Below are 57671 nucleotides of genomic sequence, written 5' to 3' on the forward strand. Positions count from 1 at the left end.
CGCACCGGTTTGGTGCAGGCGTTCCAGGAGATCGCCGCCCAGATCGAAGCCGCCGGCGAGGTGCCGGCCGGTCTCCTTCCGCTGATCGACCCCGACCGCCTCCCCCCGGTCACCGAGGTGTCCACGCCCGGCGCCATCCTCACCTTCGACGACGAGATCGTCGCGCCCCTGCCCCTCAACGACGTGCAGCGCCGCATCCTCGAGCGCGTCGACCGCCACGCCCAGACCCTGGTGCAGGGCCCTCCCGGCACCGGCAAGACGCACACGGCCGCCGCCCTCCTGACGCACCTGCTGGCCCAGGGCCAGCGCGTGCTCGTCACGGCTCACACCGATCGCGCCCTCCGCGAGGTCCGCACCAAGCTGCCCGCGCAGATCAAGCCGCTGGCCGTGTCCGTCATCGGGGCCAGCCGCGACGACCTGGCCGACCTCCGCACCGCCGTCGACCACATCTCCCGCCGGGCCGGCGATCACGACGAGGAGGCGTCCGCCCACCGAATCCAGGAGCTGGCCGAGCAGGCGGCCCAGCTGGACAAGCGACGGCGTGCGCTCAGCCGCGACCTCGTCGACGCCCGGTCACACGAGGTGGCCGAGCTCCGCCACGGCGCCTACTCCGGCACGCTGGCGGCGATCGCACAGCGCTACCAGGCTGAGGCCGGGCAGCACGGGTGGATCGCCGACTTCGTCGGCTTCACCCCCGACTCCGCCTCCCCGCTGTCCGACGCAGTGGCCCTCGAGTGGCTGCGGCTCCTCCGCGACACCTCGCTCGGCGAGGACGCCGTCGAGAGCAGCCGTCGCCGGATCCCGAGCGGCTCTGTCCTCAGCGCGGAGGCCTTCGCCGCCCACGTGCGCTCGGAATCAGAGGCCACAACCGCGGCGGCACCCCTCGCCGACGGCCCCACGCACGAGAGCATGGCCGCACTGAGCGCCCTCCCCGTCGAGCAGCGCGCCGCCCTCAGGGAGCGCCTCACCGAGTTCGTCAACACGGCGGCGGACCTCACGCGGCTCCCGCTCCAGTGGGTCGACGACGCCCTCGCCGCCGTGCGCGGCGGCACCGGCGACATCTGGCGGGCCCGCGCCTCCGAGCTGGCCAACGGCGTGGGGCGGGTCGACGCGGTCCTCGAGCAGCTGCCGGCCGGGGTCCGCGTCGAGCTCCCCGGCGACATGGACCGCATGCACGCCATGGCCACCGCCCTGGAGCGCCACCTCGGGAACGGCGGCGCGCTGAAGACCCGCGCCGACGGGACGGTCAAGATCGGCGCCTTCACCCCAGGGGTGGTCAAGGAGTGCCGGGAACTGCTGGAGCAGGCCCGGGTGGACGGCCTGCCCCCGACGACGGTGGCGGACCTCAGGGTGCTCATGGCCCACCGCGACGCCTCCGGCCTGCTCGACGAGCTGGATCGCGCGTGGCCGTCGGCGGTGGACATCCCCGAGGAGGACACCCCGCGCGAGCGCGTGGAGTGGCACCGCAGCCAGCTGAGCTACCTGGTGCGTGTGGTGGAGCTCGGCGACCGCATCCACGCCGAGGACGACTTCCTGCGGCGGCGCGGGATCGTGCCGCCCGCCTGGGGCGACGGCGCCTCCGTCGAGCGCCTCACCCGGACGATCGACGCCATCGACGCCGCCGACGCCGTGGCGGCCGCGCGCGGGCCCCTGAACGAACTGGGCGACGAGATCTCCACCGTCGCCGGCTGGTCCGACGCGGCCGAGCCGGTCCACAGGCTCAGCCACGCCGTCGAGGCCCGGGACCACGAGGGCTACGCCCGCGCCCTGGCCCGGCTGGTGCGGCTCGAGCAGGTATCCGAGGCGACAACCCGCCGCGACACCCTCACCCACCCGGTCCGCACCACCGCCCCCGCCCTCGCGGAAGCCGTCCTGACAAGCCCCGACGACGACGCTTGGGACTCCAGGCTCGCCCATGTCGAGGCGGCCTTCGGGTGGGGCGCCGTCGGCGCGTGGGTGCTGGCGCAGGACCAGGTGGACGCCAACAGCATCCAGGCGCAGATCTCGGTGGCGGACCACCAGCTGCGCACGGTGGCGGAGAACATCGCCGCCCAGCGGGCCTGGGGCCACGCCGTCGGCAGCGAGCGCCTCACGCCCGGCCGCCGCGCGGACCTGCGCAGCTACTCGCAGCAGGTCAGCCGCCTCGGCAAGGGCACCGGCAAGTACGCCGCCCAGCAGCGGGCCGAGATCCGGCGCGCCATGGAGCGCTGCCGCCCGGCCGTCCCGGTGTGGATCATGCCGCTCTACCGGGTGGCCGAGCAGTTCCACATGCAGGAGAACATGTTCGACGTCGTGGTGGTCGACGAGGCCTCGCAGGCCGGCCTGGAGGCGACGTTCCTGCAGTATCTGGCCCCGAAGATCGTCGTCATCGGCGACGACAGGCAGGTCTCCCCCGCCGCCGTCGGCGTGGACCAGCAGCAGCTCCGCGACCTCGCCGCGCAGTACCTCCACGACGACCGGTACAAGGACACCTGGCAGGACCCGCAGCGCTCCCTGTTCGACGAGGCCGCGATGCGTTACGGCGGCCAGCTGACCCTCGTGGAGCACCGACGCTGCGTGCCCGAGATCATCGGCTTCTCCAACCGCATCGCCTACGAGCCCAACGGCATCCGGCTGATCCCGGTGCGGCAGTTCGGCTCCGACCGGCTGGCGCCCTTCGTCGTGGCCCACGTGCCCGACGGAGCCGAGGAGGGCACCACCGGCAAGATCAACCGCGCCGAGGCGCGCGCCCTCGTCGACGACCTCAAGGCCTGCCTCGACGACCCGGCCTTCGAGAACGCGTCACTGGCCGTCATCTCGTTGGTGGGTGATCGGCAGGCCAAGTACATCGAGTCGCTGCTGCTGGCCGAGATCCCCGCCGAAGAGTGGGCCCGACGCAGCCTCCGGGTGGGCACGGCGCCGGACTTCCAGGGCTCGGAGCGCGACGTGGTGTTCCTGTCCATGGTGTCGGCCACCGAGCAGGGGCGTCGGCTGGGCGCGCTGACCCGCGAGATGTATGTGCAGCGGTTCAATGTCGCGGTGAGCCGGGCGAAGGACCAGGTGCGGCTCTTCCATTCCATCTCGCTGAACGAGCTGCCCAACAGCGAGGACCTGCGCTTCCAGCTGCTCGACTACGCCTACGGCGTGGCGGGCCGCTCCGCAGCGGGATCCGAGGCCGCCTCGTCGGTGGTGCCGGAGGACGAGCGGGTGGAGCCGTTCGATTCGCTCTTCGAGCAGCGGATCCACAACCGGATCGTGGACCGCGGCTACACGGTGGTGCCGCAGATGGAGGCGCTGGGATACCGGCTGGATCTGGTGGTGGTCGGGGCCCGGGCGCGGCTGGCGGTGGAGTGCGACGGCGACACCTGGCACGGGCCCGAGGCGTACGAGCGCGACCTGGCCCGGCAGCGGGAGCTGGAGCGGTGCGGGTGGCGGTTCTTCCGCGTGCGGGAGTCCAGCTTCTACGTCGACCCGGCCGGCGCGCTGGCCCCGCTGTGGAAGCAGCTCGACGCGATGGACATCCGCCCGTCCGGCTGGGTTGACGACGGCGTGGAAATCGAGGGCGCGGACTCGGCGCAGGAGTTCGAGCTGGAGGTCCTTCGGGAGGAAGGCGTCGAGGAGTTCGTTGACCACCCCGTCGAGGCAGCGGACCCCGACGACGGGGTGGTGGACGACGCTGACGCGGAGATGGATGAGGAGATCCTCGGGGAGGTCGATGTCGAGGCGGACGTGGACCCTCCCGCCGAGACCGAGGAGGCGCCTCACCGTGACGCCGAGGAGTCGGTGGACACCACCCTGTACCCCGACCTCGCGGCCAACCTGCACCTGGCCCTCGATCGCGCACGGCGTGGCGCCACATCCGCTGCCCCTGCGCCTGCCCCGGCGAGACGTTCGGCATTGGGTGTCGAGTGGGATCCGTTGGCTCAGCTGGGCGGCTCCGTTGACTCGATCTTCCGTCGGCCGGCCGGGCTGGACCCGTACACGGCGTTCGACGGGTCCACGAGGCCGGTGGGCGAGGGCACCGCCGCGGACATCCTCGACGGGCTGTTGCGGATTGTTGCCGTGGAGGGCCCGGTGCGGGGCAACCGGCTCCGCACCGCGTACGTGCGGGCGGCCGGAGGGTCGCGGGTCGGGAAGGCGATCGCCCAGGTGCTCGACTCCGCGGTCACCCGCGCCGTCCGACGGGGCGAGCTGGTGGCGGACAACCCATTGGGCACCGCCGGGGTCTACTCCCGCACCTATCGCGCGCCCGAGCAGCAGGAGTTCCGGCTCCGCGAACTGGGGCCGCGGACGCTCGACGAGGTGCCGCCCCGCGAGCTGCTGGAGGTGATGCGCCGGATCCGTGACGACAATCCGTCCGCCGACGACGAGCAGCTCCTCCGCGAGACCCTGCGCCTCTACGACCGCGTCTCCCTCACCCAGGCCGCTCGCACCGTGCTCGTCCCGGTGCTCACCCTGCTGCGTGGCCCCCGGATCTGAGCGTTGACGGCGATGGTCTGCGGCACCCCGTGATCCGGTCGCTCTGAGGGTTGGTCTACCCACCACCTGAGCGACGGTCACAGGGGGCGGCCCGCGTGGAGGTGGCCCAGCGCGATGACGTTGACGCCATCAGGCCGGGTGAAGCTCTCGGGTCCCGCCGTCAGCACGTTCAGGGTGGCCAGGTCCCGCGCGCGCTGCACTGACACCTTGGCGCTCAGCTGCTTCAGGCTGGCCGCGGCGTCGTCGATACTGCTTGCCCCCCCAAGCTTGACCTCGAATGCGCTCCATCTGCCATCTCCGAGTTCGACGACGGCATCCACCTCGAGCCCCGAGCTGTCGCGGTAGTGGTAGACCGCGCCGCCCAGCATCTGGGCGTAGATCCGGAGATCACGGACAGCGAGCGACTCGAAGAGCAGCCCGAACGCCTCAAGGTCACCGAGAAGGGCGCCCGGCCCGGCGCGCAGAGCCGCGGTTGCCAGCGATGGGTCGACGAAGTGCCACTTGGGTTGCACTCGCAACCGGACCTTCGAGCGCAGGTGCGGCGCCCAAGCCGGCTGCTCCTCGACGACGAACACCCGGGTCAGCGCGTCGATGTACCTGCGCACAGTCTGCGCTGACACCTCGGCGTTGGCGGTCCCGGGGGCGGGGATCTCCGCCTCCACGCTCAGCTTGGTGGCCGACACCTCGGTGGCGGTGTTCCGGGCCAGAGCCCTCAGCAGGGCGCCCACCCGAATGGGGTCGGCGCTCAGCCCGGCAAACCGCAGATCCGCGCGCGCCACGTCGTCCAGATAGCCGGCGAGATACTCGGTGGGGGATCGGCTCGGCTCGATCACCAGCGCGGGCCAGCCGCCCCGCACGATCAGCGCGGCGTACTCTTCGACGCTTGGACCCCCCAGACCGGCGATCCCAGTCGCGTGGTCGGCGTCGGCATGGGTGAACAGGTCGTGGAAGCTCACCGCCCGGATGCTGTCGCCGCTCTCGTCGAGCGACATCGGTCGCAGGGTTACCCGCTGGAAGCGCCCAGCACCGCTGTGCCGGGTGAGATCGTCGGCGGGCGTTGCCGAGCCGGTGAGGATGAACTGTCCGGCGAGTCCACGTTGGTCCACCTCGTGGCGGACTGCGTTCCACAGCGTCGGTGCCAGCTGCCACTCATCGACCAGGCGAGGAGTTGGGCCAGTCAGCACCGTACCCGGCGAGACTTCCGCCAGCCTCGCTGCGTTCGGCGAGGAGTCCAGACGCACCGAGCTTGCCGACAACTGGAGGCCGGTGGTCGTCTTGCCCACGGCGCGGGGACCCTGGAGGATCACGGCACCGAAGGTGCCTAGCGCTCGACGAACCAGGCTGTCAGCCAAGCGTTCTCGGTACTCCATGAGGCAACGGTATCAGTCCTGCACACGTTGAAGTATCACTCTTGCACTCGATCAGCCATCATTCCTGCACATCTCTCGCTATCACTCCTGCACTCCATGGTCACGGTTCTGCCCCCTGGGAGTCAGAACGCCCCAAGCAGGCAACAAGAAGCAACGCCACCGTCTGTGACCCCCGTCCGCATAGGCTCGAAGAGACCCCACTCCATAGGAGGACTTCCATGACCGACCGCCTCAAGGCCCTCAGCGACGCCGGCGTCTCCATCTGGCTCGACGACCTCTCCCGCGAGCGTCTCACCTCGGGCAACCTCGCCGAACTGATCGAGACCAAGTCCGTGGTGGGCGTGACCACCAACCCGACGATCTTCGCCTCCGCCCTCAGCGACGGCGACTCCTACGCCGAGCAGCTCCAGGGCCTCACCGACGTCGACCAGGCGATCGAGCTCGCCACCACCACCGACGTCCGCGACGCCGCGGACCTCCTCAAGCCCATCTACGACCGCACCGGCGGCTTCGACGGCCGCGTGTCGATCGAGGTGTCGCCGGAGCTCGCGCACGACACCGACGCCACCGTCGCGGAGGCCCAGAAGCTCTACGACGTGGTGGGCCGGGAGAACCTTCTTGTGAAGATCCCCGCCACCAAGGCCGGCATCCCGGCGATCGCAGAGGTCATCGGCCGCGGCATCTCCGTCAACGTCACCCTCATCTTCAACGAGGCCCGCTACCGCGAGGTGATGGACGCCTACCTCACCGGCCTGGAGACCGCCGACGCCGCCGGCCGCGACCTCGGCACCATCCACTCCGTCGCCTCGTTCTTCATCTCGCGCGTGGACGTCGAGATCGACGCCCGCCTCGCCAAGCTGGGCCGCGAGGACCTCAAGGGCAAGGCCGCCATCGCCAACGCGCAGGTGGCGCTGGGCGCCTTCGACGAGGTGTTCGGCTCGGAGCGCTTCGCCGCGCTCAAGGCCAAGGGCGCCAACCCGCAGCGCCCCCTCTGGGCGTCGACCGGCACCAAGGACCCCTCCTACCCCGACACGCTCTACGTCTCCGAGCTGGTGGCGAGCAACATCGTCAACACCATGCCCGAGAAGACGCTCAACGCGTTCGCCGACCACGGCGAGGTGGGCAGCCCCATGGAGGGCACCGCGGACCAGGGTCGCGCGGTGCTGAAGGAGATCACGGACGCGGGCGTCGACCTCGACGACGCGTTCCAAGTCCTCGAGGACGAGGGCGTGGAGAAGTTCATCGTCAGCTGGAAGGAACTCCAGGAGACGGTGAGGCGCGCCCTCGCCTGACGAGTCCCCCGGGGAGCGATCGTCGCGCGTCAGGGATCAGCCTTCGCCTCGCACCTGGCGCGCCCGCCTCAATGCGTCGGCGTAATCAGCCTGCTCGGCCTCGTACAGGCCCGCTGCGACGGCATCATGGGTGAGCTCATCGAGGACCAGTCGGCGTCTAGACCGCTTGCGGTCCTGATAATCAAGCACGTCTCGCAGCCGGACTCGACGGTGCCTCCCTGCCCCCGGTGACTCGTGCGGAATCTCGCCGGATTCCAGGAGCTTGACCAGCGTGGGACGGCTGATGCCGAGGAAGTCGGCCGCCTGCTGGGTGGTGAGGAGTTGATCGATCGGGGCGACGGTGATCGCCTTGCCTTCGCGCATGGCGTGGACGACGTCGACCAGGACCCGATAGGCCTCGAGCGGCAGTGGGACCGTCTGGCCGTCGGGGCCCAGAAGGGCTGCGGGTTCGGTGACTTTCTCCAGAAACCGTGAGAGGTCGAGCATGGGCTCGAGGTCTTGTGGAGGCAGAACGGTCGTGCCGCGCGTCGTTGACTCGGTCATGACCCCAGCTTAGTCTGCTTCGCAATATTCGAAAGCCCTCTATGTCGGGGGGCGGCGACTTGCGTCTCGCTCACGGCGCTGATGTCGAGCACTGCATCGTGCTGCCACATTGTTACAGTAAGCCGGTACATCAGCCGTCGTCGACGCCGCGCTGGCCCAGACCCCGGACCTGCTCGAGAGCGCCCTCGCCAGGGTGCCAGAGGACCAGTGGTTCGAATTCGAACACAAGTCAGCCCGGGTCTCGCCACGCGACCTGGCGGTTCCGCTCGTAGCCATGGCCAACGCCGACGGCGGCGTCATCATGGTCCGCATGCACGACGGCGTCCTCGAGGATGTCCTCCTCCGTGAAGCTCACCCTGCTCGCCGTCGACGCCCTCCCCGCGGAGGTCACCGCGCGTCTCACGTCCAGTGCTCAGGCGATCCTGACCGTGCTGCGGCTCCACCACCGCCCCATGGGCACCGGCGAGCTGGCCGACCTCGCCGGCGTCACCCGGATGACAGCCACCCGGGCGCTGGCCGCGCTGGAGCAGGAGGGCATCGTCACGTGGCGCGGGAACTCCAAGCGCGATCCACGGGCCACCTGGGCACTGGGTCAGCTGTAACACCTACTGCAACATTGGTGTTGCAGTAGGTGTGACAGAACCGGTCGCTCTCGAGGTGGGTAGACCAACCATGAGAGCGACCGGTTCGCCGCCGCTCACCAGGCGTGCGCCAGAACCTCCCCGAGGAGGTCGTCGCCGTCGACCGCCAGCCCCGCGCGGCTGAACCACGCGGCCATGTTGGTGCAGTCCCGGTGGAGGAAGTCGAAGGCGTACGGGTTGGACGCCAGGTCCACCAGCTGCGGCACGTCGATGATCACCAGGCGCGGCTCGTCGTCGATCCCGGTGACCAGCGTGTTGTAGGGGCTGAGGTCGCCGTGGACGAGGCCGAGGCGGGCCATGGTCTGCATGGCGTCTCGGAGTTGCTCGAAGAGCTGCTCGACCTGCGGTTTCGACGGCCGAACCTGGTGGAGGCGCGGGGCCGCGGCGTCACCGTCGGAGATGAACTCCATGAGGATCTCCGTGCCGTCGATCTGCACGGGGTACGGCACGGGGACGCCGGCCGTGTGGAGGGTGACGAGCGCGTTCCACTCGGCGCGCGCCCAGAGGCCCGCCTCGACGGTGCGGCCGTAGGACGACTTCCGCGCGACGGCCCGGGTGTCGCGGCTGTTGCGGATGCGGCGGCCCTCCGTGTAGCCGGTGTCGCGGTGGAAGAGCCGACGGTCGGTGGACCGGTAGCGCTTGGCGGCCATGACGACGGAGCGCGCCGGGTCGTCGGGCACGGCGCGTTCGAGCAGGGAGACGTCCGCCTCCTTGCCGGACTTGAGGAGGCCGAGGTCGATGTCGACGGCGGCCGCGGCCGTCACCAGCCAGTCCGGCCAGGGCTCAGGTCCGCGGCAGAGCCGCTCGATGGAGTCCCAGCTGGACCAGCGTTGGTTGTCGGCGAGGGTGTCGCGGTAGGCGGTGGTGCGGGCGTCGCTCCAACTGAACGACGACAGAAGGTTGGGCAAGGGTGTTTCTCCTGAGGAGGAGGCACCCGGCGGGAAATGTCAGGCGGCGGGGGCCTCAAGTGTGTGGGGGGTTGAGAAGGCATGCACAACAGCTTTGGGTGTCATCTCTCTCCTCCCTTCACGAGGCTCCGACTCGCGGGTCGCGCCCGTTTAGGCTAACAAATTGAGCGGACGCGGTCCAGCCTCATCGCACTCAATAGTTCGTTGGTAACCCGAACTGCCACGGCGTATGCGTTGGTCGAATCCATGCAGCCATTGACCACGGCGCTGCTTTCCAATTCACTTCTGCCATGTCGATCGACAAACCCGATCCGGAACTGCCCCCCGACGGTGACACAACCCGCGGAAACGGTGGAGTTGCCACTCCCCAGCCTGCACCTCTGCCCCCTCAAGGGGGAGGCGAGGCCCCGCACATTCGCGTCGCATTAGGGCGTGATCTGGTCGCCCTGGGATTCGTGATTGTCCTGGCCTCACTCTCTCTGGCTCTCCTGTTTCTCTCCACGGCTACCGAGGTCGCCGCAGCCATCGCGCCTGTGACGACGATGGTCGGGACCCTGATCGGCACAGTGTTCGGGGTTCAGGCGGCCAACCAGGCGCAGGCTGCAAAGGCGACCTCCTCTGAAGATTCACGGGGACGTGCGGTCGCCACGGCCCTTCGCGAAGGAGACCTGACTCCTGAAGAACGCCAACAGGTGATCCGTGGCCTGAGCAAGGTCGGCGACAGCACCAACAACGGCAACCCAACGATCGAGTTTTTCTGATGTCGAACACAGATAACAGCAATCAGTATTCGGGCCTCTCCGACCTTCTCAAGAATGGCCGGCTGCACTGGTCATACTTGTTCACCGTCGCGGGCGTGGTCGCGATAGTTGCCGTTGTTGGCATAGTCGGGGGTCGGATCCCATCCCCCGCCGCTCCCGCATCGCCGACTCCCTCCGTTTCGGCGGAACCGTCGTCGGCGTCCGCACCTCCGACGGATTCCACGACCGACGAGACGCCGGCGACGGGAGACACTCCCGATCCGTCACCGACGACCACCGGATAAGAGCGGCCTGGATCTCACGGGGCAGCCATTCTCACGCCTACTGGCCAGCGTCGACGATCGGCGAGTGGCCTGATCATGTGCCGCCTGTTCGGGCCGGTAGGAAGCACGGGGGCTGGGCCTGGTCGAATCCCACTGTTGCTATCTACACAGTTTTCTGTACAGTTCTTTCCATGACGCTTTTCGCTGACCTGCACCACGGGCGGACTCTGTCCGTGACCGAAGCCTCCAGTCGCGGTGTCGCGGGGTTGGTCAAGGACGCGGAGCGTGGTGAGGACATCATCGTCGAGCGCCACGGGCGCGCAGTCGCTGCCGTCATCTCCGTGGAACAGTTCGATGAGCTCAACCGCGTCCGGGCTGACCTGATCGCTGCGTCTCTCGTCCTGGCGCGCGAGCTCTCCGACACTGGCAGCCGCACCGATCTGGACGACGCCATCACGGCGTTCGGGTTCGACCGGGCGGAGCTTGAGGCCGAGCTTGAGGCCGAGCTTGACGCTGAGCTGGCCGCCGGCCGCGAGTGAATACGCGGCCACGGACCAGCCCCGGGCCAGCGGTTACGCATGGTTGAGAAGAAGCACCCGAAGGCGCCAGGGTGTCTAGTGCGCCTGACCGAGCATGCGGTCGAGGACTTACGCACTCTGTTCAAGGCGGACCCGCAGATCGTCCGCTGGGCCCTGAAGAAGATGATCCAGATAGAGCGCGACCCCAACGCAGGCGCGCCCTTGCTCGGCGGTCTGATCGGCTACCGCAAGATCGTCGTCGGCGATCGGGACTGGCGCGTCGTGTGGCGAATCGTGCAGGACGACGCGCGAGACTTCCGAGTCGATGTCGCGGAGGTCTGGGCAGTGGGGTACCGCAAGGACAACGAGGTCTACGAGGAGATCAGGCGACGCGTCGCTGACGCCGGCGCCTCACCGAAGACGACGGCGCTCACGGAGGTCCTGGAGCTGTTCGCCAAGCAGGCGCGCGGCTTGACCGCCACGCCAGAACCGGAAACGGTGAAGCCTGAGCCGGTTCCGACTTGGCTGACCGAGGCGCTGCTCTACGTCGTGCGCCTCCCGGCTTCGCAGATTGAGGGGATGACTCTCGAGGAGGCAGAGAAGGTGTGGACGGACCATATCTCCGGTGCCGGTGCGGGGACTTAGCCTCGATCCACCGATGAGCTGCTGAGGAGGTCGCTGTCGGCGGCAGGATGTCGGGGCTGGAGTGAGGGCGTGCAGGAGTTGCCGGTCTGCCCGGCTCTTCCACTGGGGTTCCTGCTTGTAGGGACTGGGTCTGTGGGTCAGATCGGCGCGGTCGCTCGGCGCGGGGCGAGGGCGTCGTAGAGCGCGGACCACGCTGTTTGCCATGGCCAGCCCTGTGGAAGGTGCAGGTGCAGGCGCCGGGCGGAGGAAGCAATACGTGCCGGGACGTTGATGAGCTTGCGGCGGATCGTTGCCGTGGTCGCCCGAGCCAGCCCCGGGGCGTTGGTCAGTGTCGCGGCGGCGCGGGTGAGGTTGAAGGCCATGACCGCGCAGACGAGCCAGGCAGCGTTGGCGTTGAAAACTCCCGAGGGCATGTGCGCCAGCGCGGAGGCCTTGAGGTCGGCGTGGACGTTCTCGATGATGGCGTGTGCCCGGTGGACCTTGTCGGCAGCCACGGTGTCGCGCTCGGCGGCGGGGGCGGTGGTGAAGAACGCGTGGAAGCGCCACGTATCGAACAGTGTGGCCTGCCCGTGGTTCTTCTTCGGGTTCAGGTCGGGGATTCGGCGCACCACCAGGCGGCCGGGGATCTGCTCGCTGGTCTTCTTGGAGGTGAAGGCGGTGAAGGGGATCTCGGCGACCTCGGCCCGCGAGATCCACCTGCCGCTGTCTTCGTCGTAGATCGCGTCGGTGTACTTGATCGTGGTCCAAGCATCGTCGCTGATGGCGGCGATGGCGCGCTTGACGGCCGGGTCCATCCGCACGGTGACCGATACGTGCGCCCCGGTCTTGAGCGCGGCGGTGACCAGGGCGTGGGAGTAGAACGCTGAGTCCGCGCGCACCAGCACTGGCCGCCCGGCCAGGCAGGTGCGCCGGATCAGAGCCAGGGTGTCAGTGGCCAGGCGGACCGCTCCGCGCGGGGAGCCGGCCGAGCCCTTGCGCAGCCGCTGGGCGGCGATCACCGGGGCGATCTGCTCGGTGCTCACGGTGGCCAGCAGCGCATTCAGGCCACGCACTCGGGTATAGCCGAAGGATGCTCCCTGCTTGTGGTGGCCGTGGACCTCGATGATGGTGTCGTCGATGTCGACCATCACCGTGCCGCTGTCCCCCTCGCGGCCCAGGAACTCGGAGCGCTCGGCCAGGGCAAGTGCGAACCGTGAAGCCACTGCGTCAGCCTGACGCACGTGTCCGAAGGTGAAGGCGCGCAGGAAGGAGCCCAACGTCGAGGGAGCGTAGGCACGGTCGAAGATCTTGCCCATCGCCCCGTGGCGCAGCAAGGCCATGTCATCGATGCTGTCCGCCCCGGCGGCCATACCCGCCACCAACGAGGCAAGCTTCAGGCCCGCGTTGGCCCCCTTGTCCCTCGCCACGCTCAGGTGCTCATCTCCCAGCCGACGCAGCCCGGCCTCCTGAGCCAGAGCCATCAATGGGACCAGCCCGGCGGCCGACACGAGGTTGGGCTCGTCAAACGTCGCTGAGACCACTGAAGGGGTGTGAGACAGTTGCATCTACGAGATGCCCTTCTTGAGCGGGTTATGCGGACCTTAGACAAGTCGCATTTTCCCAGGTCAGGAGGGCATTCTCACTCTCCCACGCCGCCCACCGGACACAGTCGATCGGTGGATCGAGGCTTAGCGGGTGGGCAAGGACGTGATGTTGACCGCCGGGCCGTGGGCGCGGAACTCGGCTGTGCCGTTTGATATCCGTGGCGCTGTTCCGTAGAGCGGTTCGGCGGTGGCGGCTCCGAGTGGTGACAGGTCGATCCGCACCGGCGGGTGGGGTGCCCGGGCGCAGTGCACGAGCACCCGCTCGGTTGCCGACTCGCGCAGGAAGATGGCCACGTCGCCCTGGGCGTGGACCCAGCGCAGGCCACCGTGCCGCAGGGCGGTCGAGGCGGCGCGGACCGCGGCCAGGCGTTGGTAGGTGGAGCGCAGTTCCTCGTCGACGTCGTGCCGGTCCCAGGGGTACGGTTTGCGGCCGTCCTCCGCGAACTCGCCGGTCATGCCGATCTCGTCGCCGTAGGTCAGCATCGGGATGCCGGGCATCGTGAAGAGCAGTCCGGCTGCTACCTCTCCAAGGCCGGTGGACTCCCCGAGCAGGGTGCGGATGCGGGTGGTGTCGTGCGATCCGAGGAGGTTGAAGCTGTGGGCGATGGTGCGCCACGGGGCGTGCGCGGTGAAGTCCCGCATGGTCGCGGCCATGGCCTCCGCGCCGAGGCGTGGGACGGGCAGAGGTGATCCGAGGAAGTTGGCGGTGTGCTCGGGGCTGCGCAACCACGTCCATACCGGTTTGGTGAAGCCGGCGTAGTTCATCACCCCGTGCCAGCCATCGCCGAGCGCGTCGCGGGTGTAGTCGTGGGCGTGCTCGGCGACCAGCAGCGCCTGAGGGTTGGCGGTCACCATAGCGGTACGGGTCTGGCGCGCGACATCGGCGTTGAGATCGTCCATGCCGTGGCGGCCGGTCATGTTCGCGACGTCGATGCGCCACCCGTCGAGCCCGTGGCGACCCACCCATCGGGCGACCACGCCGTCGACCGGGTCGAAGAACTGCTTGCGGAGTTCTGGGCTGGTGAAGTTGAGCTTGGGCAGGGACCGCACTCCGAGCCACGAGGCGTAGTCACCGGCGTCGTCGAAGTAGTAGAAGTCGCGTTCTGGGCTGTCGGGGTCGGCCAGCGCCCGGCTGAACCACTCGTGGCCGTCCCCTGTGTGGTTGGTCGTCAGGTCGCCCAGGACCCGGAGGCCTCGCTGGTGGGCGGCCTCGACAAGGGCGGCGAGGGCGGGGTCCCCGCCGAGGAAGGGGTCGACCCGGTCGAAGGTGCTGGCGTCGTAGCGGTGGTTGGAGCCGCCGGGGAAGAACGGCGTCAGGTACAGCACGTTCGCGCCGAGCTCGACGATGTCGTCCAGGTGGGCCCGGACGCCGTCCAGGTCACCGCCGTACCACTGAGAACCGATGCGTTCGAGAGAGGTGTCGACCGGGTCGGTCCAGGCAGCCGGGCTGGCCCAGGCGGGCGGTGTCCGGTCAACTGACCGGGCGAATCGATCCGGAAAGATCTGGTAGACGATGGCGTCGGTGGACCAGCGCGGCGGCGCCGGGAACGCGGTGAGGCGGAAGTCGGCGGCGTCGGGGACGTCGCGGCCGTGCACCCCGGCCCCGTTCAGCCAGGCGTAGCCCGTGGCGCCGCCCTCGAGGATGAACCGGTAGTTGGTCACAGGGTTGCGGCAGACGATGTCCGCGCGCCACCAGGTCTCGGTCTCGTCGGCGCGGTCCACCGTGGCGGGGACGAACTGCTGCTCGCCGTCCGGGGTGACCCGGACGTGGACCGAGTCAACGGCGCAGGCGTGCGGTACGCGCACGAACACCGAGACCGTCTCACCGAGGCTGGGGCTCGGGTTGGAGACGTAGAGCTCCGAGCCGTCGTGGTGCGGCTGGTGGATGGAGAACGTTGACATATCAGCCTTTCACTGATCCCGTGGTCAGACCACCGACGATGTGGCGCTGCAGGGCCAGGTACAGGACCACGACCGGCAGCGAGGCGAGGATCGACCCGGCGGCGAACTGGCCGAAGTACTCGTTGTTGTTGTTGGCGAAGGTGGCCTGAAGCCCCACGGCGAGGGTCTTGTGGTTGGTGTCGGTCAGGAAGATGCCGGCCATCATGAACTCGTTGATGAACCCGACGAAGGAGAACGTCGCCACGGTCGCGAGGATCGGGGCGACCAGACGCAGGATCATCCCGAAGAAGATCTGGGCGTGGGAGGCGCCGTCGATCTTGGCGGCTTCGTCGAGCTCGCGCGGAACGGTGTCGAAGTAACCCTTGAGGAGCCAGATGTTCGCGCCCATGGAGCCGCCGAGGTAGACAATGATCAGCCCGGCCGCGGTGTTCAGGCCGATCTGGGGGAAGATGTCGCCGATCTCGATGAACGTGACGTAGATGGCGATGAAGGCCAGGAGTGCCGGGAACATCTGGATCAGCAGCAGGAAGATCAGCGCCGGCCGGCGTCCCGCGAACCGGAACCGCGTGAACGCGTAGGCCGTGCATGCCCCGATGAACACCGAGCCGGCGGTGGCGACGCCGGCGATGAGGATGGTGTTGAGATACCACCGCCAGAACGGGCGGATGGGGTCGGTGAACAGTTCCTCGAAATTCGCCAGGGACGCCCCGTTCGGCACGAGGCTGCTGCTGCTCAACGTCCCGGCCGGGTTCAGCGCAGCGAAGACGATGAACACGATGGGGCCGAGCGCCCACACCAGGGCCAGGGCGGCCAGCACATGGCGCCAGCCCTTGCTGGCGATTCTCGGTCGAGGCCCTCGCGCGCGAGGACGAGCTACCCCTGGCTCGAGCACCACGGGTGGGCGGGGGCCGGCGGTCAGACCAGTGGACATCAGTGCACCTCTTCCAGGGCGGCTGTGCGCCGGAACGCACTCACCGACAGCAGCGAGACGATGGCGAAGATGAAGATCGAGATGGCGGAGGCAAATCCGAAGTTGGCCTCCGTGGAGCCGAAAGCCAGCCGGAACGCATAGGTGATTAACAGGTCCGTCCCGCCCTGCGTGGGGTCACTCGCCTGGAACGGTCCTCCTCCGGTCAGGAGATAGATGAGCCCGAAGTTGTTGAAGTTGAACGCGAAAGAGGCGATCAGCAGCGGCCCGACGGCGACGAGCAGCAGCGGCAGCGTCACCGAGCGGAGCATGCGCCACGGCGACGCACCGTCGATCATCGCGGCCTCGCGCAACTCGGCCGGGATCGACTGCAGTGCTCCGGTGCAGACCAGGAACATGTACGGGAAGCCGAGCCAGAGATTGGTCACGAGTACCGCGACCTTGGCCCAGGCGGAATCGCCCAACCAGTTCGTCCCGAGGCCGGTCAGGTTGTTGATCAGACCGAACTCCTGGTTGTACATGCTGGCCCACACCAGTGCGGTGACGAAGCCGGGGAGCGCGTAGGGCAGGATCAGCAGCGACCGGTAGAGGCGCTGGCCGCGCATGCCGGGGTCGTTGAACAGCAGCGCGAGCAGCAGCCCCAGAGCGAAGGTGGAGATCACCGAGAGCGCGGCGAAGGCCAGGTTCCAGGTGAAGATGCCGACGAAGCCGCTCAGCAGGGCTGGGTCAGTGAGCACCCGCTCGAAGTTGGCCAGGCCCACGTTCTCCTTCCACCCCTGGGGGAAGGATCGGCCCGAGCCGTCGGCGGCGACGAACCGGGCATCCTCGGCGATGTACTCCGTGCCGGTCTCGGTGTCGGTCAACCGGTCCGTCGTTGGGTCGTAGGTGATCGTGGTGCGGCTCTGGTAGGCCTCGGTCAGTCCGGCTTGCTTGATGCTCACCCCGTCCGCGACCGGGACGAGGTATGTGCTGAGCTCCTCGGAGCGGGCGTTCACCTGCTGGGCCGACAGCACCGTATACCCCTCGGCGGCCACGACCCGTCCACCGTCGTCGACCGTGACCTCCTCCGCCGGCAAGGGCTCCAGGCCGGCCCCGTCCCCGACCTGGAGCTCCCCGCTGGGGGCGCGCAGCAGGAAGAGCAGCTCGCCGAGCAACGGATCGGCACCGTCGGGCACCGCGACGGCGAGCTGGTAGCGGGGTTGACCGGGGATCTCGCGGACCGAGCTGGCGATGATGAGGTCGATCGCCTCCTCCTTGGTCACGCGGTGCCCGTCGCCGTAGTTGGTGAATGCGGTGGCCACCGTGTACGCCACCGGCCAGATCTGCAGGGCCAGGAGCAGGAGCAGCCCCGGCAGCAGGTACTTCATCGGGACCCGCTTGCGCCCGCCGTACACGGCGAGCACGGCGAAGATGGCGCCGGCCACCAGGGTGACTCCGAGCCAGCTGCCAGCCTGCACCAGCCGGTGGGTAGCGACAATGGCCACCACGGTCACGACAGCGAGCGTCGTGAGGGCCACGACGCGGCCCGCCGGCAGGCGACGATGCACAGGCGGCTGGCCGGTCCCGGTTGCGGGGCGGGTCCTCGGTGGGTTCTGCAGATCGACCGTCACGGGTTCCTCCTCGAGCGGCGGGCGCTTCGTGGATGCGGGGGCGGCGCCAGCGCGCCGCCCCCGCCACGGTTTGGTCACTGGCCGATCGCCTCGGTGATCGCCGAGGCGGCGTCCGTCATGATCTGGTTCGGGTCGCCCTCCCCAGCGGCGATGTTGGCGATCGCGATGCCCAGCGGGCCCCACACGGCGTCCATCGCGGGGATGGACGGCATCGGGTCGCCGTTGGCACCGGCGGCGCTCCACGCCTGGAGCTCCGGGTCGGCCGCCGAGAGCTCGGCGTTGAGGGAAGCCAGGGCCGGCGGGCGCTGGCCCTGCTCGAAGAGGGCGCGCTGAACGTCGGGGCGACTGACGTACCTCAGTGCGAACTCCTGGGCGAAGGTGGCGTTCTCCGCCTTGCTGGAGACGTAGAACAGTTGCACGCCAACGAACGGGCGGGTCGGCTGCCCGCCTTCGAACGGCGGGATCTCGCTGACCGCATAGTTGATGCCCGCGTCTGCGATGTCACCGGTGGCCCAGGGCCCGGTGACGAGGAACGGGGTCTCGCCCCGGACGAAGAGGTCGAGCGCCTCGTTGAACGTGATCGACGTGCTGAGCGCACCCTGTTCCGTCATCCAGGCGAGCTTCTCCGCGACCGCTGCGCCCTCCGCCCCGTCCAGCCCGAGATCGGCGGGGTCGTAGTCCCCCTCGGCGTCACGGCCGAAGACGTACCCGCCCGCCGAGGTGATGAACGGCTCGGCGTGGTACGGGTCACCCTCCTGACCCACCGGCATCACCATCGGCTTCGAAGCCTTGCCGCTCGCGACGAGCTCGTTGCCGAGGGCGAGCATCTCCTCCACGGTCCCGGGCACGTCCGGGGCAAGCTCGGTGTTGCGGATCAGGCCGATGTTCTCCACGGCGTACGGGACCCCGTAGACGCTCCCGTCGCTCGTCGCAGCCTCGATGCTGTTCGGCAGGAACTGTTCCTGCACCTCTGCGCTCATCGGAACAGGTGCGATGACCCCGTTCTCCACGAACTTGCCGATCCAGTCGTGGGCACCGACCACGAGGTCGGGGCCGTTCTCGGCGAGGGTCGCCGTGACGAAACTGTCGCGCCCGTTGTCGTTGACAGTCTGCACGACCGCCGTGATGCCGTTCTCCTCGGCGAACTCCTCAAGGAACGGCTGGAGCACCTGGGCTTTGGCGTCGTCCGCCCACAGCACAAGGTCAGCGTCCGGGTCCCGCGCCGGTGGACCCGTCGGCGACTCTGTGGCGCTGGCCACAGGCTCCGCCGCCGGCTCCGCAGCGGACGAACCGCCGCCGTTTCCGCTCCCGCAGGCGGTGAGCGCGAGCCCCAGCGCGGCCACCGCGGCCACCATTAAAATCCTTGCCCGTCGTTGCATCGGGTCCTCCTTTTGAGATCCGAAAGGTTGATGCGAGACCGGCTCACATCTCTGTGAGGCGGGGTATCTCGCCCGCGCGAAGTGCCGCGCTGAACGCAGCATAGCACCACCGATTGCCGTAATGGAACAGATCTTGCGTGCACTCTTGCAATCGATGCAACATCGTTTTGCACGGGCTTACCTCGATCGTTCATGGCGGAGTGAGCGACGCGTGCTGCAGATAGGCCGGAGTGCCTTCTGACTACGGGATACTTGGACATGCGACTGTTCAAAACCCCTGAAGCGGAAGGCACTCCGTAGGTGAAGCGTACTTCGTGGTCCACCGGTATGTCCGTGACCGGCGATGGCGGCGCGGTGATCGCCCACGCCGGCAGCATCGGACTCAGGATGCTGGCCGAGAACACCGGCCTGACCGGAGCCCTATCGACGGCGATGGCCCGGCGTTCGTTCATCCCCTCGGTGCATGACCGCGGCCAGGTACTGACCGATGTCGCGGTGATGCTCGCCGACGGCGGGGAGGCGATCTCCGACATCGACGTGCTGCGCCACCAGGGGCAGGTGCTGGGGCCGGTCGCGTCTGCTCCGACGGTGTGGCGTGCGTTGGACGAGGTCACCGACGCCAGGCGCAGGAAGATCCAGGCGGCCCGGGCCCGCGTCCGTCGCCACGTCTGGGCCCAACTGACAGCCGCTGGCGGTGTCCCGGCCTCGAAGGTCGCCGGGACCGATCTCGGCAGCACGGTGGTGTTGGATGTCGATGCCACGATCGTGGTGACGCATTCGGAGAAGGAGTTGGCGTCGCCGACGTTTAAGAGGACGTTCGGGTATCACCCGATCGGTGTGTGGTGCGACAACACGGGCGAGTTCCTCGCCGCCGCGCTGCGGACCGGGCGGGCGGGGTCGAACACCGCCGCCGATCACATTCAGGTCCTGGGCGAGGCGATCACCCAGATCCCGATGCCGTATCGACGCAACCTGTTGATCCGCTGCGACGGTGCCGGCGCCTCTCACCAGTTGCTGGACTGGCTCCATGCGCAAGGCCAAGTCAGAGGCAGGACGCTGCACTACAGCGTGGGGTTCACGATCGGCGAGAAGGTGCGTGCCGCGATCACCGAACTTCCCGCAGGCTTGTGGTCCCCCGCGCTCACCGCTGAAGGTGAGGTCCGAGAAGGCGGGGACGTCGCCGAACTGACCGGACTGCTGGACCTGACCAGTTGGCCGGCCGGGATGCGGGTGATCCTGCGCCGCGAACGCCCCCATCCCGGGGCTCAACTGTCGCTGTTCGAAGCCCACGACGGGTGGCGGTATCAAGCGTTCGCCACCAACACCACGAGCGGCACTCTGCAGTTCCTGGAGGCCCGGCATCGGGCGCATGCCCGGGTCGAGGACCGGATCCGTCACGCCAAGGATTCTGGGCTGGGACGTTTCCCGTCTCGCGAGTTCGCCATCAACCAGACCTGGCTTGCACTGACGATGATCGCCGCCGATCTGGTGGCCTGGCTCAAGATGCTCGCCCTCGACGGCGACCTCGCCAAAGCCGAACCAAAGGCACTCAGGTATCGGCTGCTGCACGTCCCGGCAAGACTCGTTCACGGCGCCCGACGGCGACGACTGCGTCTACCCAAGACCTGGCCCTGGGTCGAGCACCTGGTGGCCGCGTTCGCCCGGATCGCCGCGATCCCACCACCGCACTGACCCCAGCCCGTCCGCACCAAGCCGAGGAAACCTGGAGAACCGCCCACCGGCAGCGTCAGCCGGCCAACAGTCACGCCCTCACCCGGCCCAGTGTTCAGATCGGGCGCCGACAGCCCAGCTGGCAGCTCTCAAGCCGCCTCATGAAAGAGGGAGGCTTACGCACCACCATGCTTGAGAAACCACCATGCTTGAGAATAGGCCGAAGGAGCGGATGCAAGATTCGCGCAATGTCGTTGCGGTCCTTGCGCTGGCGGTGCTAGCATCGTACGTATGGCCGCAACACTCCTGGACATCGCCGCGACGGTCGGCGTGAGTACCGCGACCGCGAGCCGCGCCCTCAGCGGGAAGGCCGGCGTATCGGCCGAGGTGCGTCGTCGGGTGCTACAAGCAGCAAGCGAAGTCGGCTACGACCGCTCGTCGCAGCGACCTGGGATCCGGGCACGCACCGGAACGTCCAAGGCTCTTCCTGTCGGCGTCATCGTCCCGGAGCTGGACAACCCCGTCTTTCCTGCCTTCGCCCAGCAGATGGCCACAAGGCTGGTCCAGCAAGGGCACATGCCGATGGTCTGCTCCCAGTCCGCCCCCGGGGTCTCTGAGGACGAGTGGATCGAGCTTCTGCTCTCCTACAACATCGCCGGACTGATCGTGGTCTCCGGCATGCACGCCGACACCCACGCCTCCACGGACCGCTACGTTCGCCTCCGCCAGGCAGGCATCCCCCTCGTGCTGATCAACGGGCACGTGCCGACCCTGGACGCGACAAGCATCTCCGTCGACGACGCCCTCGCCATGCAGGCCGCTGTCGACCACCTCTTCGCCCTCGGACACCGGCGCCTCGGCCTCGCTCTCGGCCCCGAGCGGTACGTCCCCGTGATCCGCAAGGTCGACGGCTTCACCCATGCCCTGCAGACCCGCGGCTTCCCTTCGGGGGCCGCACCGCTGATCCGGCACTCGATGTTCACCGTCGAGGGCGGATCCTCGGCCGCCGGTGAGCTCCTAGATGAAGGAGCCACCGCCATCATCTGCGCCTCCGACGTCATGGCCCTCGGAGCAATCCGGGCCGCGCGAGCCCGTGGTCTCGCAGTCCCCCGCGATGTCTCGATCGTGGGGTTCGACGACTCGATGCAGAGCGCCTTCACCGACCCCCCGCTGACCACCATGCGCCAGCCGGTCAGCGCGATGGCAGGTGCCGCCGTCCACGCACTGGTCGAGGAGCTCCAGCAGGGAACCCACGCCACAAGCGAGTTCCTCTTCGCCCCAGAACTCATCGTGCGCGGCTCAACCGCAGCCGCCCCGGATGCGCGACGCCCGGCACCTCGCATGGTAACCACGGCGGTCTGAGCTTTCCGGCCCTACCAACGCCGGTTCGTCAACCCAGACTTCTGAAGACGTCGAAGGCGACAACTCCACCGATCATGGCCGCGCCTCCTCCCATTCGCACTGTCGTCACCGACTTTCAGTTTCAGGGCGACGCTGACCGTGCCGAGCAGGACGCCAGCGTCGACTTCGCCCACCAGATCACCGGCTGCATGCAACGGCGCGATCATCCGTGCGACCAGGCTCGACCAGGAGTCGGAACCCGGCGAGCTCCACGCTGCGGTGTTCAGAATCGATTCGAATCTGAGACTCAGCGTGTCCCGCAGGGCGGCCGGCCTACGGAACCGTCGGAGCCTGGTCGATATCGTCGAATCATGGCTGTTGACAACGAGTACACGGTCGATACCGACCTGGCCCGCATCGATCTCTCGAAGATCCACCACTGGCTTTCGACGGACGCCTACTGGGCGCTCGGCCGCACACGCGAAACAGTTCAGCGGGCCGCGGAGGGGTCATTGAACTTCGGCGTCTACTACGGCGACGGCGACCTTTGCGCCTATGCCCGTGTCGTGACGGACGAGGCGACCTTCGCTTGGCTATGCGACGTTTACGTCGATCGCAACTTCCGTGGCCGCGGACTTGGACAACTCCTGTCCCAGGCGGTCGTCGACACTCTGCTACCGATGAACCTTAAACGCGTGATGCTTTCGACGCCTGATGCACACGGACTCTACGAACAAGTGGGCTTTGCACCGTTCCCAGATCCACAGAAGCTGATGATCCTGGATCACGTCCGGTGAAAGGACCGGCTCACGGCAGTTCCCGGCTCGGCATAGAGGGCGGGTTACCCGTCGGTTTCAGGACGCGCCGAGCGACGATCGCCGCGTGAGGGCGCTTCCCTGGGTCGCTACGTGAGTGCACCGTGAGCACTTCGAAACCTGCATCGACCAGGTGCGGTCAAGTCCCTTGACGTGGTGTAACCGCTGATTCTTCGGGTCGGGTGGTCAGAAGGGTGGTTGGCCGGGTTCGGGGGTGGTTGGACTGGCGCCTTCCCGCCAGCCGCTGTTGGGGTCGAGGAAGTCTTCGGGCCAGGGGGCGGGGAGACCGTGTTCGTTCCACCAGCCGGTTTCGTGGCCGGCGGCGAGGGCGCGTTGGTAGTCGGCCTGGGAGTGGCCGGGACCGTAGATGTCGCAGAGGTCGGTCATGCTGCGGGCTCCAGTTCGGGCAGGGCTGTGGAGGCGGTGTCGGTGGCGGGTTTGGTGCGGGCTCGGGTGAGGACGTCGAGGGCGAGGTAGCGGCGGCCTTCGGCCCATTCGTCGTGTTGTTCGGCCAGGACAGCGCCGACGAGGCGGGTGATGCTGTCGCGGTCGGGGAAGATCCCGACGACGTCGGTGCGGCGGCGGATCTCGCGGTTGAGGCGTTCGTTGGGGTTGTTGGACCAGATCTGGCGCCACACTTCCTTGGGGAAGCTGGTGAAGGCGAGCACATCGGCGCGGGCGGTGTCGAGGTGCGCTGCGACAGCGGGCAGTTTCCCGGTGAGGGTGTCGAGCATCTTGTCGTACTGGGCGTGGACGGCTTTGGCGTCGGGCTGGTCGTAGACCGAGTGCAGCAGGGCCTTCACGGCCCCCCAGGCGCTCTTGGGACACACGTCCATCAGGTTCGCCGCGTAGTGCGTGCGACACCGCTGCCAAGCGGCGCCGGGCAGGTTCGCGGCGATCGCGTCGACCAGCCCGGCGTGCGCGTCCGAGGTGACCAGCATCACCCCGTGGAGACCGCGGGCGACCAGGTCAGCGAAGAACGTGTTCCACGCCTGCTTCGTCTCGCTGGTGGCGACCTTGATCCCGAGGACCTCGCGGTGTCCGTCGGCGTTCACGCCGGTGGCCACGAGCACCGCGGCGTTGACAACGCGGCCGTCCTCGCGGACCTTCATCGTCAACGCGTCCGCGGCCACGAACGTGAACGGCCCCGCCTCGCCCAAGGGGCGGGTCCGGAAGGCGGTGACCTGGGTGTCGAGGTCGGCGGCCATCCGGGAGACCTGCGACTTCGACAGGCTCGTGATCCCCAGAGTCTGGACCAGCTTGTCGACCCGGCGGGTCGAGACCCCGAGCAGGTAGCAGGTCGCGACCACGCTGATCAGCGCGGCCTCGGCCCGCTTGCGGCGCTCGAGGAGCCAGTCGGGGAAGTAGCTGCCCGAACGCAGCTTCGGGATCGCCACGTCAACGGTGCCGACCCGGGTGTCGAGCTCGCGGTGCCGGTACCCGTTGCGTTGAGTCACCCGGTCCGGGGACTGCTGGCCCCACTCGGCGCCGCACACCGCGTCGGCCTCGGCCGACAGCAGGGCGTTGATCACCGTCGCGAGGAGATGACGCATCAGGTCAGGTGACGCGTCACCCAGGGCTTGGCCCAACAGGCGCGCAGGATCGACAATGTGAGGAGCGGTCATCGTGATGGTTCCTTTCGAGGTGCTGTGGAAGGTTCACTCGAAGAATCACGCGGTGGCCGTGCTCACGTCCCAGCGACATGCCGGGAAACGATCACACGAACCGCGTTACACCACTATCGGGGACGCAACTCCAGGTGCCGACTCAGCTCGTCGATGGGCCAGTAGTAGGGCGGTCGTGACCGCGTGCGGGAACGGCTCGACCGCGGCCCCTTCAAAGAAGCCCACAAGTAGGGCCCCGCCGACCACGGTGCACCGGGCAAATTCCCGGAGAGCGGCAGGCACCTCATCCGGTGCGAGGTGTATCAGCGAGTACCACGCCAGAATGCCGGCGGCGTAGCCCTGCCGGCACCCCTAGGTCGGCAAGACTCGCTATCCGAAACGGCACGTGTGGGAACCGTTCGCGTGCGCGAGACAGGAACTCCGGCACGATGTCGACACCTTCGGCAGCCAGGCCCTGGCTAGCTTCATGGTCTTCCCCTTCCGGAAGATGCTGGGGTGCTGGTCAAGCACCCCCTGTTTGGATGACTCCAACCTACCGCCACCCACCGACAAATGGGGCTGTCAGGCCGTGGTTCCCACCGTCACGACCCGGTTAGGGGTCGTGACGGTGGGGAAGGGTATGTTCGTGTGCGGGGTGGTTCCTGGCTGGTCGCTCTTCCTGCGGTCCTCTGCAACTGCGCCGGCTGGCTGGGCGGATGGTCCAGCGTTCACCCCCATCTGGGGAAGGGTGCCGGGTTCGGCCCTGCACCCCTCCCCTTCTCTGCGGGGGGTCAGAACTGCTCTTCGACTTCCCACACGACGGACTCGCAGTCGATGTCTGCGATCCACTGCTTGATGTCGGAGCCGTCGATGTCTGCCGTGGCCGCTTCGAAGTCGCGTCCCTCGACGCTGCGGTAGAGGGTCACGACGATTTGGGCCTCGTACTCGTGGGTCCGGCCATTGAAACCCCATTCCTCCATGAAGTGGTCGTACTTCTCGCACAGGTCGTTGTCCTCGGCGAACTCGTTGGCCTCGGCATTGAGCTGTGCCTTGAACTGCTCGAAGCCCTGGTGCTGGGCCATGAGCAGTTCGACGGTGCGCGCCGATTCGCGGGGCCGATCAGGCACCTCGACGATCTGGGCCGCTTCGCGAACGATCCGTTCCTGCACAAGATTGTTGACAAGGACGTAGACGGTCAGGCCGTGGTTCTGGGCGGTGTGGGGTTGCAGCCAGATCATCTCGTGGCCGTAGAGCTGCACGACGGTGCCGGGTTCGGGCAGCAGCGCGGCGGTTGCCTCCTCCACCGTGAGCGTGCCGGTGACGGTGCGCAGTTTCCCCTCCTCGAACGCGATCAGTTCGAGCAGACTCCCCTGCCGGTAGATGTGGCGACCCACCAGGCACAACCCCAGCTCCTCCACAGGTGTGGTCTGGTTGGCGATAGCAGCAGCAATAGACATGAGCCCTCTTCCTTTCAAAGGGTGGGGGAAGGGCCGGCGGGCCCTCCCCCGTTTGGGGGCTGGTCAAACCCCTTATCGGATACTCCGATTCTACCCGCCAAAACCGACAAAAGGCACTGTCAAACGGCATTTACCCCTCTGCCTCGACCCGGTTAGGGGTCGAGGCAGAGGGAGTAACAAAAGAGGGGGAATCCTATTCGCTGTTCTCCGCTGGAGGGCGGGTCGTGGGCTGTGCGCATCGGTCCGCGAACGCCGACAGGACGAACTTGACGGTTCCGAGCCACGGGAACAGGACAACGATCAGCATCAGTTCGCTGTCCACAAACTCCGCCAGTTTCCCTCCGGAGAAGGATGCGATGCACACGAAAGCGGCCGCGACTAGCCAAGGTGCCGCGATCTCGTTTCTGGCCATTTCTTTATGCTTTTCCCTGACGTCGGATGGCCATGTCAGGATCGCTGCGGCGAACGCCACTGGGACTACGAGCAGAAGTGCCGATCCGATCGCCGTCAGCAACTTTTCCGATTGCCAGCCGCCTGAGAGGCTCCAGGTGATCACGCTGACGGCGGCGAGGGAGAGCCCAACGACCTTTGCGATCGTCTGGCGCCTTCTCGTCCACCATCTGTGCCACAGCGTCGGCTGGTACACCATTGTCTGTATCCCGGAACGGGGGTTGAGGGCAGCAGTTTGCCGTCTCACTCCGCGGATGCCGATTGCGATCCCTGCAAGCCACCCCGCGACCGTCAGGACCGCCACGATCATCTGCCACATTTGAACATCCCCCTATTTCATCAGTGCTCAACGTAGTGGCCGGTCCGGGTAAGGGTCGAGGTGGTGGGGGCCAGAGGTGGCACGAAACAGGAGCCGGCCCCCCGCTCAATACCGAGGGCCGGCTCCTACGACCTCCCAACACCAGGGAGGGGTCAGTCCATTGCGAAGAAAATCAGGGCAGCTTCTGGCCATCCCCCAGTGCCCGCGCCACCAGGGGCGAAACGTCGGCCAACGGGTTGCGCCAGTCAGCACGTGACGGATGGGTCACAGTTACGACTTTCAGCCCCCCTGGGGCGAGATGTGTCGTGCTCCGCCAACCGCGGTTGTTCCGCTCAACGAAGTGGTCAATCTCGTGGTGGGCTCCGTACTTCCGACGGACATACTCACCGGTGCTCTTGCCGAAGCAGACGACGACCCTCACACCGAGATTGCGGATGACCGCCTCGTGGAACGGCCAGCAGAGAGCTGCCAGCCTCTCGAACTCCCTAGTGATGTCCGATTCGGCGCGCGTTCGTGAGAACACGAGGCAGCTTGCCGGCACCTCGGTCGGTTTGAGGGACACCTTGCGCAACAGATGGAGAACATTGTGGTCAATACGGGCGGCCGGCTTCCACGTGTGCGTGACGTAGGCCGAGTAGGCGCGGCGGGCGGCCTTGAGCTGCTGAAACTGTTGATGGACCGTCTCGGCTCCGTCGCCGCCTGGGTTGAGGCCCAGGAGGTAGAGGGGCCTCTGACCGGTGAACCCCTCTTCCCCGGTGTAGAACGCGTGACCGGGGACGTCCATCAGCTCGTCGGGGATCAGAGCAGCAAGCTGCTCCAGTCCAGGTGTGGTGGTGCTCACTTCTGGTCCTCCACTTCGTCGAAGTAGACGACCCTGAAGGTTGAGGCTGCCACGCCTTCCTCACCGTAATGGTTCCCGAGAGAGTATCGAACGAACCCAACGAGTGCGCGGTACCACGATGCGGGGAACCCGAAGTGGGTCCCGGCGCGTGGAATCAGCATCACAGCATCAGGCGTCGCGAGCAGCAGCTCGGCAACGGGCCGAGCCGCCAATTCCCCCATCGCAGTCGAGATGATGTCCATCTCATCTTCAACCCCGCCCGGGATGGCTCGATGCCCGTTCTCCCACCGCTGGACAGTCTTCAGCGCGACACCGAGTCGCTCGGCAAGCCACTCCGCACTCAGACCGAGTTCCTCGCGCCTCATCCTGAACTCGGCCGCCGACAGCGACGTGGGGGAGGCGCTATGGACCGGATGGCCAGCCGGCAAAGCGCCGCGAGCGGACGTCAAGGACGCAGCGAAAGCGCTCGGAAGTGCCTCGAGCGCCTCAACGATCGGACCCTCAAACCTGACGTTCTCCTGTCCGAGTTCCTCAACGTGCTCCCGATACCTCGGATCAGAGTCAGGAAGCGACCACCCGCACCCACGGCACACAACCGCATAGCTGTAAGTGACCAAGTCATCGTTCGCACACTGCGGACACGACACAAACTGCTTGTTCATTAAATTTTCCCCTTCCGGGAGTCGGACGTGGCCCAGCGCCATGACCTACAAACAACCATACCGGTCCCACACTAGGACCGTCAAACGGGGTTCTATAAACCACTCCACCGCGCCGCAGCCCTGACCGCATCCATGGGGGAGCAGCTCTCACCCGTGCACCTGCGCATCACCGCCAGCGCCGTCACCGTCGCGCCCACATCCCCCGACGGCCCCGGGAACGGACCGGAACTCGAGGCCGACATCACCGGCGCCACCGACCCCCGCACCATCGGCCTCAACCGCGACTACCTCGTCGCCGGAATCACCAGTTCCCCGCTGCCCGCAGCCATCCCCGCCGCGTTGGCGGGCAGCAGGTCCCTGAACGCGCTGCGCTCCCACGACGACCGCTTCGACGCGATGGTCAACTCCATCCAGCTCAACGGCGACAGCGGGGGCAAACTCATCGTCGACATCATCGACGGCAACAACGGCGACGGTCAGGAGCCCAGCTCCGGGGATGGGGCGAGCCAGCCGTCCCTGTTCAGCCTCGGAGAGTGGAAGGACTCCCTCTACGCCAAGATCGTGGCCAAGGTCGGATCCAGGGGATCACCGTTGCGATGATGATGAAGTTCGCACCCTTATCCATCAGACCCAAGACCATCCACACTGAGATCAGGACCATAATCACCCAACCGATCAGCGACCTCCTCCTCGAGGAGAGCTTCTCCTTCCGCCCGCCGGCCGGAGGGGGATCTTGGCCGTGTGTGGGCACCTTGGGTTGCTGGTGAGGCTTCCCCTTGTGTGGATGTCTGCGACACTACCGGCCACCACTGACCAAAGTGAAGGAGATCCCACCACCCCGGCCCGGTTAGGGGTTTGGGGTGGTGGCGGCCCCCTGGGGGTGGGGGCCGCCGGGTTGCCCTGTGGAAGGAAGGGCAGGTTACTGGGGTAGGCGCATGAGCATGAGGACGTGCTCGAAGGTGTCGTCGCCGGTGAGCTTGATGGGTTTGCCGGGGGCGGTGAACTCGAGGGTGACGGTCTCGCCGGTGAGGTGGGCGATTGCGTCGACAAGATAGCTGGGGTTCGCGCCGCCGGTCCAGGTTCCGTCGACGTGGGTGTCTGCGGTGATCGAGGGGGCGGCGGTGCGGGAATCGTCGCGGGTACCGGGGGCGATGGTGAGCTTGTCGGTGGCGACGATGATGCGGGCGGCGGAGTCGCGGTCAGCCAAGACGGCGGTGAGGGCCTTAGCCTCGATCCACCGATGAGCTGCTGAGGAGGTCGCTGTCGGCGGCAGGATGTCGGGGCTGGAGTGAGGGCGTGCAGGAGTTGCCGGTCTGCCCGGCTCTTCCACTGGGGTTCCTGCTTGTAGGGACTGGGTCTGTGGGTCAGATCGGCGCGGTCGCTCGGCGCGGGGCGAGGGCGTCGTAGAGCGCGGACCACGCTGTTTGCCATGGCCAGCCCTGTGGAAGGTGCAGGTGCAGGCGCCGGGCGGAGGAAGCAATACGTGCCGGGACGTTGATGAGCTTGCGGCGGATCGTTGCCGTGGTCGCCCGAGCCAGCCCCGGGGCGTTGGTCAGTGTCGCGGCGGCGCGGGTGAGGTTGAAGGCCATGACCGCGCAGACGAGCCAGGCAGCGTTGGCGTTGAAAACTCCCGAGGGCATGTGCGCCAGCGCGGAGGCCTTGAGGTCGGCGTGGACGTTCTCGATGATGGCGTGTGCCCGGTGGACCTTGTCGGCAGCCACGGTGTCGCGCTCGGCGGCGGGGGCGGTGGTGAAGAACGCGTGGAAGCGCCACGTATCGAACAGTGTGGCCTGCCCGTGGTTCTTCTTCGGGTTCAGGTCGGGGATTCGGCGCACCACCAGGCGGCCGGGGATCTGCTCGCTGGTCTTCTTGGAGGTGAAGGCGGTGAAGGGGATCTCGGCGACCTCGGCCCGCGAGATCCACCTGCCGCTGTCTTCGTCGTAGATCGCGTCGGTGTACTTGATCGTGGTCCAAGCATCGTCGCTGATGGCGGCGATGGCGCGCTTGACGGCCGGGTCCATCCGCACGGTGACCGATACGTGCGCCCCGGTCTTGAGCGCGGCGGTGACCAGGGCGTGGGAGTAGAACGCTGAGTCCGCGCGCACCAGCACTGGCCGCCCGGCCAGGCAGGTGCGCCGGATCAGAGCCAGGGTGTCAGTGGCCAGGCGGACCGCTCCGCGCGGGGAGCCGGCCGAGCCCTTGCGCAGCCGCTGGGCGGCGATCACCGGGGCGATCTGCTCGGTGCTCACGGTGGCCAGCAGCGCATTCAGGCCACGCACTCGGGTATAGCCGAAGGATGCTCCCTGCTTGTGGTGGCCGTGGACCTCGATGATGGTGTCGTCGATGTCGACCATCACCGTGCCGCTGTCCCCCTCGCGGCCCAGGAACTCGGAGCGCTCGGCCAGGGCAAGTGCGAACCGTGAAGCCACTGCGTCAGCCTGACGCACGTGTCCGAAGGTGAAGGCGCGCAGGAAGGAGCCCAACGTCGAGGGAGCGTAGGCACGGTCGAAGATCTTGCCCATCGCCCCGTGGCGCAGCAAGGCCATGTCATCGATGCTGTCCGCCCCGGCGGCCATACCCGCCACCAACGAGGCAAGCTTCAGGCCCGCGTTGGCCCCCTTGTCCCTCGCCACGCTCAGGTGCTCATCTCCCAGCCGACGCAGCCCGGCCTCCTGAGCCAGAGCCATCAATGGGACCAGCCCGGCGGCCGACACGAGGTTGGGCTCGTCAAACGTCGCTGAGACCACTGAAGGGGTGTGAGACAGTTGCATCTACGAGATGCCCTTCTTGAGCGGGTTATGCGGACCTTAGACAAGTCGCATTTTCCCAGGTCAGGAGGGCATTCTCACTCTCCCACGCCGCCCACCGGACACAGTCGATCGGTGGATCGAGGCTTAGCTGGGCATTCTGGCCCGGCGGGCCGGTAGATTGACAGCCTTACTAGTTAGTTCTACGATCTAGGTATGGAATCTGACATCGCTTGGCCCAGTGAGTGGCTGCGCGGGGTATTGGGGGTCTGCGTGTTGCGGATCCTCGCCGACGGGCCCACTTACGGATACGAGGTCGCCGCGCGGCTCACCGCCGCCGGCCTCGGGACTGTCAAGGGCGGAACGCTGTACCCGCTGCTCGGTCGCTTCGAAGATGCCGGCTGGGTCGAGATCGAGTGGCGGCCCGGCGAGGGCGGCCCCGGGCGCAAGTACTACGCCCTGACGCCCAGCGGCCGAGCCGCGGCTGCTGATGAAGCCGCCCGCTGGGCCCATTTCACCGACACCACCCGACTTCTTACCGACTCACTCGTCGACCCCAGGAAGGCCTGACATGACCGAGATCACCACCCCGCACATCGACAAGCGCTGGCGCGACGACTTCATCATCGCCATGAGGATGCAGGACGCGACTGGCGAGCAGATCGGCGATGCCCTGGCCACCGTCGACGCGCACTGCGCTGAATCCGGCGAGTCCGCCGAGGGGGCGTTCGGCGACCCCACCGACTACGCCACAACGCTGGTTCTCGAGCCCGCCTCAGGATCCCGGCTCGGTTCGTCGTTCGTCGTGGGTGCGCTCATGGGCCTGCTCGGGCTCCTGGTGGTGCCCCGCGCCGTCGACGACTGGGTGGCAGGCACGCAGTTCGCCGTCACGCTCGGCGACATGGTGGCGCTTGCCGTCGTCCTCGGACTGACCAGCACCGTTATGGCCCTCCCCCGGCGCGTACTCCCGTGGCTGGCCAGGGCCAGGTACTCACTCGTGGGGCTGCTGGGCGCCGCCCTGATGGCGCTTCTCGTGCTCGCGATGCTGTTCCTCACCGACGTCGTGGCGGAGCTGGACTGGCGCCTCGCTCTCGCTGTTGGGATCGGCCTGCTGGTGGCCAGCGTGGTCTCCACGTGGCGCGACCTCTCGACGCCGGACCCAGTGGCCGACCCGCGCTCCCCCGACTCCCCGCCCCGCCGGACGCAGTGGCTGGCAGCGTTGATGTTCCCGATCCTGACGCTCCTGATCCTCGGGATCGACGCTCTGTTCCGGTTGGCCTTCTGACCCGCTGTTTCCCCGGGGCGGGGCCGTCAAGCGAGCGGCGACACCACCATGATCTCCCGCGCGTCCGGCAGCGTGATGTAGACGAGGCGAGTTGCGGCGTCCACCGCGATCCCTGTCGGTACATGATCCAGCGGGAGCTCGACCTTCTCCTCAGTCAGTGCATGGACCGCCGAGAGGCCGCCGTGCCCCTCTCGACGGACGCCGTACCTGTCGTGACGGACCTGGTCGATCGCCACCAGGTCCCCCACGGAGCCCAACGTCCCAGCCAGCTTGAGGTTCTCGTCGTAGCAGTAGAGCATCCTCAACGCCTGCGGCTGGACCATGCAGACGCGACCCTGGACGGAGTCCACCGCGATGCCGGACGCCGAGTAGCCGAGTTCCTGAGTCTTGTGAACCGACCGGGTCGACAGGTCCACCACACTGACGGAGCGGTCCAACGAGTTCACCACGTAGGCCGTGCGGCGATCTTCATCGATAGCGATGCTTTCCGGTCCACCACCGACCGGGAACGAGTCAATGTGCTCTCCATCAGGAGTCAGCACCGTGACTGATGCGTCGTTGTAGTTGGTGACCCAGAGCGTGCTTTCCACCGGATCGAACGCGATGCCGAGCGGCTGCCGCTCGACTGGCCACGTCGCCAAGGTGGTCTCGGTCGCCAGGTCGACAACTGTGATGGAACTGGCGTCTCGGTTCGTGACGAAGAGCCGGCGGCCTTCGGAATCGATCGCTACTTGATGTGGCCGCTCCGTCATGGCGATGCTCGCTCCCACCGGTGCTCCGCTGCTCGACGACGATGTCTGGGGAGTCATCTGGGGTATCGCCCCAGCGGTGGGCTGAGGGGGCGTCACGTCTTGGAGCGCGGCTGGCAGTGACCGCAACGCCGTCGAGATGAGCGAGAGCCCGATCACGATCACGCCGAGTCCAACCAACGTTCCCATGAGCGTGCCGTTCCTCTTGCGCCGTCTGTGAGCAGCGGGAGGGGGCGCTGAGCCTGCGAGGGGACGGGCACCCGGCGGTGGCGGGGCGCTTCGATCACGAGTCGGCGTCGTCGTGATGCCGACGACGCCACGACACGCCGGGTACCGGGGACAACCCCAGAACTGGCCCCCTCTGCCATCGCCGCGCTGAGCGGTGCGGATGACCATCGGTTCGCCGCAGCGCGGGCATCGCGGGCCGCCCGTGGGGGCCGAGCCTGCAGGGCGGGGCGCGGACCCGAAGACCGGCCCTGTGGGGTGAGCATGGTGGCCAGTCTCCGGGGTAGACAGAGCAGCCAAGGCCGCTGGTACTGGCACCCCAACGAGCATGGCAGCCATGTCGCGGCCATCAAGTAGTCGAACTGGCACGTCCTTGGCGAACCTACGAGCCTCGTCGGTGAACCGGCCAGAGGTGACCACAATCCCGCGAGCAAGGCCTTCCGCCGTCATGACTCCCAGGAGCTCCCGAACCGTCTTGACGCCCACCTTCCACGAGGCCCAGTGCTTGCACTGGACAACGACCCGCTCCCCGTCGCGATCCAGAACCAGATCGACGCCGCCGTCAGCGCCGTCCGGAGTGAGCGTCACCTTGTACCCCTGGGCGCGGAATGCCTCCGCGGAGGCGACCTCGAACTGGCGCCAGGAGAGCACGTCAAAGGATGGCCAGGTTTTCGACGAGGCACCCGCACTCTGCCTCGGCGGTACATACGGGCGGGGGTTTGGCGGGGAGCCAGGCGGGTAGCTGGACGGCTGCGTCGCCGTCTCGAACGGCGACCACGCCTGTGGTCGTTGCCACGTCGGGCCTCCGCGCTCCGGGCGCCCACCGTCCGCGTCGTCGCGCATACATCCCCCAAGATCTATCGACGGCTGCTTCGCCGCTGAGGGGAATCTATCGGGCACGCGGGCCAGGAGGGTGAGGTGCCCCAGCTCCTAGGTGGCGGAGCCGTGATCGGGACCGATCACTGCAACCCGAAGGCGCTACTCTCCGCCACGGAGGGCGAATGACCTGAGGGTTTTCAAGTCCTCGTCGAGGAAGACGGACCTCCTGAGCGTGAGCAACGGCTCCGAGGCCCCAAGCGGAATCAGGTACGTGTTGAACGCGTCCATGAGGATGGCCGGTGTGCCCAAGGAGTGTCCGTAGCCGGCGGCCTGCGTGAAGTCCTTGCAGTCGGTCCAGGCGCCGGATGGCGACTTGCGGATCCTTTGCTTGACTTCGACGGCGCAGACGGGCGCGAGCCCTCCAGGAGCACATAGTCTGCGATCCGGAAACCGATGCGATACGCCTTCCGGACGGTGACGTTAGGCTCCGCAGCGAAAGCCATCCGCAGGAGGGGCTCGACGAGAAGACGCTCGACGTCGGCCTCGAGCGAAAGAGAGCCCGCTGCGATCTGGCGCCACTGCGTCAGGCTCAGGCCGGTCGGGTCCGGATGGTCGGCACGGCCGACGACGGGCTGGAGAACTCGCTCGAGCAGTGAGGAGTCCCGGGGGTCCTTCGCTCTCGCCCCGGCCGCAAGAAGAGCCGCATGCTCAGGCTGGACGTAGCGCCCTGACCTCCCAGCCATCACCATGTCGCCCATCACACGTCTCAGGGCTCCTACCGGAATGGGCTCAATCTCGACCATTGGCGAGATGTGCGTCCACCACTGACGGCCCCGCCAACCCTCTTCACTCGTCCCGATGTCATCGAAGTAGGCGTGGTCAACGGCGCGAGCGACGAAGTGGACTGCCTTGTGAGGATCCATGAAGTAGAAGAGGAGCTGGCCCAGTAGGGGTTCAGCAGGAGGCTGAAGTCCGTGGAGATCCCTGAGTCTCCACGGACCGCTGCCCCGTCAGGCAGCCCTGCTGTCCGGCTGGACCAGGTAGCGGAATGCGCACGCCCCCTTGATCCCGAGACAGGGAGGGAAGGTGCGACCGCCCTCGAAATGATTGACGTCTCCGTATTGGTCAGCCCATAGCCCACTCTCGGGGACGCGCTGCCCAGTCTTCCAGGTCTCCCCGGGGCCGAGCGGCATGTGTGAGGTCATCTTGGTCATCCTCCTTCACCTCCTTCCCCGAACACTGCCGCCGGGGGGAGGAGATTCCAGGGATTCTCCAGTACGATGAATGTACGCACTCTGCGTGACTCATCGTCTCCGGACGGCCGGCCAGGTTCCGCTGTAACGGGCCCTGGCCGGAGCGCTTTCCGCTCCTGTGCTCTTCCAGGTGGGCTTGTGGCCCCCTGGCAAGTCAACTCAATCACCGTCGCGGTCACCTTCACTCAGGGACGCATCAACGGGGCTGTATTCATTGGAGTTGTGCTTCTTGATCAGGCCCTGATCTGCAGCGCGGTTGAGCGCAACCGTCACAACGTTGCGAGGGTCGGACCACTCTGCGGCTCGGCTTCCGGCTCGACGAACTGCCTCATCCACGATCTCGTCACGAGTGGTTGTGCGCCCGAACTCAGAGACGATCTGCGCGACGAGCTTCGGCGTGCGGATCCGCCCAGACCGGGGGACCAGATCGGAAGGGACGAAGGCCGTCGAGGGCTCATCACTCAACTCCGCTTCATTTTCATCTGCGGAACCTGGCGCCAGCCGTATGAGGCTCTCGAGGGCTGCCTCGACGTCCAGAAGGCGACGCCTAGCAACGTCCAAGTTCGCCTCCAACTCCGCTACGGTTTCCGCAACAGTATGGCGCTCCGTGCGCAATGCTCCGATTGCCGGGCCGAGCGCTTCAACTGTCATGCTCTCATCATATACCGAGTCGCCCGAAACGCATATCTGAAAGACATGACAGGTTTGCCCACGTGTCATGTCCCAGACATGAGCCACCATTCACCGCGACGCAGGTTGCCAGTTGCGACCCTCGGATGTGTTCGGTCAGCTGTCCATCGCCACCGAGACGCCGCGGGTCTTTGGGCTGCCCGAGCGAACGATCAAGGAGACGCGTCTCGCTGCTCCAGCCCAGCAAGGGCGTGAGCGTGCCCCAGCCGATCTAGCGGACAGGGTTCGCAAGGACGAAATCCACACGCTTCCGCGGGTGAAGGCGACGGATGATCGAGGCGCACTCCGGTGGGGGATCCAGCGGCAACCATGCTCTGTCCGAGTGCTCTCACCGGCAGAGACCGGCGCTGAGGTACTGGAGTCCATGGCTGGGGTAACCCAAGCAAAGTTCGCGCCAGACCTCGTGGCGCTCGATCTGGCGCCGCGCAACGTGTGCGCTCGTCGCTCCTGTCCGACCCCACCGATATCGTGAGTGCCACCCACCGACGACGACAACGGGAGACGACGCCCCATGGCACCCAGTACGAAGGAAGCCCAGCGCGCTGAGCTGCACAAGACGATCTGGCGCATCGCCAACGATCTGCGCGGCAGCGTCGACGGGTGGGACTTCAAGACCTACGTGCTGGGCATGCTGTTCTACCGCTTCATCTCGGAGAACCTCACCGCCTACATCAACGCCTTCGAGCGCGACGCCGGCGTCGCCAACTTCGACTACACCCAGCTCAGCGACACCGAGGCCGAGTTCGGCCGCGACGTCACCGTCGCAGAGAAGGGCTTCTACATCCTCCCCTCCGAGCTGTTCGTCAACGTCCGCTTCCACGCCAAGACCGACGCCAACCTCAACGAGACCCTGGAGCGCGTGTTCAAGAACATCGAAGGCTCCGCGCTCGGCACCCCCAGCGAAAACGACCTCAAGGGCCTCTTCGACGACCTCGACGTCAACTCCTCCAAGCTCGGCCCCACCGTCGCCCGCCGCAACGAGAAGCTGGTCAGGCTCCTCGACGCCATCGGCGACCTGCCCCTGGGCAACTTCGAGGACAACACCATCGACCTCTTCGGCGACGCCTACGAGTACCTGATGACCATGTACGCCTCCAGCGCCGGCAAGTCCGGGGGCGAGTTCTACACCCCGCAGGAGGTCTCCGAGCTCCTGGCCCGCATCACCGTGGTGGGCAAGACGTCAGTGAACAAGGTCTACGACCCAGCCGCAGGCTCCGGATCGCTGCTGCTGAAGTTCGCCAAGGTCCTCGGCAAGGACAACGTCCACAACGGGTTCTACGGCCAGGAGATCAACCTGACCACCTACAACCTGGCACGGATCAACATGTTCCTCCACGACATCAACTACGAGAAGTTCGATCTGGCCCACGGCGACACCCTCACCGACCCCGCCCACTGGGACGACGAGCCGTTCGAAGCGATCGTGTCCAACCCGCCCTACTCCATCAAGTGGGACGGCGACGCCAACCCCCTCCTCATCAACGACCCCCGCTTCTCCCCCGCCGGGGTACTGGCGCCGAAGTCGAAGGCCGACCTCGCCTTCACCCTGCACATCCTCCACTGGCTGGCTGTCAACGGCACCGCCGCCATCGTCGAGTTTCCCGGTGTCCTCTACCGCGGCGGCGCGGAACGCAAGATCCGCCAGTACCTCATCGACAACAACTACATCGACGCGGTCATCCAGCTCCCGCCGGACCTGTTCTTCGGCACCACCATCGCCACCTGCATCATCGTGCTGAAGAAGTCCAAGACCGACAACCAGGTGCTGTTCATCGACGCCTCCGCCGAGTTCACCCGCGCCGGCAACAAGAACAAGCTCACCGACCCCCACCAGCGCCGCATCCTCGACGCCTTCACCGCCCGCGTCGACGAGGCCCACTACGCCAAGCTCGTCACCGCCGACGACATCGCCGCCAACGACTACAACATCGCCGTGTCCTCCTACGTCGAGCAGGAAGACACCCGCGAAGAGATCGACATCACCGCCCTCAACGCCGAGATCGCCCGCATCGTCGCCCGACAACAGGAGCTACGCGCGGCGATCGACGAGATCGTCGCGGACCTGGAGGGGTCGCGGTGAGCGAGCCAGCGGGCGAGGTCATCCTCTACAACAGGGACGACGGCAGCACAGCACTGGAAGTCCGGCTCCAGAACGACACCGTATGGCTGACACAACAGCAGCTCGCCGACCTCTTCGGCACCACCCGGCAGAACATCGGCCTACACCTCAGCAACATCTACGACGAGGGTGAACTGGACCGGGCGGCAACTAGCAAGGATTTCTTGCTAGTTCGCGACGAGGGCTCGCGTCAGGTCAGACGGTCAGTGGAGCACTTCAACCTTGATGCCATCATCTCCGTGGGATACAGAGTCAAGTCTGGCCCCGCGACACGGTTCCGCATCTGGGCCACCGAGCGGTTGCGTGAGTACCTGGTCAAGGGGTTCGTCATGAACGACGAGGCCCTCAAGGAACTGGGCGGCGGCCGCTACTGGCGCGAGCTGCTTGGTCGCATCCGCGACATCAGAAGCAGCGAGAAGGTCCTCTACCGCCAACTCCTCGACCTCTATGCCACCAGCGTCGACTACGACCCTCAGGCAGCGGAGACATCCCAGTTCTTCGCCGTGGTGCAGAACAAGCTCCACTTCGCGGCCCACGGCCATACTGCGGCTGAGGTCATCGCCGACAGGGCGGACGCCACGCAGCCGAACATGGGAATGACGAGCTTCTCCGGCCAGCGCGTTCGCAAGAGCGACATCGCGGTCGCCAAGAACTATCTGACTGAGCCGGAGCTCAAGCGGCTGAACACGTTGGTGTCGGCCTACTTCGACGCGGCAGAGTTCCGCGCCCAGTCCCATGAGCCCACCTACATGAAGGACTGGCTGCAGCACCTTGACCGGCTGATCGTCGCCATGGGGGCAGAGTCACTGCCTGGCGCCGGGTCCGTCAGCCATGCCGCGGCGGTGGGCCGAGCGTCCGGCGAGTACGAGAAGTACCGGGCCAGACTGGATGAGGTCCCGTCTGACGTGGAGGAGACCTACCTTGCGGCCCTGAAGCGCGCGCGGCGCGAACTGGATGGGAGAGCTGAGTGAGCCGCCTCGACTCCCTCATGCGTGAGCACTGCCCAGGAGGCGTGCCGTCGCTCGCGTTGGGTGACATCGCCGAACTGGTCCGCGGCAATGGGATGCCGAAGACTGAACTGACCGGGAGCGGAGTGGGCGCGATCCACTACGGCCAGATCTATACGCGCTACCGCACTTCGACCTCGGAAACCATCTCGTTCGTCTCCCCTGAGTCGGCGCTCAAGCTGGCCAAGGCCGACCCCGGCGATGTCATCATCACCAACACCAGCGAGAACATCGAGGATGTGTGCAAGGCGGTCGCTTGGCTCGGGACGACTCAGATCGTGACAGGTGGGCACGCGACCGTCATCAAGCACGATCAAGACCCCAAGTACTTGTCGTACTGGTTCCAAACTCCCGCGTTCGCGCGCCAGAAGAGGGCCCTGGCCTCCGGTACGAAGGTGATCGACGTGTCCGCGAACCAGCTGCTGAAGGTGCTTATCCCCTTGCCACCATTGGAGGCGCAGCGCGAGATCGTCCGCATCCTGGATCAATTCACGGAGCTGGAGGCGGAGCTGGAGGCGGAGCTAAGGGCACGTGCTCGTCAGTACCACCACTACCGGCGGCGCTTAGTCTCACATCGTCACGACCGGCGAGCTTTGACATTGGGCGAGATAGGCCCTGTCCGGATGTGCAAGAGGGTCTTCAAGAACGAAACGAGCGCCGAAGGCGCCGTGCCGTTCTTCAAGATCGGGACGTTCGGGGATGAACCGGACGCATTCATTTCGCGCGAGCTGTTCGATCGCTATCGGCGTCTGTACTCATTCCCCCGACCGGGTGACGTGTTGATCTCGGCCGCGGGGACGATTGGGAGGGCGGTCGTGTACGACGGTCGAGACGCCTACTTCCAGGACTCGAATATCGTGTGGATTGAGAATGACGGGACGAGGGTCACGAACCGCTACCTAAAGCACCTCTACGAGCTTATGGACTGGTCGACCGACGGAGGAACGATTCGACGGTTGTACAACGACAGGATCCGCAACACCGCGATTCACGTGCCGAGCCTCGCCGAGCAGGAAGACATAGCCAACTCACTTGATGGGCTCGACTTGCTGCTCAATGATCTCAGTGTCGGCCTGCCTGCAGAACTGGCCGCCCGCCGTCGGCAGTATGAGTACTACCGCGACAAGCTGCTGACGTTCGAGGAGAAGCAATGAACGGCAAGCACATCGAGCTGTTCCTCGTCGAGGGAGTACCCGGTGGGATCACGACGGCTGAGATTGCCGGCTGGACAGGGCACGTGCTGTCCGGACCGCGCGCCGATCTCGCGGACATCCTCAAGCGCGACGAGGCCCAGCGCAACGGCGCCTACCTACTGATGGGGAAGGACGACGAGGCCATCGGCGGCGAGACCTGTTACATCGGGCGCACCGAGAACTTCCGGAACCGGTTCAGGGATCATAAGGCCAAGAAGGAGTTCTGGGACCGCGCGGTGCTCATCACGGCCAAGGACGACGGCTTCAACGAGGGCCACTGGGGCTACCTCGAAGCGCGGCTGGTAGATCTGGCTCGGCAGGCCGCGCGGGTGACGCTCCGCAACGACAACACACCTCAAGGACGCAAGCTGTCTGAGGCGCAGGCCTCAGACATGGAGGCGTTCCTCAGCCACCTGCACATCATCCTTCCCGTCCTCGGCGTGAACGTGATCCGCACCCGGACGACGCCCCAGGCCGACCCGAAGCCGTCGACGGACTCCCCCGTCTTCACGCTGACGCGCCCCCACCTGGGTGTTCAGGCCAGGGCGCAGCTCTTCGGTGACGAGTTCACGATCCTCGCCGGCTCCCTCGTGGTCGGCGCGTGGTCGGGCACCGGCAAGGCCCAGAGCACCCAGCGGGCCTACGCCTCATACCGCGCGCAGCACCAGAAGCTGGTGGCGGACGGCTCCATCGTCGTGGAGGGCAAGGTCGGGCGCCTGACTCGCGACGTGCCGTTCACGTCACCGTCGACCGCTGGCGCCGTCGCCCTCGGCCGCTCGTGCAACGGCCGGATCGAGTGGGTGTGGGAGGGCGGCAACTACGCCGACTGGGAGAACCGTGGCCTCGCCATCTGACCTCGCAACCCCCGCTGCCCGATCGGACCGCTTGTCAGTCATATTCGAGTGTCCCAGCACCGTCGTCGCCACAAGGCGCCAGTGCATCATTCCACCGTCATACCAAAGGATTAGCATGACGATCAGCATGATGAAGGCGGTGGAGTTCCATGACTGAAGCATCAGAGTCAGAAACATCCGAGGGCACTGCGCCTCTCACGACCACGCACGGAGTGCATGAAGTGGTCACCTTGGAGCAGATCTTGGCCAGCGCGCCGGGGCCTCAGTTCGGTGGCATTCCAGATCTCAGCGACGAAGAGGCTGACGCCTTCCTCGACGCATTGGGCCTCTGAATGGGTGGCCCAACCCAGCCCGCCTGGGGATCGACGCCATCACACTTCGAGCCGGTCGCGATCAGTGCGGAGAGCACGGTGGTGGCCGAGTATCCGGCCGAGGCACCGTCGCCTGCCGGGTATCAGTCGGAGGCGGAGCTGGAGCGGGAGTTCATTCGGATCCTGGAGTCGCAGGCCTACGAACGCCTCCACGTATCCAGCGAGCAGGAGCTGATCGCGAACCTGCGCCGCCAGCTGGAGGCGCTGAATCAGCTCACGTTCTCAGACGCGGAATGGGAGCAGTTCTTCAACACCCAGGTGGCCAGCGCCAACGCCGGCATCGCGGACAAGACGGTCAACATCCAGGAGGACCACGTCAAGCTCCTGCGCCGCGACGACGGCACGACGAAGAACGTCCGCCTGATCGACAAGGAGCATATCCACAACAACAAGCTTCAGGTCCTCAACCAGTACGAGACCGGCGTCGGGGACGGCGGCGCGAGGCACGCGACCCGCTACGACGTGACCGTCCTGGTCAACGGGCTGCCGCTGGTGCACGTGGAGTTGAAGCGTCGCGGCGTGGACATCCGGGAGGCGTTCAACCAGATCGACCGCTACCAGCGCGACTCGTTCTGGGCCGGGACGGGGCTGTTCGAGTACGTGCAGCTGTTCGTCATCTCCAACGGCACCCTGACGAAGTACTACTCCAACACCACCCGCAGCCAGCACATCAAGGAGGCGTCGGGGTCGAAGCGGACGAAGAAAACGTCGAACTCGTTCGAGTTCACCTCCTGGTGGGCCGACGCGGGCAACCGGCCGATCCAGGACCTGCCAGCGTTCGCGAAGACGTTCTTCGCCCGGCACACGTTGCTCAACGTCCTCACCCGCTACTGCGTGCTCACCTCGGACCGTCTGCTGCTGGTGATGCGGCCCTACCAGATCGTCGCCACCGAGAAGATACTGAGCAAGATCCAGATCGCCACCAACTACAAGCAGTTCGGCACCCCCAACGCGGGCGGCTACGTGTGGCACACCACCGGGTCGGGCAAGACGCTGACCAGTTTCAAGGCCGCGCAGCTGGCCACCCGGATGCCGGGGGTGGAGAAGGTGCTGTTCGTCGTCGACCGCAAGGATCTCGACTACCAGACCATGCGCGAGTACGACCGGTTCCAGAAGGGCGCGGCGAACTCCAACACCTCCACCGCCGTCCTGAAGAAGCAGCTGGAGGACCCGTCGGCGCGCATCATCATCACCACCATCCAGAAGCTGGCCACGTTCATCGCCGCGAACAAGGGCCACGAGATCTACACCGGCCACGTGGTGATCATCTTCGACGAGTGCCACCGCTCCCAGTTCGGTGACATGCACACCGCCATCACCCGCGCGTTCAAGCGCTATCACCTGTTCGGGTTCACCGGCACCCCGATCTTCGCCGCCAACTCCGGCACCGGCGGCAACCCGCAGTTGAAGACCACCAAGCAGGCGTTCGGGGACAAGCTGCACACCTACACCATCGTCGACGCGATCACCGACAAGAACGTGCTGCCTTTCCGAATCGATTACGTCAACACGATCCAGGTCGGGCAGGTCGCCGACAAGCAGGTCTCGGCGATCGACACCGAACGCGCCCTCCTCGCCCCCGAACGCCTCGCGAAGATCGTCGGCTACACGCTGGAGCACTTCGACCAGAAGACGAAACGTTCCCAGGCCTACACGCTCGGCGAGAAGCGCGTTCGCGGCTTCAACGCCCTGTTCGCCACCGCGTCGATCGACGCCGCCCGGATGTACTACAACCAGTTCGCCATCCAGCAGCAGGACCTGACCCCGGACAAGCGGCTCAAGGTCGGGTTGATCTACTCGTATGCAGCCAACGAGGCCGTCGGTGACGGGGTGCTCGACGAGGAGGGCTTCGACACCTACCAGCTCGACGCCTCAGCCCGGGACTTCCTGGAAGACGCCATCCAGGACTACAACGACCTGTTCGGCACCAGCTTCGACACCTCGTCGCAGAAGTTCGAGAACTACTACAAGGACCTCTCACAGCGGTTGAAGAACCGCGAGATCGACCTGGTGATCGTGGTCAACATGTTCCTCACCGGCTTCGACGCCACCACCCTCAACACGCTGTTCGTGGACAAGAACCTGCGCACCCACGGCCTCATCCAGGCCTACTCCCGCACCAACCGCATCCTCAACTCCGTCAAGACCTACGGCAACATCGTCACCTTCCGCGACCTCGAAGAGCAGACCAACGACGCGATCGCCCTGTTCGGCAACCGCGACGCCCGCGGGATCGTCCTCCTCAAGCCCTACCGCGAGTACTACGACGAGTACGCCCACAAGGTCACCGAACTGCTCGACCGGTTCCCCCTCGGACAGCAGATCCTGGGCGAGACCGAGCAGAAGGCGTTCATCGCCCTCTTCGGCACCATCCTCCGACTGACCAACATCCTCACCTCGTTCGACGACTTCACCGGCCACGAGATCCTCACCGACCGCCAGAGCCAGGACTACCGCAGCCTCTACCTCGACTTCTACGCCGAATACCGCAAGGACACCGACGCAGAGAAAGAGACCATCAACGACGACGTGGTCTTCGAGATCGAGCTGGTCAAGCAGGTCGAGATCAACGTCGACTACATCCTCATGCTCGTCGAGAAGTACCGCCAGGAACGAGGCGACGGCGACGACCAGGAACTGCGCGCCACCATCACCCGTGCCGTCGACGCCTCACCCTCGCTGCGGAGCAAGAAGGACCTCATCGAAGCCTTCGTCGACTCCGTCTCCGCCCACGGCCAACTCGACGCCGAATGGCAGGCCTACATCGCCGAGCGCCGCGAGGCCGAACTGCAGACCATCATCGACGACGAGCACCTCAAACCCGATGAGACCAGACGATTCGTCGCCCACGCCTTCGCCGACGGCGCCCTCCAGACCACCGGCACCGCAGTGACGAAGATCCTCCCGCCCGTCTCCCGCTTCGCCCCGGCGAACGGCCACGGGGAGAAGAAGGCGCGGGTGTTGACGCGGCTCGCGGCCTTCCTCGACCGATTCCTCGGCCTCGGTGCCGGGAACCCAGTATCTGATTCACGAGGTGGCTGAAGAACAGCTGGTCTTCGTTCATCGCCCTTTCCAAGTGAGTGGCCGCTCAAGTTTGATGGACACCCGGAACCTCCAAGTCCACTGGCACCACCGGCAGCGATTCCCAGTAACCGGTGCAGAACTTGGAAGTTCGTCGCCACGCGCCAAGTCCAACGGCCACCTGCTTGGTCGTGTCGCGCCATGGATCCCGATCGCTTCACGTCCGCCCGGTTCGGCACGGTCGACCGCGAGCCCGGCAACAAGGCGTCGTTCTTCTACTTCCGGCCGGCCCATCCCGCGGGGTCGAGCTGAGCCCGTCTCGTCGTGCCATACCTGCGGCGTGAGGCCGTGGCGAGCTCCCGGATCGAGAGGACCCGGCCGGGGAGGCCGGACGTATTGGGTGGCGCAGGAGGTCTTGACGTCATCGAGCCACCCATGATTTCCCACGGGGACGACAGCGCCGACGCCAGCTTCAATCAAAGGACGCAGCGCGGCTGAGTCCTCGCCGTGTCGCGTTGCCCGCTGGGCGCCGTCCGACCTGAGTTCCACAACTGAGGCCGGATTTAGTGCCCCGTTCCGCGAGGGATCTTGGCGAGGATCGCTTCGGCTTCGGTGGTGAGGCGTGGTTGGGCCTGGATGGGCTGACCGGCGATGGTGATCGTGACGCTCTGGAGGGGTCGCAGTGTCTGCACGAGGCGTTTGATGCTGACGCCGGTCTGGTCTTGGAGGTGTCGGGCGACCGCGAGGGCGGCGAACACGACGGTGAGGTGGGCCTCGATCGATTCACGCTTGCGGTGGAAGATCGGGCGGGCCTGGAGGTCTCCCTTGGCCATCCGGAAGGACTCCTCTACGTGCCACAGGTCCCGGTAGGCGGCCACCACCGCTGCGCCGTCCATCACGTCGGCGCCGATGTTGGTGACGTAGCCCTTGAACCCGGCGCAGAACCTGGCCCGTTCGATGACATCCCAGTTGACCTCGGCCTTCTTCCCGTCGACGTCGGTGGTGACCGTCACGAACCGGTCCCGGGCGACGGGTCGTAGCCCGTCGGCGACCTTCTCGGCCTTGACGACCTGGGCGTTGATGGTCTTGTCGTCGCGCTTATGCCGCTTGAAGGAGTAGTGATACACCACCCGCCGGGTGCGCCGCTGCCGGCCGGTACCCATGTCGCGGGTGGTCTCGATAGTCGAGTCGTCGGGGGTGTAGTTGCCGTGGCGTTCGAAGTGGTCGCCCAGGTCGTAGGGCACGTGCGACTGGCGGGAGGCGACGATGAACCGGCATCCGGCGTCTTCGAGGCCGTTGAGGTTGTCCGCGGACAGCATCCCGGCGTCGGCGACCACGACCAGTTCCTCGATGCCGTGGCGGGTCTTGAACTGCTCGATCACCGGGATCAGGGTCTTGGTCTCTGCCTTGTTGCCCTCGAAAAGGGCCACCTCCAGCGGGAACCCGCCCGCGGTGACCAGCAACCCGACCGTGACCTGCGGGTCGACGCCGCGCACCTGCCGCTCGGAAAACGGTGGCGGGTCTGCCCGAAAATCGGTGGCAGCCTGCCCTGCCGGGGGATGGCGCACCGCCCGACGCGAGCCTAGGATCGCGACATGCCAGTGAGCTGGCAGCCCCACCTCCGTGGAGCCGAGGCCAAAGGGGTCCTCGCCCGAGGATCTCAACCGCAAGAGAGGTGTACGACATGAGCAAGTTCCTGATTCTGTACCGCTCCACCATGAGCGCAGCCGAGCAGATGGCCAACGCTGACCCCGACGCCGGTGCCGCATCGATGCAGGCGTGGATGGACTGGGCCGCCAAGGCCGGCGAGGCCATCGTCGACCTCGGATCGCCGACGCAGACCGTCGACGGCGGCGAACCGGGCTCCTACATCGGCGGCTACTCGATGATGCAGGCCGCGTCGCTGGACGACCTCCAGTCGGTGCTGGCGGACCACCCGCACAGGGCCGAGGGCGGAACCATCGAGGTCCTCGAGGTGCTCGAGCTCCCCGGCATGTGAGATGCCGAACGGCTCGGCAGAGCTGCCCGGCTGATCGCGCAGATCCGTCACCGGTCTATTCGCAGGCGAGGCCGTCCCCGTCGCCGTCGCCCCTGTAGCCGGTGCCGAACTGGAACCAGTTGTAGATCTCCACCTCAGCCGGGTCGTCCACGCTGAACGGTCCCTTCGGATGTCCGACGGTGTTCTTCTTCAACCTGCTGCACGACCCGTACTGCTCCCACCACGGTTCCTCCGTCACCACGGGCGCCACCGGCGCCACCGGCGCCGCGAGGGGCGCAACGCTCTGCTGAGGCTCCTCTCGACAAACGATCGTGATCACCGAGCCATCCGGACCCGCCGAGGCGAGCTGCGCGGCGTGGTAAGCCGCCTGGCGGGGGTGCGCGGGATAGCCGTCCGTCGAGTCGTACCGGGCGATCGCGTTGCCGGCCTCCACCTGCATCTGGCCCAGGTCGACGCCACTCTCGGTGATGACGTAGCGGAGGAGGCGCCCGTACGAGTCGCGGTCGTTCTGCCCCTCCGGCAGCTCGAGCGTCACCACATCGCCCACGGACACGACACGTCCGATCGCCATCGATGCCTCGTCGTGGCCGCACTCGCCCCGCTCAGGGGAGTCAATGCCGATGAGACGGACGGTGCCCTGGCTTGTCTCGACGGTGTCGCCGTCAACGACGGCCGAGAACGTCACCGGAATCTGCGAGGGTTCGCTCGACACGACGGGCTCGGTGGCCGGCGGAGCTGCTGACTGCGACGGCGACGCGGCGATGCCCTCCGAGCCACCCGCGGCCGATGGGGGACGAACCGAAGCGCTCGATCCCTCCGAGCCGGCCTGCTCCCCAGTGGGACGTGTGTCAGGTGCGCACCCGCCCGCACCCAACGCCAACAACGCCACCACCAAGCACGACATGCGCGCGCTTCTCATTCTCTCCACCCCCGTGTGAGAGATCGCCGCCCCCGGTCCGCCGCTGGGCGGGCTCTCCTGCACTCGACAGTAGTTCACACGGCTGGTGTGCACCCTGAGATCCCTGGATGCGCACCTGACGTGCACGCGAACCGACGGCCGTGCTGTCGCCTCTACCGCAGCGGCCCACGGAGGTAGGCCGCGACCGCGGCGTGGCCGAAGTGGTCCGCCCACACCGCGGGCGCCATGCCGAACTGCGCGTCGGCCAACTCCGGATCGGCGCCGTGGGCCAAGAGAAGCGTGACGACGTCCAGCTCGCCGGCCGCCGCCGCGTAGTGCAGCGCGCTCGGGTTCCCCACATCGACGGCGGCGCCGTGCTCCACCAGCGCCCGCACCACGTTCCAGTGCCTGAGCCCTGCCGTCTCGGCGACCAACGACGGCGACACCTCCGCCCCGCCGTCGAGCAGCCGCGACACCTCCGCCGCGTCGCCCCGTCGAGCCGCCGCCACCAACGGATCCAGGCCGTCATGCTGGGCGCGATACAGGTCCCGCAGCAGGCAGATCTCCGCGCCGTGGGCGATCACCTCGCGGTTGATGTGCATCACCAGGGCGGCCATGGACTGGTCGGCGTGGTGCTCGCCCTTCGGCCCGAGGGGCTGGAGGAGGGCGTCGTCGTCGAGGGCGGCCACGCCGTCCCGCCAGAGACCGAAGGCCCGCTCGAGGAAGGCGAGGGCCTCGTCGGCGGTGGTGGGGAGGGGCTCGGGCCACCAGCGCGGGTCGAACATGATGGCGTCGTCGGTGGGGAGGGCGCCGACGGGGAGCGACGGGTCGCCGAAGAAGGCGCGGGCGCGCTTGCCGAGGACGTCGCGGCCCACGTGCGCGATCCGCCACGCGATGGTGGTCACCGGCGGGACCGGCGGCTCCACCGGCAGCGACTCCGGCTGCAGGGCGCCGTCGGCATCCGCGCGGAGCGTCCAGGCGCCGTCGGCCGGCTCCCACCAGTACTCGTCGTCGGTGAGCCCGACGAGTCGCGGCCACAGGTGCACGGCCCAGTAGAAGTCCAGCTGATCGCGCAGCGTCTCGCCCCATGTCATGCCCCGACCGTATCCCGCCCCGCCGATGTCGATCTCGATCGCGGTGCGGATGGGGAGTCCCACGAGAACTGGTCGCTCTGTGGGTTGGTCTACCCACCCTCAGAGCGACCAGTTCCCGGGGGACCCGCCGGAAAGTCCCCCAACCCATGTCCGAGCTCGTCGATAGACTCCGACGAGTCAGCTCAGTCGAGCCAGGGCACCCGCCGAGCGGTGTCCACCGACCCGCGCGACGCAGGCGTCACGTTTCGGCTCATGACCTGGCCGGCACCCGGACCCGCCGGGCGCAACGACGAATACGGGGGACCCTGATCATGGCAGCGCTCGCGAAGAAGCTGGTGATTCCGATCGTGGTGGTGCTGGTCGCCCTTGTGCTGACCGCCATGGCTTTCGCCGCCGGACAGCTCGCGCCCAAGCTGTTCGCGCTGGGCAGCGAGTCCGAATCGACGGACACGCGCGTCATCCAGGCCATCACCCGCGAGGAGCAGGTGGTGCTTCTCAGCCTGGGCATCCAGGGGATCTCCGAGAAGACCGAGCGGATCACCTTCCTGGGCGTAGAGGTGCCGGGTAGCGAGCGGGCGTCGTTCGTGCAGTACTCCTTCAACGCCAAGCTGGGCATCGACGGGCGCGACGTTCGGATCGTCCCCAGCGGGGAGAAGAAGTATCGGATCTCCATCCCCGAGTACATCTTCATCGGCCACAGCAACGAGGACTTCAAGCTGGTGGCGGAGAACAACGGCGCGCTGAGCTTCATCACGCCAGAGAACGACCCGGTGGAGATGATCAACAACATCCTCAGCGAGGACACGCAGGCCGAGTACATCGCCAACAACGAGGAGATCCTGCGCGAGCAGGCGGTCATGTTCTACTCCGGCATCATCACCGGCATCGACCCGGAGATCAGCATCACCTACGACTTCCGCCAGTGATCGCGGCCCCCTCAGAGGGTATGCGGAGCGGGAGGGACGGTCCCGAAGAGATCTTTCCTTGCATGGACCGCGTGTGCATTAAAGTTTAGTCAGCTATCCTTTAATGGATAGCCCCTCTATGAAAGGGAACAGCGATGGCCGGGTGGGAGGAGTCGCGCTGGGAGTCCAGCGTCGGCTCCGGGGTCCCCAAGTCCGCACAGCGGTCCGGCGCCTACCGACGGTACGTGCCGGACCTGCTCGATGGAGTGGGCCTGGCCATCTCCGGCGAGCTTTCCCGAACCGTCGCCGTCGTCGAACGGAGCATCCGCGGACTCAACGGACCCGGCGTCGAGGGGCTCGCCGGGATCGCGAGATTCCTCCTGCGGTCAGAGGCGATCGCCAGCTCCCGGATTGAGGGCATCGCCCCCTCCGCGCAGCAGGTGGCCCTCGCGGAGCTGGGTCAATCGGAGACGGTCCGGGGCATCAGTGAGCAGGCCACACTGGTCGCCAACAACATGACCGTGGTCCGCGCGGCCACCACCGCCCTCGCGGACGCGGACACCCTCACCGTTGACGACATCGTCGAACTCCAGCGCTCACTCCTACCCGATGAACCGCGTCACCACGGCCTACGCACTGTCCAGAACTGGATTGGCACGTCGAGCTGGACCCCGATCGGAGCGCTCTTCGTTCCCCCGGCGCCCGAGCGCGTGCCGACCTTGATGGCGGACCTCGTGGACTACCTCAACGGCGCCGCGCACTCCCCCCTCATCCAGGCCGGGGTGATCCACGCCCAGTTCGAGACGATCCATCCCTTCACCGACGGGAACGGCCGTGTCGGTCGGGCGCTGATCCACACCGTCCTCGCGCGCCGCGGGCTCACGAGCCGGGCGCTGCTGCCCATCAGCCTCGTCCTTGCCACGCTCAGCGACCACTACATCGACGGCCTGACGAGCTTCCGCCACGACGCCCCCGCGGGCAGCGCGGAAGCCAGTGCCGCAGCCAACGAATGGCTGCGGACGTTCGTCGGCGCCGCCTCCGTCGCAGTGGAACAGTCCAAGGTGCTGGTGGGCAGGATCGACGAGCTGCGTCAGTCGTGGACCGATCGGCTGACTGCCCATCGCATCGCCATTGGCCTGCGCTCAGCTCCGCGCGCGGACTCCGCCGTCGCCCGTTTGCTGGCCTCGCTGCCGGAGTCACCGGTCATCACCGCGACGACGCTTGCCCGCATCCTCGGCGTCTCCTACCCGGCGGCCAACTCGGCCCTGGACGAGCTGACGCAGGCAGGAATCCTCACCGCGAACTCGATCGAACGCGGCGCCCAGGCATACATCGCCCGGGAGATCCTGGATCTGGTCACGATCTCCGAGCGTGGGCTGGCCAGCACCCAGTTCGACACCCGAATCTCACCGCCGAGCAGAGGGGTCCCCGCCCTGCCACACGGGTGACGTCAGCCGATGGCCGGGAGGACGTCGCGTAGCCGGGCGAAGGTGAGCCCGCCGTCGAGCAGGCGCGGGAGCGCCTCGGCCATGCCGTCGGCCGTGCCGGATCCCGGCCGGTTGAAGTGACCGATGCAGATCGAACCCGCCCCGGCGGCGCCCATCGACTGCCTCACCTGCGCGGGGGTGAAGGTGGCGCCGGCGTCAGCGTTGACGTCGAAGTTGACCACCCGCTGGCCCAGCTCGGCGACGATCTCCACCGCCACGTCGTCGACGTGGGCCGTCCCCGAACGGAACCACAACGGACGAGCGCCCGTCAGCTCAGCCAGCCGGGCGTGCCCGCCCATCACCTCGTCGAACACATCCCCCACCGACGCCGTCCCGGGAATCCCGTAGGCCTCCGCCCCGCTCACCGACAGCGGCTTGTGCGCGGTGCCGTGGTTGGCGAGCTCGAACAGCGGATCGTCGGCCAGCTCGCGCGCAATGCCCGGGTTCGCGTCGATCCACCGCAGGTTGAGAAACAGCGTGGCGGGCACCGCCAGCCGTCGGAGCACCTCGATCAGCGCCTCGTCGTAGCCCGAGCCGTTACGCCCACCGCAGGCATCGAGCGTGACGACGGCGGGCTGAGCCTCACTGCGCAGCACCACTCCGTCGACCTCCAACCCCCACTGGGTGGGGGTGCGGCCGTCGAAGCGGGCGACGATGTCGTCGCGGGTGGGCAGCCGCGCTGGCCCCGCCGGCGAGGGGCTAGGCGATGAGGACTCAGGGCTGGGCGACGCGGTCGTTCGTGTCGATGACGGGGAACCCGACGGCGGGACGGACTCCACCGCCCGCGGCGACTCCGACAGCGACGGCGCCGCGGCGCAGCCGGCCAGTCCCGCCAGGCCGAGCCCCAGTACCCCTCGTCGCGCAATCCGCATGCGAGATTGTGTCACGGCGGCACGCTGCCCCCAACCGCGGAAGTCGGGCTGCCGGGGCCACCGATGCGCGACCCGCGGGCTAGCGTGTCCCCCATGACCCCACGGCTGGTTCCCTCCGACCCGCGGTTCACCACCGAGTCCGAGCGCGTCGTCTGGGAGCGTCTCCGCGACACTCTCAACCCCTCAGACACCCTCATCGCCAACCTCCGCCTCACCGACGTCCACAAGGACCATGAGGCGGACCTCGTGGTGGCCTTGCCCGGCGTGGGCGTGGTCGTCGTGGAGGTCAAGGGGTCCGGCATCGCCTGCATCGACGGCGCCTGGACCATGACCCACGACGGCGTGAGCCGCCCCGTCGAACCCGTCGGGCAGGCCCGCGACACCAAGTACGCCATCCGCGACTACGTGGAGTCCGACCGCCGCTGGGCAGACAGCTCCCACCCGAAGGCCCGCTTCCTGCACGCCGTCGTCACCCCCTTCACCGAACTCCCCGCGGACCTCCACCTCCCCGACTGCCCACGCTGGATGCTCCACGACCGCCGCGACCTTCCCCGCCTCGCCGAGCGCCTCGCCCACGTCCCGGCCGGGTTCGAGACCCACCGTCGGCCCCCCTCCGAGGACGACTGCACCACCATCGTCGACATCCTCACCGCCCGCGGCACCAGCGCCGTCGCCTCCGTGATCGACGACGCGGACGAGCGCCAGGCCCGCGCCGACCGCCTCACCGAGGACCAGGCCCTCGTGCTGCGCGTGACCCGGCTGCTCCGGCGGGTCGAGATCCGCGGCGGCGCCGGCAGCGGGAAGACCGTCCTGGCTCTCACGCAGGCGCGGCAGCTCACCGCCGGGCGCAACGGCCACCAGGAGAGGGTGGCGCTGGTGTGCTACTCGCTGGGCCTGGCCAGCCACTTCAGCCGCGAGGTGGCCACCTGGCCGTACAAGCAGCGGCCGGCGTTCGTCGGCACCTTCGAGGCGTTGGCCAACCAGTGGGGCATCGCCTCCGGCGACCGCGACGACCCCGACTTCTGGGAGCACCGCCTCCCCCTGCTCATGGCCGAGAAAGCGGCCGAGCTGCCGCCCAAGGCGCGCTTCGACTCGTTCGTCGTCGACGAGGCCCAGGACTTCGCCGAATCGTGGTGGAAGCCGCTGGTGACGGCGCTGCGCGACGAGGAGGACGGCGGCCTGTTCCTCTACTCCGACGAGAACCAGCGCCTCTTCCAACGCTTCGGCCGCCCGCCGGTGCCGCTCGTGCCGCTGGTGCTGGACCACAACCTGCGCAACACCCGCCAGATCGCGGAGGTGTTCAAGCCGCTCGCCCCGCTGCGCATGCGCCTCCAGGGAGGCGAGGGCCCAGAGGTGGTGCACGTCCAGGCAAGCCCCGACGAGGCCCTGGGTGTCGCGGACGACCAGATGGACCTCCTCTTCGACGAGGGCTGGGCGCCCGGGCACATCGCTCTGCTGACCACCGGCCGACGGCACCCCGAGCAGGTGTCGCGGCAGGACGAGGACCCGCAGCAGAAGACGTACTGGGACTCGTTCTGGGACGAGGACCTTCCCTTCTACGGACACGTGCTGGGGTTCAAGGGGCTGGAGCGTCGCGCCGTGGTGCTGTGCATCAACGAGGACGGCACCAGGGAGCGGTTCAGGGAGCGGCTGTACGTGGGGTTGTCGCGGGCCACCGACCGCCTGATCGTGGTCGGCGATCTGGACGCGATCGCGCACGCGGGCGACGACGTGGTGCGCGCCCTCCGCGGCTAGCGGTGAAGGGGACTTCGACACCTCGTCAGGGGCCTCGCTGGCTGTGATGTGCGCCTCGTTGGGAGCAGGCCGCTCCGGACCCCATTTTCGGTGTCGGATCCCGGAGGGTAGACCGACCCCGAGACACCACCCTAAAAGGGGCCTCCTCCCCCGGAGGAGTCCTGAGACCCCCGCCTAGGGCTCACATCCGCCGCACTGACCACCCGAGTCGTTCCTGCCCTCCCGCCCTCACTCCAGGCTGGCCCGATGCGCTGTCGCTCGGCAGCGCGACTGTGCTGCGGGTTGACTTGGGGGACCAGATGTCAGTTGCTCGTAGGTTCGTCGCTCGTGTGTTGGCTGTCGTGGTGGCCAGCACCGCCATGACGGTGGGGTTGGTCGTCGATCCGCCGCTCGCCACCGCGGCCGGTCACCACCGGACGCTCAACGTCACACGGGCGTTCGGCTCCGCTCCGGTCACTCCAGACCACGCGATCGACTACTTCGGTCTGGTCGCAGACCTCGACTCACCCAACGGCAGCCTCGTTGGTCAGGGCGCCTCCCCGTTCGGTGAGGTCCGGTTCCTGGTGGACGGCCGCTGGACGGCCTGGCAGTCGCTCGATCTGGACGGCGCCCAGGCGGAGGGCCAGTTCACCGGGTCCCTGATCGCGGTCGATCATGCCACCGCCTACCAGGTTCGCAACCTCCCCAAGGGCGCCCACAACTGGCGCGCGGCGGCCATCAACACCACCGACGGCCCGGTCGAAGCCGCCCCCGCTCAGGCGGCGAGCGAGGCACATGCCGTCACCGCCTGTCGCTCGCGGGCAGACTGGGGCGCCGACGAGTCGATCACCGGGTGGGAGCAGGGCGATGTCCGCGAGTTCTTTCCGGCGCAGGTGATGACCGTCCACCACACCGCGACCTCGAACACCTCGACGCAGGACTATTCGGCGACCATGCGGGCAATCCTCACCTACCACGTGAAATCCAACGGATGGTCCGACATCGGCTACCAGTACCTCGTCGACCGGAACGGCATCGTCTACGAGGGACGAAGCGCCGGAAGCACCGTTTCCTGCCTGGACGGTGGCGGCGACGGCTCCGACTTCGCACACCAGGCGGGCACCGGCAACATCGTGACCGGCGCCCACGTCGGGACCTACAACAGCGGCAACATCGGGGTGGCGCTCATGGGCTGCTTCAATGCGTCGGGAGGATGCACCGGCGACACGACGGTGCCCGCCGGCAGTGTCGGCGGGCTGGAGTCGCTGCTGGCCGATCTCGCCGATCGGCACTCGCTGTCCCCCCTGGGCTCCGTCGAGTACGTCAACCCGGTCACCGGCCGCACCGCCCCCATGCCCACGATCGCGACGCATCAGGACTGGCCGTCGACGGCCACGGCCTGCCCCGGCGACAACCTCTACCCCCAACTCCCGACGATCCGTGAGAACGTTGCCCTGTTGGTTGCACCCCCGGCGACGACGGTTCCCGCAGCTCCATCGGACCTCACCGCCACGGCGAGCTCGAAGAGCCAGATCCAGCTGACCTGGGTGGACAACGCCAGCAATGAAGACGGCTATCTCATCGAGCGCTGCAAGGGCGCTACCTGCACGAACTTCGCGCAGATCGCCTCTGTCGGCACGGTCACGTCATTCACCGACACCCGGCTGGCGGGCAGGACGACCTACCAATATCGGGTTCGTGCCTCCAACGCGGCCGGAGTGTCGGAGTACTCCAACATCGCCTCCACCACCACTCCGAGGAAGTGACCCGCCGGACCGGTCACCCCGCCACGCCGTCGTCGCCCCATCTGACGATCACCAGCTAGGGCGCAGGGGGAACCCGTTCGAACCGTCGTCGGCTGTCCTGACCGCCAGCACCTGGTGCAGCTGGACGTTGTTGCGCTCGAAGTTGAGCCGAGACCCCGCCATGTACAGGCCCCAGGCGCGCGCCGTCGGTTCGCCGGCCGCGGCCGCCCCCGCGAGGTGGTGGCGGCCCGGGGCCGGAAGAGGTTCGAGGTGGACTTGGCAAGGCGCACCGGGGCTCCGGCGGGGATCGCCTCGTACGACGATCGGAGCCGCCGCAGCGCCTGCTCGTGCTCTGCCCGGGCGCGTGACGCTGTCACAGGGCCCAACCTAACCCCGATCGGTCCCCAGCTGGTCGCCCACGCTGAAGTGGCGGACCTTCCTCGAGCGGCTCAGTCCTCAGTGCTCTCGGCTGCCTGCCGCAAGGCGCAGGCCACGACTTCGCCGAGGTCCAAGCCGTAGGACGGCCCCCCGCGGGCGCGGTAGGCATCCACCCGGGAAGAACCGCGCTCAAGGAGCCGGGCACCACCGACGTTGTTTCCGCGGGCGGTGTGGGTCAGGCCGACGCAGATCTGGGCGAGTCCCTGCCAGAGATCACGCTCCTCGTCCGGGCCGGCCTTCCAGCGGGCCTCGAGAACCTCGTGTGCAGCGAACTGCCGACCCTCCGCGACCAGGCTCCTGGCCAGCTCCACCGACTCCAACGGAGGCAAGGGCTCCTCGGACACCGGCTCAACACCCGCGGCCCCATAGGGCAGGGGCCGGCCGAGCGCGTCACGCGGGCGGGCCTGGCGGGGCCGACCGGCGTCGTCGCGGTCGCGGATCATCGCCTTGTTCCCCCGGAGCATCCCGCAGCCATCCCACTTCTCATGGGGACCATGCTACGAGGAGGTCACGACCTCCGTTGCGGGGTCGATGTGCCCTCCGCCACGTCCGCGGACGGCTAATCGGGTTCTGGCTCCATCAGGAAATCCCACGTGAGTCCGTGGGCGAGCACCACCAGAAGGACCAGCAGCACGCCCCCGACGATCAGCGGGGTGAACCCGGCGGCTCGCGCCAGTTCGGGCGCCACGCCGAGCACGAGGATGGCCAGGTAGAGCACGATGGCAACCCACCGGAACCGCCGAAACGTGCCCACCACCGTGGCTGAACGCTCACGGCGGAGCAGCCCGACGGTGGACCACAGGCCCACCAGCGCGCAGCTGCCGAAGCTGATGCGCCACAGCAGCGGGGTGTCGGGGCTGATCTGCGCGAGGGTGGCCATCAGTCCGGGGAGCAGGAACGAGATGTAGGTGCCGGCGGCGAGGCGGCGACGGTCGGCGTCGGCCCTCCAGGCAGGGCGGCTCTGGACGACGACCCACCACAGGCCCACCAGGGTGAACGAGGTGCCGGCCAACAACGAGTAGAACGCTGACAGGTCCATGGGCGCGCCCTCCGGGTAGCAGTTGGTCCCAGTGTGAGCCAACAGGTCGCCTGAGGATGCGGCAAGCGTCGGATCCGCGCGGGGGGATGGCGCACCAGCCGGTCAGGCGAAGTCCGCGGCGAGCACCCTCGCCTCGTCGCGCTCGACGGCCTCCACCACACGCTCCGCGACGACGGCGGGGTCCAGCCCGCGCGGCATGGCCGGCGCCTGCCCGGCGAGCGGGCGGGTGGCCAGCCCCGTCTCGGTGTGCGGCGGCTGGGCGTCGCACACCAGTACCCCGGACCGTCGGACCTCCCGGCCCAATGCCGCGAGCCCCGCAGCGACGGCCGCCTTCGACGCGGAGTAGGCGGCCATGCCCGCCACTGGCTGCGACGCCACCACCCCGCTGAGGTGCACCAGGAACCCGCGGGTCTCGACGAGTGCCGGGATCACGCGACGGGCCAGCCACAGCGGCCCGATCGCGTTGGTGAGGAACAGCTCCTCGATCACCTCGTCGTCGGTGTCAGCCAGCGGACCGAACGTGACGACTCCCGCGGCGATCACCACACCGTCGAGGCGGCCGTGGCGGTCGCGGGCGTAGGCGACGAGGGCGTCACCCGAGCCGGCGTCCTGCAGATCCACGCGCACGTCGACGTCGCCGCGGCGGCCCGCCCGGACGACGGTGGCGCCACGCGAGGCGAGCACCCGGGCGATCTCAGCGCCGAGGACGCCCGCGGAGCCGACGACCGCGACGACACGGCCGTTCAGGGATCGGGCCATGAGCACTCCTTGTGGGTCGCGACGAGGTATGCCGATTGAACCACGACCCCGCCCGCCGCGGACCCTGCGCGGCGGGGTGTGCGTTTGAGCAAATGGCAAGGGTCGCGGACACCTCCCCGCGGGAGCTGAGCGCGCACCACTTCGCGACCCGTGCCATTTGCTCAACTCCCGTCCCCGTCCCCGTCCCGGGGGCAGGGGGCGACGGGGTCGGGCCGCGGGCGCTCAGAGTGTAAGGATCCTGGACGGTCTGTCGTCCGGAATCCGACACCCACCGGGCCCTCACCCCATGACGCGTGAACCCTCGCCGTTCGACCCCTTCCCAGCCGGGCCGAACCGGGCAATAATCGCGGCAACAAGGGGGTACGCCATGTGGCATCGACGACCCACCGAGCCGGCGGTCCTGGCCG

The 57671-nt window shown here is 67.4% G+C and carries 48 protein-coding genes and 2 pseudogenes (2 of these 50 running past the window's edge); 23 read left to right on the top strand and 27 right to left on the bottom strand.

Features of this window, described 5'->3' with window-relative positions; translation table 11 throughout:
* On the top strand, positions 1–4458 hold the 3' portion of the coding sequence (locus tag ACX1D1_RS01045) for a PDDEXK-like endonuclease domain-containing protein (protein WP_459055565.1). Its footprint begins 900 nt before the window's first position; the window shows 4458 of its 5358 coding nt (coding positions 901–5358); its start codon lies beyond the left edge, outside the window; it ends in the stop codon at positions 4456–4458.
* 77 nt (positions 4459–4535) lie between these two features.
* Here the strand turns inward: ACX1D1_RS01045 and ACX1D1_RS01050 are convergent, their stop codons facing one another.
* The gene (locus ACX1D1_RS01050; protein WP_459055566.1) at positions 4536–5828 is read right to left on the bottom strand and encodes an ATP-binding protein; all 1293 of its coding nucleotides are present in this window, start codon (positions 5826–5828) and stop codon (positions 4536–4538) included.
* 218 nt (positions 5829–6046) lie between these two features.
* Between ACX1D1_RS01050 and tal the strand changes: the two genes are divergently transcribed.
* Positions 6047–7120, top strand: coding sequence for a transaldolase (tal, locus tag ACX1D1_RS01055; RefSeq protein ID WP_459055567.1), 1074 nt, complete (start codon positions 6047–6049; stop codon positions 7118–7120).
* A 36-nt stretch (positions 7121–7156) separates the two neighbouring features.
* Here the strand turns inward: tal and ACX1D1_RS01060 are convergent, their stop codons facing one another.
* A complete protein-coding gene (locus tag ACX1D1_RS01060) occupies positions 7157–7663 on the bottom strand; it encodes a helix-turn-helix domain-containing protein (protein ID WP_459055568.1) in 507 nt (168 codons plus the stop codon).
* Between the two features lie 229 nt (positions 7664–7892).
* Positions 7893–8018, bottom strand: coding sequence for a hypothetical protein (locus ACX1D1_RS01065; RefSeq protein ID WP_385899466.1), 126 nt, complete (start codon positions 8016–8018; stop codon positions 7893–7895).
* On the opposite strand from ACX1D1_RS01065, the gene ACX1D1_RS01070 reads away from it, so the two are divergent.
* Positions 8008–8265, top strand: coding sequence for a helix-turn-helix domain-containing protein (locus ACX1D1_RS01070; RefSeq protein ID WP_459055569.1), 258 nt, complete (start codon positions 8008–8010; stop codon positions 8263–8265). The genes ACX1D1_RS01065 and ACX1D1_RS01070 overlap by 11 nt on opposite strands.
* Before the next feature lie 95 nt (positions 8266–8360).
* Here ACX1D1_RS01070 and ACX1D1_RS01075 read toward each other — a convergent pair whose 3' ends face one another.
* Positions 8361–9212 (bottom strand): serine protein kinase RIO, encoded by an 852-nt coding sequence (locus ACX1D1_RS01075; RefSeq protein ID WP_459055570.1) that lies wholly within the window; start codon positions 9210–9212, stop codon positions 8361–8363.
* Between the two features lie 290 nt (positions 9213–9502).
* Between ACX1D1_RS01075 and ACX1D1_RS01080 the strand changes: the two genes are divergently transcribed.
* The 3 genes from ACX1D1_RS01080 (at position 9503) to ACX1D1_RS01090 (ending at position 11399) form a co-directional block, all read left to right on the top strand.
* Positions 9503–9973 (top strand): hypothetical protein, encoded by a 471-nt coding sequence (locus tag ACX1D1_RS01080; protein ID WP_459055571.1) that lies wholly within the window; start codon positions 9503–9505, stop codon positions 9971–9973.
* A 454-nt stretch (positions 9974–10427) separates the two neighbouring features.
* Positions 10428–10775, top strand: coding sequence for a type II toxin-antitoxin system Phd/YefM family antitoxin (locus tag ACX1D1_RS01085; RefSeq protein WP_459055572.1), 348 nt, complete (start codon positions 10428–10430; stop codon positions 10773–10775).
* A 39-nt stretch (positions 10776–10814) separates the two neighbouring features.
* Positions 10815–11399: a type II toxin-antitoxin system RelE/ParE family toxin gene (locus tag ACX1D1_RS01090; protein WP_459055573.1), complete on the top strand. Its 585-nt coding sequence runs from the start codon at positions 10815–10817 to the stop codon at positions 11397–11399.
* A 137-nt stretch (positions 11400–11536) separates the two neighbouring features.
* On the opposite strand, the gene ACX1D1_RS01095 is transcribed toward ACX1D1_RS01090, so the two are convergent.
* The 5 genes from ACX1D1_RS01095 to ACX1D1_RS01115 all read right to left on the bottom strand — a co-directional run bounded on the left by ACX1D1_RS01095 (position 11537) and on the right by ACX1D1_RS01115 (position 18777).
* The gene (locus ACX1D1_RS01095) at positions 11537–12943 is read right to left on the bottom strand and encodes an IS1380 family transposase (protein ID WP_114906293.1); all 1407 of its coding nucleotides are present in this window, start codon (positions 12941–12943) and stop codon (positions 11537–11539) included.
* Between the two features lie 123 nt (positions 12944–13066).
* Positions 13067–14884, bottom strand: coding sequence for a glycoside hydrolase family 13 protein (locus tag ACX1D1_RS01100; RefSeq protein WP_459055574.1), 1818 nt, complete (start codon positions 14882–14884; stop codon positions 13067–13069).
* Position 14885: 1 nt separating this feature from the next.
* Positions 14886–15701: a sugar ABC transporter permease gene (locus tag ACX1D1_RS01105; protein ID WP_459055575.1), complete on the bottom strand. Its 816-nt coding sequence runs from the start codon at positions 15699–15701 to the stop codon at positions 14886–14888.
* 113 nt (positions 15702–15814) lie between these two features.
* A complete protein-coding gene (locus ACX1D1_RS01110) occupies positions 15815–17422 on the bottom strand; it encodes an ABC transporter permease subunit (protein ID WP_459055576.1) in 1608 nt (535 codons plus the stop codon).
* Positions 17423–17496: 74 nt separating this feature from the next.
* Complete coding sequence (locus tag ACX1D1_RS01115) at positions 17497–18777, bottom strand: sugar ABC transporter substrate-binding protein (protein WP_459055577.1); 1281 nt, start codon at positions 18775–18777, stop codon at positions 17497–17499.
* A gap of 351 nt (positions 18778–19128) precedes the next feature.
* Between ACX1D1_RS01115 and ACX1D1_RS01120 the strand changes: the two genes are divergently transcribed.
* The 3 genes from ACX1D1_RS01120 to ACX1D1_RS01130 all read left to right on the top strand — a co-directional run bounded on the left by ACX1D1_RS01120 (position 19129) and on the right by ACX1D1_RS01130 (position 22610).
* The gene (locus ACX1D1_RS01120) at positions 19129–20493 is read left to right on the top strand and encodes an IS1380 family transposase (RefSeq protein ID WP_459056608.1); all 1365 of its coding nucleotides are present in this window, start codon (positions 19129–19131) and stop codon (positions 20491–20493) included.
* A gap of 270 nt (positions 20494–20763) precedes the next feature.
* Positions 20764–21834, top strand: coding sequence for a LacI family DNA-binding transcriptional regulator (locus ACX1D1_RS01125; RefSeq protein WP_459055578.1), 1071 nt, complete (start codon positions 20764–20766; stop codon positions 21832–21834).
* Positions 21835–22184: 350 nt separating this feature from the next.
* A complete protein-coding gene (locus ACX1D1_RS01130) occupies positions 22185–22610 on the top strand; it encodes a GNAT family N-acetyltransferase (RefSeq protein ID WP_459055579.1) in 426 nt (141 codons plus the stop codon).
* A 204-nt stretch (positions 22611–22814) separates the two neighbouring features.
* On the opposite strand, the gene ACX1D1_RS01135 is transcribed toward ACX1D1_RS01130, so the two are convergent.
* The 6 genes from ACX1D1_RS01135 to ACX1D1_RS01160 form a co-directional block, all read right to left on the bottom strand.
* The gene (locus ACX1D1_RS01135) at positions 22815–23015 is read right to left on the bottom strand and encodes a hypothetical protein (protein ID WP_459055580.1); all 201 of its coding nucleotides are present in this window, start codon (positions 23013–23015) and stop codon (positions 22815–22817) included.
* A complete protein-coding gene (locus ACX1D1_RS01140) occupies positions 23012–24253 on the bottom strand; it encodes an IS256 family transposase (RefSeq protein WP_459055581.1) in 1242 nt (413 codons plus the stop codon). Before ACX1D1_RS01140 ends, ACX1D1_RS01135 begins: the two co-directional genes overlap by 4 nt.
* A 770-nt stretch (positions 24254–25023) precedes the next feature.
* Positions 25024–25689 (bottom strand): hypothetical protein, encoded by a 666-nt coding sequence (locus ACX1D1_RS01145; protein ID WP_459055582.1) that lies wholly within the window; start codon positions 25687–25689, stop codon positions 25024–25026.
* A 193-nt stretch (positions 25690–25882) separates the two neighbouring features.
* Complete coding sequence (locus ACX1D1_RS01150; RefSeq protein WP_459055583.1) at positions 25883–26458, bottom strand: hypothetical protein; 576 nt, start codon at positions 26456–26458, stop codon at positions 25883–25885.
* 172 nt (positions 26459–26630) lie between these two features.
* Positions 26631–27299 carry a uracil-DNA glycosylase family protein gene (locus ACX1D1_RS01155; RefSeq protein ID WP_459055584.1) on the bottom strand — a complete coding sequence of 223 codons (669 nt, stop codon included), beginning with the start codon at positions 27297–27299 and terminating at the stop codon, positions 26631–26633.
* Positions 27296–27961: a helix-turn-helix domain-containing protein gene (locus ACX1D1_RS01160; protein WP_459055585.1), complete on the bottom strand. Its 666-nt coding sequence runs from the start codon at positions 27959–27961 to the stop codon at positions 27296–27298. Before ACX1D1_RS01160 ends, ACX1D1_RS01155 begins: the two co-directional genes overlap by 4 nt.
* Before the next feature lie 132 nt (positions 27962–28093).
* Between ACX1D1_RS01160 and ACX1D1_RS01165 the strand changes: the two genes are divergently transcribed.
* Complete coding sequence (locus ACX1D1_RS01165) at positions 28094–28561, top strand: hypothetical protein (RefSeq protein WP_459055586.1); 468 nt, start codon at positions 28094–28096, stop codon at positions 28559–28561.
* A 319-nt stretch (positions 28562–28880) separates the two neighbouring features.
* On the opposite strand, the gene ACX1D1_RS01170 is transcribed toward ACX1D1_RS01165, so the two are convergent.
* Positions 28881–29168 carry a hypothetical protein gene (locus tag ACX1D1_RS01170; RefSeq protein ID WP_459055587.1) on the bottom strand — a complete coding sequence of 96 codons (288 nt, stop codon included), beginning with the start codon at positions 29166–29168 and terminating at the stop codon, positions 28881–28883.
* Between the two features lie 157 nt (positions 29169–29325).
* Positions 29326–30732: an IS1380 family transposase gene (locus ACX1D1_RS01175; protein WP_114906293.1), complete on the bottom strand. Its 1407-nt coding sequence runs from the start codon at positions 30730–30732 to the stop codon at positions 29326–29328.
* A 192-nt stretch (positions 30733–30924) separates the two neighbouring features.
* Here ACX1D1_RS01175 and ACX1D1_RS01180 point away from each other — a divergent pair, with 192 nt between their 5' ends.
* Together ACX1D1_RS01180 and ACX1D1_RS01185 are read left to right on the top strand one after the other, a co-directional pair.
* Positions 30925–31278, top strand: a complete 354-nt coding sequence (locus ACX1D1_RS01180; RefSeq protein WP_459055588.1) for a PadR family transcriptional regulator — start codon at positions 30925–30927, stop codon at positions 31276–31278.
* A 1-nt stretch (position 31279) separates the two neighbouring features.
* Positions 31280–31993, top strand: coding sequence for a hypothetical protein (locus ACX1D1_RS01185; RefSeq protein WP_459055589.1), 714 nt, complete (start codon positions 31280–31282; stop codon positions 31991–31993).
* Positions 31994–32019: 26 nt separating this feature from the next.
* On the opposite strand, the gene ACX1D1_RS01190 is transcribed toward ACX1D1_RS01185, so the two are convergent.
* From ACX1D1_RS01190 to ACX1D1_RS01200, 3 genes and pseudogenes are all read right to left on the bottom strand, one after another.
* Complete coding sequence (locus ACX1D1_RS01190; protein WP_459056609.1) at positions 32020–32931, bottom strand: hypothetical protein; 912 nt, start codon at positions 32929–32931, stop codon at positions 32020–32022.
* 420 nt (positions 32932–33351) lie between these two features.
* Positions 33352–33810: pseudogene (locus ACX1D1_RS01195) on the bottom strand (restriction endonuclease); the annotation flags it as partial.
* Positions 33811–35198: 1388 nt separating this feature from the next.
* A complete protein-coding gene (locus ACX1D1_RS01200) occupies positions 35199–35690 on the bottom strand; it encodes a hypothetical protein (protein ID WP_459055590.1) in 492 nt (163 codons plus the stop codon).
* 550 nt (positions 35691–36240) lie between these two features.
* On the opposite strand from ACX1D1_RS01200, the gene ACX1D1_RS01205 reads away from it, so the two are divergent.
* From ACX1D1_RS01205 to ACX1D1_RS01225, 5 genes are all read left to right on the top strand, one after another.
* On the top strand, positions 36241–37809 hold the full coding sequence (locus ACX1D1_RS01205; RefSeq protein ID WP_459055591.1) for a type I restriction-modification system subunit M: 1569 nt from the start codon (positions 36241–36243) through the stop codon (positions 37807–37809).
* Positions 37806–38819, top strand: coding sequence for a virulence RhuM family protein (locus tag ACX1D1_RS01210; RefSeq protein ID WP_459055592.1), 1014 nt, complete (start codon positions 37806–37808; stop codon positions 38817–38819). The genes ACX1D1_RS01205 and ACX1D1_RS01210 overlap by 4 nt, the downstream gene beginning before the upstream one ends.
* Complete coding sequence (locus ACX1D1_RS01215) at positions 38816–40009, top strand: restriction endonuclease subunit S (protein WP_459055593.1); 1194 nt, start codon at positions 38816–38818, stop codon at positions 40007–40009. Before ACX1D1_RS01210 ends, ACX1D1_RS01215 begins: the two co-directional genes overlap by 4 nt.
* A complete protein-coding gene (locus ACX1D1_RS01220; protein WP_459055594.1) occupies positions 40006–40902 on the top strand; it encodes a GIY-YIG nuclease family protein in 897 nt (298 codons plus the stop codon). Before ACX1D1_RS01215 ends, ACX1D1_RS01220 begins: the two co-directional genes overlap by 4 nt.
* A 332-nt stretch (positions 40903–41234) precedes the next feature.
* Positions 41235–44315, top strand: a complete 3081-nt coding sequence (locus ACX1D1_RS01225; protein WP_459055595.1) for a type I restriction endonuclease subunit R — start codon at positions 41235–41237, stop codon at positions 44313–44315.
* Between the two features lie 542 nt (positions 44316–44857).
* Here ACX1D1_RS01225 and ACX1D1_RS01230 read toward each other — a convergent pair.
* Positions 44858–45787 (bottom strand): annotated as a pseudogene (locus ACX1D1_RS01230) (IS1634 family transposase); the annotation flags it as partial.
* Positions 45788–45978: 191 nt separating this feature from the next.
* On the opposite strand from ACX1D1_RS01230, the gene ACX1D1_RS01235 reads away from it, so the two are divergent.
* A complete protein-coding gene (locus ACX1D1_RS01235; RefSeq protein WP_459055596.1) occupies positions 45979–46293 on the top strand; it encodes a YciI family protein in 315 nt (104 codons plus the stop codon).
* Positions 46294–46348: 55 nt separating this feature from the next.
* Here ACX1D1_RS01235 and ACX1D1_RS01240 read toward each other — a convergent pair whose 3' ends face one another.
* Positions 46349–47197 carry a thermonuclease family protein gene (locus ACX1D1_RS01240; RefSeq protein ID WP_459055597.1) on the bottom strand — a complete coding sequence of 283 codons (849 nt, stop codon included), beginning with the start codon at positions 47195–47197 and terminating at the stop codon, positions 46349–46351.
* A gap of 167 nt (positions 47198–47364) precedes the next feature.
* Positions 47365–48348: a DinB family protein gene (locus ACX1D1_RS01245; protein ID WP_459055598.1), complete on the bottom strand. Its 984-nt coding sequence runs from the start codon at positions 48346–48348 to the stop codon at positions 47365–47367.
* 248 nt (positions 48349–48596) lie between these two features.
* On the opposite strand from ACX1D1_RS01245, the gene ACX1D1_RS01250 reads away from it, so the two are divergent.
* Both ACX1D1_RS01250 and ACX1D1_RS01255 read left to right on the top strand, forming a co-directional pair.
* On the top strand, positions 48597–49211 hold the full coding sequence (locus ACX1D1_RS01250) for a hypothetical protein (RefSeq protein WP_459055599.1): 615 nt from the start codon (positions 48597–48599) through the stop codon (positions 49209–49211).
* Between the two features lie 134 nt (positions 49212–49345).
* Entirely contained in the window at positions 49346–50638 is a 1293-nt protein-coding gene (locus tag ACX1D1_RS01255; RefSeq protein ID WP_459055600.1) for a Fic family protein, read from the top strand.
* Between the two features lie 2 nt (positions 50639–50640).
* Here the strand turns inward: ACX1D1_RS01255 and ACX1D1_RS01260 are convergent, their stop codons facing one another.
* Complete coding sequence (locus ACX1D1_RS01260; RefSeq protein WP_459055601.1) at positions 50641–51564, bottom strand: polysaccharide deacetylase family protein; 924 nt, start codon at positions 51562–51564, stop codon at positions 50641–50643.
* Between the two features lie 78 nt (positions 51565–51642).
* On the opposite strand from ACX1D1_RS01260, the gene ACX1D1_RS01265 reads away from it, so the two are divergent.
* The gene (locus tag ACX1D1_RS01265; RefSeq protein ID WP_459055602.1) at positions 51643–53304 is read left to right on the top strand and encodes an NERD domain-containing protein; all 1662 of its coding nucleotides are present in this window, start codon (positions 51643–51645) and stop codon (positions 53302–53304) included.
* A gap of 299 nt (positions 53305–53603) precedes the next feature.
* On the top strand, positions 53604–55049 hold the full coding sequence (locus ACX1D1_RS01270) for an N-acetylmuramoyl-L-alanine amidase (RefSeq protein WP_459055603.1): 1446 nt from the start codon (positions 53604–53606) through the stop codon (positions 55047–55049).
* A 428-nt stretch (positions 55050–55477) separates the two neighbouring features.
* Here the strand turns inward: ACX1D1_RS01270 and ACX1D1_RS01275 are convergent, their stop codons facing one another.
* The 3 genes from ACX1D1_RS01275 to ACX1D1_RS01285 all read right to left on the bottom strand — a co-directional run bounded on the left by ACX1D1_RS01275 (position 55478) and on the right by ACX1D1_RS01285 (position 57264).
* On the bottom strand, positions 55478–55930 hold the full coding sequence (locus ACX1D1_RS01275) for a DUF309 domain-containing protein (protein WP_459055604.1): 453 nt from the start codon (positions 55928–55930) through the stop codon (positions 55478–55480).
* Positions 55931–56025: 95 nt separating this feature from the next.
* Positions 56026–56505 (bottom strand): hypothetical protein, encoded by a 480-nt coding sequence (locus ACX1D1_RS01280; RefSeq protein ID WP_182800280.1) that lies wholly within the window; start codon positions 56503–56505, stop codon positions 56026–56028.
* Between the two features lie 102 nt (positions 56506–56607).
* A complete protein-coding gene (locus ACX1D1_RS01285) occupies positions 56608–57264 on the bottom strand; it encodes an SDR family NAD(P)-dependent oxidoreductase (protein WP_459055605.1) in 657 nt (218 codons plus the stop codon).
* A 367-nt stretch (positions 57265–57631) separates the two neighbouring features.
* Between ACX1D1_RS01285 and ACX1D1_RS01290 the strand changes: the two genes are divergently transcribed.
* A protein-coding gene (locus ACX1D1_RS01290) for an AAA family ATPase (protein WP_459055606.1) crosses the window boundary here: on the top strand, positions 57632–57671 show its 5' end (the start). The gene runs 1982 nt beyond the window's last position; the window shows 40 of its 2022 coding nt (coding positions 1–40); the start codon lies at positions 57632–57634; its stop codon lies off the right edge, out of view.

It is taken from the genome of Tessaracoccus luoxuelianae (genome assembly GCF_054483915.1).

Excerpts from the sequence above, each read along its gene's own strand:
- ACX1D1_RS01115 (WP_459055577.1), bottom strand. The coding sequence starts at position 18,777 with ATGGTGGCCGCGGTGGCCGCGCTGGGGCTCGCGCTCACCGCCTGCGGG.
- ACX1D1_RS01185 (WP_459055589.1), top strand. The coding sequence starts at position 31,280 with ATGACCGAGATCACCACCCCGCACATCGACAAGCGCTGGCGCGACGAC.
- ACX1D1_RS01140 (WP_459055581.1), bottom strand. The coding sequence starts at position 24,253 with ATGACCGCTCCTCACATTGTCGATCCTGCGCGCCTGTTGGGCCAAGCC.
- ACX1D1_RS01275 (WP_459055604.1), bottom strand. The coding sequence starts at position 55,930 with ATGCTCCGGGGGAACAAGGCGATGATCCGCGACCGCGACGACGCCGGT.
- ACX1D1_RS01060 (WP_459055568.1), bottom strand. The coding sequence starts at position 7,663 with ATGACCGAGTCAACGACGCGCGGCACGACCGTTCTGCCTCCACAAGAC.
- ACX1D1_RS01150 (WP_459055583.1), bottom strand. The coding sequence starts at position 26,458 with ATGTGGCAGATGATCGTGGCGGTCCTGACGGTCGCGGGGTGGCTTGCA.
- ACX1D1_RS01220 (WP_459055594.1), top strand. The coding sequence starts at position 40,006 with ATGAACGGCAAGCACATCGAGCTGTTCCTCGTCGAGGGAGTACCCGGT.
- ACX1D1_RS01080 (WP_459055571.1), top strand. The coding sequence starts at position 9,503 with ATGTCGATCGACAAACCCGATCCGGAACTGCCCCCCGACGGTGACACA.
- ACX1D1_RS01175 (WP_114906293.1), bottom strand. The coding sequence starts at position 30,732 with ATGCAACTGTCTCACACCCCTTCAGTGGTCTCAGCGACGTTTGACGAG.
- ACX1D1_RS01255 (WP_459055600.1), top strand. The coding sequence starts at position 49,346 with ATGGCCGGGTGGGAGGAGTCGCGCTGGGAGTCCAGCGTCGGCTCCGGG.
- ACX1D1_RS01240 (WP_459055597.1), bottom strand. The coding sequence starts at position 47,197 with ATGTCGTGCTTGGTGGTGGCGTTGTTGGCGTTGGGTGCGGGCGGGTGC.
- ACX1D1_RS01280 (WP_182800280.1), bottom strand. The coding sequence starts at position 56,505 with ATGGACCTGTCAGCGTTCTACTCGTTGTTGGCCGGCACCTCGTTCACC.
- ACX1D1_RS01190 (WP_459056609.1), bottom strand. The coding sequence starts at position 32,931 with ATGGGAACGTTGGTTGGACTCGGCGTGATCGTGATCGGGCTCTCGCTC.
- ACX1D1_RS01120 (WP_459056608.1), top strand. The coding sequence starts at position 19,129 with ATGTCCGTGACCGGCGATGGCGGCGCGGTGATCGCCCACGCCGGCAGC.
- ACX1D1_RS01135 (WP_459055580.1), bottom strand. The coding sequence starts at position 23,015 with ATGACCGACCTCTGCGACATCTACGGTCCCGGCCACTCCCAGGCCGAC.
- ACX1D1_RS01100 (WP_459055574.1), bottom strand. The coding sequence starts at position 14,884 with ATGTCAACGTTCTCCATCCACCAGCCGCACCACGACGGCTCGGAGCTC.
- ACX1D1_RS01200 (WP_459055590.1), bottom strand. The coding sequence starts at position 35,690 with ATGACAGTTGAAGCGCTCGGCCCGGCAATCGGAGCATTGCGCACGGAG.
- ACX1D1_RS01145 (WP_459055582.1), bottom strand. The coding sequence starts at position 25,689 with ATGTCTATTGCTGCTGCTATCGCCAACCAGACCACACCTGTGGAGGAG.
- ACX1D1_RS01085 (WP_459055572.1), top strand. The coding sequence starts at position 10,428 with ATGACGCTTTTCGCTGACCTGCACCACGGGCGGACTCTGTCCGTGACC.
- ACX1D1_RS01090 (WP_459055573.1), top strand. The coding sequence starts at position 10,815 with ATGGTTGAGAAGAAGCACCCGAAGGCGCCAGGGTGTCTAGTGCGCCTG.
- ACX1D1_RS01125 (WP_459055578.1), top strand. The coding sequence starts at position 20,764 with ATGGCCGCAACACTCCTGGACATCGCCGCGACGGTCGGCGTGAGTACC.
- ACX1D1_RS01165 (WP_459055586.1), top strand. The coding sequence starts at position 28,094 with ATGGGGGAGCAGCTCTCACCCGTGCACCTGCGCATCACCGCCAGCGCC.
- ACX1D1_RS01180 (WP_459055588.1), top strand. The coding sequence starts at position 30,925 with ATGGAATCTGACATCGCTTGGCCCAGTGAGTGGCTGCGCGGGGTATTG.
- ACX1D1_RS01050 (WP_459055566.1), bottom strand. The coding sequence starts at position 5,828 with ATGGAGTACCGAGAACGCTTGGCTGACAGCCTGGTTCGTCGAGCGCTA.
- ACX1D1_RS01225 (WP_459055595.1), top strand. The coding sequence starts at position 41,235 with ATGGGTGGCCCAACCCAGCCCGCCTGGGGATCGACGCCATCACACTTC.
- ACX1D1_RS01265 (WP_459055602.1), top strand. The coding sequence starts at position 51,643 with ATGACCCCACGGCTGGTTCCCTCCGACCCGCGGTTCACCACCGAGTCC.
- ACX1D1_RS01160 (WP_459055585.1), bottom strand. The coding sequence starts at position 27,961 with ATGAACAAGCAGTTTGTGTCGTGTCCGCAGTGTGCGAACGATGACTTG.
- ACX1D1_RS01205 (WP_459055591.1), top strand. The coding sequence starts at position 36,241 with ATGGCACCCAGTACGAAGGAAGCCCAGCGCGCTGAGCTGCACAAGACG.
- tal (WP_459055567.1), top strand. The coding sequence starts at position 6,047 with ATGACCGACCGCCTCAAGGCCCTCAGCGACGCCGGCGTCTCCATCTGG.
- ACX1D1_RS01130 (WP_459055579.1), top strand. The coding sequence starts at position 22,185 with ATGGCTGTTGACAACGAGTACACGGTCGATACCGACCTGGCCCGCATC.
- ACX1D1_RS01250 (WP_459055599.1), top strand. The coding sequence starts at position 48,597 with ATGGCAGCGCTCGCGAAGAAGCTGGTGATTCCGATCGTGGTGGTGCTG.
- ACX1D1_RS01095 (WP_114906293.1), bottom strand. The coding sequence starts at position 12,943 with ATGCAACTGTCTCACACCCCTTCAGTGGTCTCAGCGACGTTTGACGAG.
- ACX1D1_RS01270 (WP_459055603.1), top strand. The coding sequence starts at position 53,604 with ATGTCAGTTGCTCGTAGGTTCGTCGCTCGTGTGTTGGCTGTCGTGGTG.
- ACX1D1_RS01235 (WP_459055596.1), top strand. The coding sequence starts at position 45,979 with ATGAGCAAGTTCCTGATTCTGTACCGCTCCACCATGAGCGCAGCCGAG.
- ACX1D1_RS01285 (WP_459055605.1), bottom strand. The coding sequence starts at position 57,264 with ATGGCCCGATCCCTGAACGGCCGTGTCGTCGCGGTCGTCGGCTCCGCG.